This is a genomic window from Thioclava sp. SK-1, assembly GCF_001705665.1.
Classification (GTDB): Bacteria; Pseudomonadota; Alphaproteobacteria; order Rhodobacterales; family Rhodobacteraceae; genus Thioclava.
In genome coordinates this window covers 1-57,671 of sequence record NZ_MDHA01000040.1, presented here as the reverse complement: position 1 = coordinate 57,671, position 57,671 = coordinate 1, and the positions used below count along the sequence as shown (strand labels likewise).

51 protein-coding genes (1 of these 51 running past the window's edge) are annotated in these 57,671 nt (G+C 59.4%); 22 read left to right on the top strand and 29 right to left on the bottom strand.

What is annotated here, in order from left to right; genetic code table 11:
• The 3 genes in view from BFP70_RS09135 to BFP70_RS09125 are tightly spaced (at most 17 nt apart) and all read left to right on the top strand, a layout consistent with a single transcriptional unit that may run on beyond the window.
• On the top strand, positions 1 to 11 hold the 3' portion of the coding sequence (locus BFP70_RS09135) for a gluconate 2-dehydrogenase subunit 3 family protein (protein WP_066011080.1). The gene continues 712 nt to the left of window position 1, outside the view; 11 of the gene's 723 nt are visible here — the last part of the coding sequence; its start codon lies beyond the left edge, outside the window; the stop codon is at positions 9 to 11.
• Positions 12 to 28: 17 nt separating this feature from the next.
• A complete protein-coding gene (locus tag BFP70_RS09130; protein ID WP_066011078.1) occupies positions 29 to 1,813 on the top strand; it encodes a GMC family oxidoreductase in 1,785 nt (594 codons plus the stop codon).
• Positions 1,814 to 1,816: 3 nt separating this feature from the next.
• Positions 1,817 to 3,151 carry a cytochrome c gene (locus BFP70_RS09125; protein ID WP_066011076.1) on the top strand — a complete coding sequence of 445 codons (1,335 nt, stop codon included), beginning with the start codon at positions 1,817 to 1,819 and terminating at the stop codon, positions 3,149 to 3,151.
• Between the two features lie 194 nt (positions 3,152 to 3,345).
• Here the strand turns inward: BFP70_RS09125 and BFP70_RS09120 are convergent, their stop codons facing one another.
• The 7 genes from BFP70_RS09120 to BFP70_RS09090 form a co-directional block, all read right to left on the bottom strand.
• A complete protein-coding gene (locus tag BFP70_RS09120) occupies positions 3,346 to 4,743 on the bottom strand; it encodes a YncE family protein (protein WP_066011074.1) in 1,398 nt (465 codons plus the stop codon).
• Between the two features lie 19 nt (positions 4,744 to 4,762).
• On the bottom strand, positions 4,763 to 6,037 hold the full coding sequence (locus BFP70_RS09115; RefSeq protein WP_066011072.1) for an NADPH cytochrome P450 oxidoreductase family protein: 1,275 nt from the start codon (positions 6,035 to 6,037) through the stop codon (positions 4,763 to 4,765).
• Complete coding sequence (locus BFP70_RS09110; protein WP_066011068.1) at positions 6,025 to 7,098, bottom strand: FAD:protein FMN transferase; 1,074 nt, start codon at positions 7,096 to 7,098, stop codon at positions 6,025 to 6,027. The genes BFP70_RS09115 and BFP70_RS09110 overlap by 13 nt, the downstream gene beginning before the upstream one ends.
• The gene (locus tag BFP70_RS09105) at positions 7,095 to 7,727 is read right to left on the bottom strand and encodes a PepSY-associated TM helix domain-containing protein (RefSeq protein WP_176715534.1); all 633 of its coding nucleotides are present in this window, start codon (positions 7,725 to 7,727) and stop codon (positions 7,095 to 7,097) included. Before BFP70_RS09105 ends, BFP70_RS09110 begins: the two co-directional genes overlap by 4 nt.
• Before the next feature lie 10 nt (positions 7,728 to 7,737).
• Positions 7,738 to 8,265, bottom strand: coding sequence for a DUF2271 domain-containing protein (locus BFP70_RS09100; RefSeq protein WP_066011062.1), 528 nt, complete (start codon positions 8,263 to 8,265; stop codon positions 7,738 to 7,740).
• Complete coding sequence (locus BFP70_RS09095; protein ID WP_066011061.1) at positions 8,266 to 8,823, bottom strand: hypothetical protein; 558 nt, start codon at positions 8,821 to 8,823, stop codon at positions 8,266 to 8,268.
• Between the two features lie 65 nt (positions 8,824 to 8,888).
• Positions 8,889 to 10,850, bottom strand: a complete 1,962-nt coding sequence (locus BFP70_RS09090) for a TonB-dependent receptor domain-containing protein (RefSeq protein ID WP_218059661.1) — start codon at positions 10,848 to 10,850, stop codon at positions 8,889 to 8,891.
• 331 nt (positions 10,851 to 11,181) lie between these two features.
• Between BFP70_RS09090 and BFP70_RS09085 the strand changes: the two genes are divergently transcribed.
• From BFP70_RS09085 to BFP70_RS09075, 3 genes are all read left to right on the top strand, one after another.
• On the top strand, positions 11,182 to 12,933 hold the full coding sequence (locus BFP70_RS09085; RefSeq protein WP_066011060.1) for a sigma-54-dependent Fis family transcriptional regulator: 1,752 nt from the start codon (positions 11,182 to 11,184) through the stop codon (positions 12,931 to 12,933).
• A 139-nt stretch (positions 12,934 to 13,072) separates the two neighbouring features.
• Positions 13,073 to 14,872 (top strand): NAD(P)/FAD-dependent oxidoreductase, encoded by a 1,800-nt coding sequence (locus tag BFP70_RS09080; RefSeq protein ID WP_066011059.1) that lies wholly within the window; start codon positions 13,073 to 13,075, stop codon positions 14,870 to 14,872.
• 172 nt (positions 14,873 to 15,044) lie between these two features.
• On the top strand, positions 15,045 to 16,097 hold the full coding sequence (locus tag BFP70_RS09075; RefSeq protein WP_066011165.1) for a 2,3-butanediol dehydrogenase: 1,053 nt from the start codon (positions 15,045 to 15,047) through the stop codon (positions 16,095 to 16,097).
• 361 nt (positions 16,098 to 16,458) lie between these two features.
• Here the strand turns inward: BFP70_RS09075 and BFP70_RS09065 are convergent, their stop codons facing one another.
• The 3 genes from BFP70_RS09065 to BFP70_RS09055 form a co-directional block, all read right to left on the bottom strand.
• Positions 16,459 to 17,622 (bottom strand): mandelate racemase/muconate lactonizing enzyme family protein, encoded by a 1,164-nt coding sequence (locus BFP70_RS09065; RefSeq protein ID WP_066011057.1) that lies wholly within the window; start codon positions 17,620 to 17,622, stop codon positions 16,459 to 16,461.
• Between the two features lie 69 nt (positions 17,623 to 17,691).
• A complete protein-coding gene (locus BFP70_RS09060) occupies positions 17,692 to 18,603 on the bottom strand; it encodes a LysR family transcriptional regulator (protein WP_066011056.1) in 912 nt (303 codons plus the stop codon).
• Positions 18,604 to 18,632: 29 nt separating this feature from the next.
• The gene (locus BFP70_RS09055; protein ID WP_066011055.1) at positions 18,633 to 19,577 is read right to left on the bottom strand and encodes a LysR family transcriptional regulator; all 945 of its coding nucleotides are present in this window, start codon (positions 19,575 to 19,577) and stop codon (positions 18,633 to 18,635) included.
• Between the two features lie 117 nt (positions 19,578 to 19,694).
• Between BFP70_RS09055 and BFP70_RS09050 the strand changes: the two genes are divergently transcribed.
• The 5 genes from BFP70_RS09050 to BFP70_RS09030 are packed head-to-tail and all read left to right on the top strand — an operon-like array spanning position 19,695 to position 26,062.
• Entirely contained in the window at positions 19,695 to 20,645 is a 951-nt protein-coding gene (locus BFP70_RS09050; RefSeq protein ID WP_066011054.1) for a tripartite tricarboxylate transporter substrate binding protein, read from the top strand.
• A 6-nt stretch (positions 20,646 to 20,651) separates the two neighbouring features.
• Positions 20,652 to 22,640, top strand: a complete 1,989-nt coding sequence (locus BFP70_RS09045; protein WP_066011053.1) for a tripartite tricarboxylate transporter permease — start codon at positions 20,652 to 20,654, stop codon at positions 22,638 to 22,640.
• A 22-nt stretch (positions 22,641 to 22,662) separates the two neighbouring features.
• Entirely contained in the window at positions 22,663 to 23,739 is a 1,077-nt protein-coding gene (locus tag BFP70_RS09040; RefSeq protein ID WP_066011052.1) for a tartrate dehydrogenase, read from the top strand.
• Between the two features lie 9 nt (positions 23,740 to 23,748).
• Positions 23,749 to 24,819: a tartrate dehydrogenase gene (locus tag BFP70_RS09035; RefSeq protein WP_066011051.1), complete on the top strand. Its 1,071-nt coding sequence runs from the start codon at positions 23,749 to 23,751 to the stop codon at positions 24,817 to 24,819.
• Positions 24,806 to 26,062, top strand: coding sequence for a glycerate kinase (locus BFP70_RS09030; protein WP_066011050.1), 1,257 nt, complete (start codon positions 24,806 to 24,808; stop codon positions 26,060 to 26,062). Before BFP70_RS09035 ends, BFP70_RS09030 begins: the two co-directional genes overlap by 14 nt.
• 68 nt (positions 26,063 to 26,130) lie before the next feature.
• Here the strand turns inward: BFP70_RS09030 and BFP70_RS09025 are convergent, their stop codons facing one another.
• The 3 genes from BFP70_RS09025 to BFP70_RS09015 all read right to left on the bottom strand — a co-directional run bounded on the left by BFP70_RS09025 (position 26,131) and on the right by BFP70_RS09015 (position 29,678).
• Positions 26,131 to 27,378, bottom strand: coding sequence for a metallophosphoesterase (locus BFP70_RS09025; protein ID WP_083217426.1), 1,248 nt, complete (start codon positions 27,376 to 27,378; stop codon positions 26,131 to 26,133).
• Positions 27,379 to 27,593: 215 nt separating this feature from the next.
• Positions 27,594 to 28,367, bottom strand: coding sequence for an L-iditol 2-dehydrogenase (locus BFP70_RS09020; RefSeq protein WP_066011163.1), 774 nt, complete (start codon positions 28,365 to 28,367; stop codon positions 27,594 to 27,596).
• A gap of 378 nt (positions 28,368 to 28,745) precedes the next feature.
• On the bottom strand, positions 28,746 to 29,678 hold the full coding sequence (locus BFP70_RS09015; RefSeq protein WP_066011049.1) for a LysR family transcriptional regulator: 933 nt from the start codon (positions 29,676 to 29,678) through the stop codon (positions 28,746 to 28,748).
• Positions 29,679 to 29,955: 277 nt separating this feature from the next.
• On the opposite strand from BFP70_RS09015, the gene BFP70_RS09010 reads away from it, so the two are divergent.
• The 5 genes from BFP70_RS09010 to BFP70_RS08990 all read left to right on the top strand — a co-directional run bounded on the left by BFP70_RS09010 (position 29,956) and on the right by BFP70_RS08990 (position 34,622).
• Positions 29,956 to 31,302: a Rieske 2Fe-2S domain-containing protein gene (locus BFP70_RS09010; RefSeq protein WP_066011048.1), complete on the top strand. Its 1,347-nt coding sequence runs from the start codon at positions 29,956 to 29,958 to the stop codon at positions 31,300 to 31,302.
• On the top strand, positions 31,299 to 31,799 hold the full coding sequence (gene benB / locus BFP70_RS09005; protein ID WP_066011047.1) for a benzoate 1,2-dioxygenase small subunit: 501 nt from the start codon (positions 31,299 to 31,301) through the stop codon (positions 31,797 to 31,799). Before BFP70_RS09010 ends, benB begins: the two co-directional genes overlap by 4 nt.
• A gap of 13 nt (positions 31,800 to 31,812) precedes the next feature.
• Complete coding sequence (gene benC, locus BFP70_RS09000) at positions 31,813 to 32,844, top strand: benzoate 1,2-dioxygenase electron transfer component BenC (protein ID WP_066011046.1); 1,032 nt, start codon at positions 31,813 to 31,815, stop codon at positions 32,842 to 32,844.
• Entirely contained in the window at positions 32,841 to 33,629 is a 789-nt protein-coding gene (benD, locus tag BFP70_RS08995) for a benzoate diol dehydrogenase BenD (protein ID WP_066011045.1), read from the top strand. The genes benC and benD overlap by 4 nt, the downstream gene beginning before the upstream one ends.
• Before the next feature lie 84 nt (positions 33,630 to 33,713).
• Complete coding sequence (locus tag BFP70_RS08990) at positions 33,714 to 34,622, top strand: LysR substrate-binding domain-containing protein (protein WP_066011044.1); 909 nt, start codon at positions 33,714 to 33,716, stop codon at positions 34,620 to 34,622.
• Here the strand turns inward: BFP70_RS08990 and BFP70_RS08985 are convergent, their stop codons facing one another.
• From BFP70_RS08985 to BFP70_RS08965, 5 genes are all read right to left on the bottom strand, one after another.
• Positions 34,623 to 35,312, bottom strand: coding sequence for an ABC transporter ATP-binding protein (locus tag BFP70_RS08985; protein ID WP_066011043.1), 690 nt, complete (start codon positions 35,310 to 35,312; stop codon positions 34,623 to 34,625).
• Positions 35,305 to 36,051, bottom strand: a complete 747-nt coding sequence (locus tag BFP70_RS08980; RefSeq protein WP_255356654.1) for an ABC transporter ATP-binding protein — start codon at positions 36,049 to 36,051, stop codon at positions 35,305 to 35,307. Before BFP70_RS08980 ends, BFP70_RS08985 begins: the two co-directional genes overlap by 8 nt.
• Complete coding sequence (locus BFP70_RS08975; protein ID WP_066011042.1) at positions 36,041 to 37,030, bottom strand: branched-chain amino acid ABC transporter permease; 990 nt, start codon at positions 37,028 to 37,030, stop codon at positions 36,041 to 36,043. Before BFP70_RS08975 ends, BFP70_RS08980 begins: the two co-directional genes overlap by 11 nt.
• Positions 37,031 to 37,034: 4 nt before the next feature.
• Positions 37,035 to 37,904, bottom strand: a complete 870-nt coding sequence (locus BFP70_RS08970) for a branched-chain amino acid ABC transporter permease (RefSeq protein ID WP_066011041.1) — start codon at positions 37,902 to 37,904, stop codon at positions 37,035 to 37,037.
• Between the two features lie 117 nt (positions 37,905 to 38,021).
• Positions 38,022 to 39,194, bottom strand: a complete 1,173-nt coding sequence (locus BFP70_RS08965) for an ABC transporter substrate-binding protein (RefSeq protein WP_066011040.1) — start codon at positions 39,192 to 39,194, stop codon at positions 38,022 to 38,024.
• Between the two features lie 322 nt (positions 39,195 to 39,516).
• On the opposite strand from BFP70_RS08965, the gene BFP70_RS08960 reads away from it, so the two are divergent.
• The 3 genes from BFP70_RS08960 (at position 39,517) to BFP70_RS08950 (ending at position 43,565) form a co-directional block, all read left to right on the top strand.
• Positions 39,517 to 40,482 carry an AraC family transcriptional regulator gene (locus BFP70_RS08960; protein ID WP_176715533.1) on the top strand — a complete coding sequence of 322 codons (966 nt, stop codon included), beginning with the start codon at positions 39,517 to 39,519 and terminating at the stop codon, positions 40,480 to 40,482.
• A gap of 97 nt (positions 40,483 to 40,579) precedes the next feature.
• Complete coding sequence (locus BFP70_RS08955) at positions 40,580 to 42,007, top strand: aldehyde dehydrogenase family protein (RefSeq protein ID WP_066011038.1); 1,428 nt, start codon at positions 40,580 to 40,582, stop codon at positions 42,005 to 42,007.
• 577 nt (positions 42,008 to 42,584) lie between these two features.
• Positions 42,585 to 43,565: a GMC family oxidoreductase gene (locus BFP70_RS08950; RefSeq protein ID WP_066011037.1), complete on the top strand. Its 981-nt coding sequence runs from the start codon at positions 42,585 to 42,587 to the stop codon at positions 43,563 to 43,565.
• 133 nt (positions 43,566 to 43,698) lie between these two features.
• Here BFP70_RS08950 and BFP70_RS08945 read toward each other — a convergent pair whose 3' ends face one another.
• The 7 genes from BFP70_RS08945 to BFP70_RS08915 all read right to left on the bottom strand — a co-directional run bounded on the left by BFP70_RS08945 (position 43,699) and on the right by BFP70_RS08915 (position 52,217).
• The gene (locus BFP70_RS08945) at positions 43,699 to 44,598 is read right to left on the bottom strand and encodes a LysR substrate-binding domain-containing protein (RefSeq protein ID WP_066011036.1); all 900 of its coding nucleotides are present in this window, start codon (positions 44,596 to 44,598) and stop codon (positions 43,699 to 43,701) included.
• Positions 44,599 to 44,621: 23 nt separating this feature from the next.
• Positions 44,622 to 45,470 carry an alpha/beta fold hydrolase gene (locus tag BFP70_RS08940; RefSeq protein WP_066011035.1) on the bottom strand — a complete coding sequence of 283 codons (849 nt, stop codon included), beginning with the start codon at positions 45,468 to 45,470 and terminating at the stop codon, positions 44,622 to 44,624.
• Positions 45,467 to 45,865 (bottom strand): hypothetical protein, encoded by a 399-nt coding sequence (locus BFP70_RS08935; RefSeq protein WP_255356652.1) that lies wholly within the window; start codon positions 45,863 to 45,865, stop codon positions 45,467 to 45,469. Before BFP70_RS08935 ends, BFP70_RS08940 begins: the two co-directional genes overlap by 4 nt.
• Before the next feature lie 3 nt (positions 45,866 to 45,868).
• Entirely contained in the window at positions 45,869 to 47,038 is a 1,170-nt protein-coding gene (locus BFP70_RS08930) for a muconate/chloromuconate family cycloisomerase (protein ID WP_066011034.1), read from the bottom strand.
• Positions 47,039 to 47,107: 69 nt separating this feature from the next.
• Positions 47,108 to 47,980 carry a dioxygenase gene (locus BFP70_RS08925; protein WP_066011033.1) on the bottom strand — a complete coding sequence of 291 codons (873 nt, stop codon included), beginning with the start codon at positions 47,978 to 47,980 and terminating at the stop codon, positions 47,108 to 47,110.
• Between the two features lie 383 nt (positions 47,981 to 48,363).
• Positions 48,364 to 51,183: an ammonium transporter gene (amt, locus tag BFP70_RS08920; protein WP_066011032.1), complete on the bottom strand. Its 2,820-nt coding sequence runs from the start codon at positions 51,181 to 51,183 to the stop codon at positions 48,364 to 48,366.
• A 140-nt stretch (positions 51,184 to 51,323) separates the two neighbouring features.
• On the bottom strand, positions 51,324 to 52,217 hold the full coding sequence (locus tag BFP70_RS08915) for a LysR family transcriptional regulator (protein WP_066011031.1): 894 nt from the start codon (positions 52,215 to 52,217) through the stop codon (positions 51,324 to 51,326).
• Between the two features lie 86 nt (positions 52,218 to 52,303).
• Here BFP70_RS08915 and BFP70_RS08910 point away from each other — a divergent pair, with 86 nt between their 5' ends.
• The 3 genes from BFP70_RS08910 to BFP70_RS08900 all read left to right on the top strand — a co-directional run bounded on the left by BFP70_RS08910 (position 52,304) and on the right by BFP70_RS08900 (position 55,656).
• Positions 52,304 to 53,272, top strand: a complete 969-nt coding sequence (locus BFP70_RS08910; RefSeq protein WP_066011030.1) for an aldo/keto reductase — start codon at positions 52,304 to 52,306, stop codon at positions 53,270 to 53,272.
• A 105-nt stretch (positions 53,273 to 53,377) separates the two neighbouring features.
• Positions 53,378 to 54,532 carry an AMP-binding protein gene (locus tag BFP70_RS08905; protein WP_176715532.1) on the top strand — a complete coding sequence of 385 codons (1,155 nt, stop codon included), beginning with the start codon at positions 53,378 to 53,380 and terminating at the stop codon, positions 54,530 to 54,532.
• Positions 54,529 to 55,656, top strand: coding sequence for an acetyl-CoA C-acyltransferase (locus BFP70_RS08900; protein ID WP_369820197.1), 1,128 nt, complete (start codon positions 54,529 to 54,531; stop codon positions 55,654 to 55,656). The genes BFP70_RS08905 and BFP70_RS08900 overlap by 4 nt, the downstream gene beginning before the upstream one ends.
• On the opposite strand, the gene BFP70_RS08895 is transcribed toward BFP70_RS08900, so the two are convergent.
• The 4 genes from BFP70_RS08895 to BFP70_RS08880 form a co-directional block, all read right to left on the bottom strand.
• Positions 55,649 to 56,329: a nitroreductase gene (locus BFP70_RS08895; protein ID WP_141693149.1), complete on the bottom strand. Its 681-nt coding sequence runs from the start codon at positions 56,327 to 56,329 to the stop codon at positions 55,649 to 55,651. The genes BFP70_RS08900 and BFP70_RS08895 overlap by 8 nt on opposite strands.
• Before the next feature lie 250 nt (positions 56,330 to 56,579).
• Positions 56,580 to 56,801 (bottom strand): hypothetical protein, encoded by a 222-nt coding sequence (locus tag BFP70_RS08890; protein ID WP_141693148.1) that lies wholly within the window; start codon positions 56,799 to 56,801, stop codon positions 56,580 to 56,582.
• 9 nt (positions 56,802 to 56,810) lie between these two features.
• A complete protein-coding gene (locus BFP70_RS08885; protein ID WP_255356658.1) occupies positions 56,811 to 57,209 on the bottom strand; it encodes a LysR substrate-binding domain-containing protein in 399 nt (132 codons plus the stop codon).
• Between the two features lie 292 nt (positions 57,210 to 57,501).
• The coding region (locus BFP70_RS08880; RefSeq protein ID WP_141693147.1) for an IS3 family transposase at positions 57,502 to 57,671 on the bottom strand (170 nt) is incomplete at its 5' end.

Genomic DNA, 57,671 nt, shown 5'->3' with positions numbered 1-57,671 from the left:
CTAACGACTGATCCCGAAGGAGAGAACAATGGCGAATACACGCCCCAAGGCGGATGTCGTGATCGTGGGTCTTGGCTGGGCAGGCTCGGTCATGGCCGAGGAGCTGACCCGCGCTGGCCTGAATGTGCTGGCCATCGAACGTGGCGCATGGCGCGATACATCGACCGATTTCCCACCTGCTGTGGACCCAGATGAGCTGCGCTGGCACACTCGGCGCAAGCTGCTGCAGCCCATGAGCGTGGAAACCACCACATTTCGCAACCGCAGCGGCCAAACCGCCGCCCCTGTGCGCAATTGGTCGGCCTATCAATTCGGCTGGAATGTCGGCGGTGCAGGCACCCATTGGGCCGGAATGTCATGGCGCTTTACCCCTTGGGATTTTGAGGTGGCAAGCCAAACCGCTGACCGCTATGGCGCAAGCCGCCTTGCAGGGCTGCGCGACGATGGGCTGTTGTTGCAAGACTGGGGCGTCACCTATCAGGAGATGGAGGCCGATTACGACCGTTTTGAACGGATCGCGGGCACCTCTGGCAAGGCCGGTTATCTGAACGGTGAAAAGGTTCCCGGCGGCAATGTCTTTGAGGGGATGCGCAAGCGCGAATACCCGACCCCGCCGTTGAAAGACACCCATTGGATGTCGATCTATCGCGAAACCACGCAGTCTATGGGCTATAACCCGTTCACCATCCCGGCGGGCAATATTTCGCAAGCCTATGTGAACCCGCTTGGCGTCACGATGGGGCCGTGCACCTATTGTGGTTTTTGCGATTTCCACGGCTGTGGGAATTTCTCAAAATCTTCGCCTCAGGCCTGTGTGTTGCCTGCGTTGATGCGGCGCCCCAATTTCACCGTTCTGACGGAAACAGAGGTTCTGCATGCGGTCAAACATGAAGATGGCAAGACCGTCACCGGGGTGAATTGCGTCACCCGCGACGGCGAGACCTTCTTCCAGCCCGCAGATATCGTCTGCATCACCGCCTATCAGATGGACAATGTCCGGCTGATGCTATTGTCGCAAATCGGGGAGCAATATGACCCTGCGACGATGCGCGGCACGATCGGTCGCAACTATAATTATCAAACCTGTGCTTCGGTGTCAGGCTTCTTTTCAGGGGCCAAGATGAATCCGTTCATCGGCGGTGGCGCGCTGGGGGTGCAGATCGACGATTTCAACGGCGATAATTTCGATCACAGCGATTTGGATTTCATCGGCGGCGCAGGGATCATGGGGTATTCCACCAATGGTCGTCCAATCCAGAACATGAACGGTTTGCGCCCGGGCCACAAACGCTGGGGCAGTGATTGGAAACAGGCCTATGCCCGTGATTATCAAGAGGCCGCGAATATTTTTGTTCAAGGAACCTCTATGCCCACGCGCGGCGCCTATCTGTCCCTGGACCCAAATTACAAAGACCGTCATGGCCAGCCCCTTCTAAGCCTGACCTTTGACTGGAACGAGAATGACCGCAAAATGGCCGCCTGGACGACCCAGAAAGCTACGCAGACCATGCAAGAGGCCGGAGGCGAGGCAATCAGCAGCGACAATCAGGCCGCTGAAAGCTGGAACCCGTATAAGCAGCATTCCTCTCATACAATCGCCGGTTTGGAAATGGGGGCCGATCCCACGACATCGGCGTTGAATCCCTATTTGCAAAGCTGGGATTGCCACAATGTCTTTTCGGTCGGGGCGTCGGCCTTCCCCAACAATGGTGGCTATAACCCGACGCTGACGGTTGGGGCGCTGGCCATCCGCGCCGCGCGTGCCATTCATCAGACTTATGTCAATAATCCCGGCCCATTGGTGGAGGCATAACAGATGTCAGCCATTCAACATATTGCGTTTCGTATCACCGCTGGCGTGGTTGTTCTGGCCCTGATCGGGGGCGGGGGCTGGGCGTGGAAAACGCTTAATACCTCCCGGTCTGCGGTGGCCGATGATCAGGTCACGCTGGCCGAATTCACCACCGATGATGAGGACGCAATCGCGCGGGGAAATTACATCATGCGGCTGGGCGATTGCGCCGCCTGTCACACCCGTGATGCAGGCGAATTTGCCGGCGGCTATCAGGTCGGGACACCGTTCGGGACCTTGGTCAGCTCTAATATCACGCCCGACCCCGATACCGGGATCGGCACCATGACCGAACGTGATTTTTTCAACGCGATGCGTCATGGGCAGGGATCAAAGGGGATGCTATATCCTGCGATGCCCTACACTGATTATGCCAAATTGACCGATCAGGACATGCATGATCTGTGGGCCTATATGTCGACGCTGACACCGATCAGCCATAATGTCGATGAAGATGCGGGCATGTCCTTCCCGTTTAATATTCGTCTGGCAATGGCGGGTTGGAACGCATTGTTTTTCGACAATAGCGGCTTTACCCCCGATGATACGCAGTCCCCCCAATGGAACCGCGGCGCCTATATCGTCGAGGGGCCGGGACATTGTTCCGCCTGTCATACGCCGCGCAATGCATTGGGCGGCGAGATCGCATCGCGCCATATGCAAGGCGCGGTGGTGGATGGCTGGTTTGCGCCGGAAATCACCTCTAACCCGCATGTCGGTTTGGGTGACACCCCAACAGAAGATGTGGCGCGCTATCTGAAAACCGGGTCAGATGGGGTGGCCTTTGCCGCCGGTCCCATGGCCGAAGCGGTCGAGGATTCCACCCAATATATGACACAGGACGACCTGCTGGCCGTGGCGCAATATCTGAAATCTTTGCCCGGATCGCCTGCGGTGGCACCCGCACCAATTCCTGCCAGCGATACGGCGATGCAAGCGGCAGCGCAAAGCTATGAGGTCAACTGTTCGGCCTGTCATGGGCTGTCGGGGGAAGGGATCAAGGCGCTGGCGCCCGGCTTTGCGGGCAATCATGCCTTGTTAAGTGAGAATGCCACCAACCCGATCCGCGCAGTGCTGGTAGGGGCGCGTGCCGCCCATAGCCATATGTTGCCAACCGGGGCGGGGATGCCGTCTTTCGCATGGAAGATGGATGATCAAGATATTGCAGATGTGTTGAATTATATCCGCAATTCTTGGGGCAATGCGGCGGAACCGATTGGGGCCGCGCAGGTGAGCGAGGCACGCGCCACTTTGGGGGCGCGCGACAAAATCATCTGGTCGGAGGCGCCGTCGCGCTGATCCACGCGCTGCATGACACATCCGCCAAGGCAGTGCAGGCCACCACCATGTGGCCCATTGCCTTGGCGATTGTCCCATAAGCCATTCTTTTCTTAAAGCCGGTGCTAAGCGCGCAGTGGCCCATGCCCGGCCACATGCTCCGCGCGCGGGGGGTTGGGGGGACGCGCCTGCGCCCCCACCCGCTGGCATAGGGATTATTTCGCGCGGATGACCGTGATGCGGTCGCCGGTGGCGTCTTGTGCGCCGCGCGATTTATTGGTGGTATAGAGCGCGCCATCTGGCCCGATGGCGACATCATTGGGCAGGCTTCCAATATCAAGCACCGCGACAATCTTGCCTTCGGCATCCACGCCTGTCAGCGTCCCGGCCCCGCGATTGGCCACCCAGGCACGCCCGTTTGTATCGTCATATACCACGCTAAGCGCACCGGCACCCACGGGCACATTATACAAGACATTGGTATCGGCTGGGTCAATAATCGCCAGATTATCAGACCCTTGTCCGGCGACAAACAGCCGCCCGTCGCCATAGGCAATGCCGGTCGCATGGATCATATCGGGCACTGCGAAAACCTGCGTGACCTCGCCCAAAGTGGTGTCGATCACCGCGACTTCGCTTGTGGCGCGGCTAGAGACAAAGATCCGCCCGCCCGTGGCATCCAAGGCCATATTCATCACATAGAAATCTTCGCCGCGCAGCGTCGAGTCAATTTCGATGATCTTCACAGGTTCCAACGTCTGCGCATCAAATACATAGACTTTGGCCGTCGCGGATGAGGTCACATAGACGCGGCCATTGGCCTCATCCACCAGAACCTCACGGCTGTGATATACCTCATCTTGAGGGAATTGCTTGATCAGGGACAGGTCATTGCTGTCGTAAACCGCAAGGCTGTTGGCGGGGGTGTTCGTCACCCAGACCCGGTCGCGGCTGTCGTCCAGACCAATACCAAACACACCCACAGGACCATCGGCAAACCGTCCGCCCTTGCCCGATTTCAACGCGGCGGTGAACGGGGCGGGATCGGTGCGCGCCAGCACCTGCAATGTGGTCGGGTCCAGCTTCATCAGCGCGGATTGTGGCGGGGTAAACGCCGATGCGGTGACAAAGACCGCGCCGGATTTCGCGCTGTAATCCAGCTGATACAGCCCCGCGACGGGCGATGTCACCGCCATCTGGTCAAAGCGATCACCGCCTTGCAGCGCCACCACAGGGGACACTTTCAGATCCAAAATCTGTGTCGCATCAGGCGTCTGGCCCAGCATCACAACCGGGTGCATGCCCACAGCCGCATCATCGGGCAGCGACAGTTCAAACGCCACCGCGCCTTGCGCATCCACCAGCAACGGCGTTTGCGTCAACACCTGTGTGCCACGTTGCAACACGATGCTTTGGCCCGGCGTATAGCCGCTGCCGCGCAGGCTGACGCGGCTGCCCGGAAAGATCGGCGCGCCATCGTCGGTGGACGATATCTGCATCCGCCCGGTGAAATCGGTCGGCGGTGCAAAGGCAGTTTGTGCCGCGATGAAAGATGGCACAAACGCCAGCGTGGCGGCAAGTGTGGTGCATTTCAGGTAAGACGATATCAGCATGGGCTGTCCTTTCATGATGTCAGTAAAGGTCGGTCAGGATCGCGTCCGCCGCACCCGGCGGCAGGATCTGTGTCAGCGTGTTCAAAATGGCCTGACCGGGGGCGCGTCCACCGCCGATCAAGATCGTGGCCCCATCGGTGCAAAAGCTGCGCAAGGCGTCGGTCTCTTGCAGCAACCAGTCGGGCAAACGGCGCGGCGGGTTCGCGCGTGACAAGACGGTGTCCACGCGCAGCTGCCCGGCTTGGGGCAGCGCCAAATGGGGGATCATTGGGGCGTGGCGCTCGGCATGGATCAGCCAAACGGGCGCGCGGCTTTGGGTCAGATGCGCGCGCAGCGGACCAGTAACGGCGGCCAGCCCGGTGCCGGTGGCAATCAGCAACAAGGGGCGATCCCTGCGCCGCGCATGTGCCAGCGCCCTGTCATGCCCCCCGGCGCGCAGGCGCAGCGCCAGCCGCCCCCCGATGGGCAGGCCCCGCGTCAACCAATCACAGGCAAATCCCGGATGACCCTGCGCATCGCGGCGATGGCGGATCAGCAGCTCTATCTCACCGCTTTGCATCAGCGACGCAACAGAGTAGCTGCGCTGCGCCGGCGTGCCATCAGGCATGTGCAGATCCAGATCCAAAATCGCGCCCGGCGACCATGTTACTGCCGGTGGTGGGTCGATCACCAAGCGATAGACCGCGTCCAGATCGCATGGCGGGCTGATCCGTTCGCGGTGCCGCAATGTCGCGGTATTGGCGCTGGCTGCTGTGGTGGCTGTGGTGGCCATTTGCCAGCGGGCAATATCGGCAGGTGCGCCGCGATCGACCTCGATGCGTGGAAAGGTCGGGCGCGCACCGCAGCCCGTCAGCCAATGATCCAATTGCCGGCCAAAGCCGCAAAACCGGGGGTAGCCACTGTCACCCAACGCCAGCATCGCATAGTGCAGATGGCGCAGATCGGTGTCAGGGCCGTCCGTTTGCACCGCGCGGGCAAAGGCGCGGGCATTTTCGGGCGCATCACCATCACCATCGGTGGACACGATGAACCACGCCCGGCGCAGGCGCGTCAGACATTGCGGCGTGACCTGCCCCAAAGGCAGGGCGCTTAGCCCGTGCGCCATGGCAAGCTCTTGCGCCAGCCGCGCGGCCAACCCCCCCTTTGATGCATACAGCACCAGCTGATCGGCCTGCAGCGTATCGCCCGGCGCCCGCGCATACCGCCCCCTTGCGCGCCAAACGATCACCGTCCAGCCCAGCACGATCAGCCCGGCCAGCACAAGGCGCGCCGGGCTAAGGATCAACAGATCCATCCGCTGTCCTCCTGCCATGCGTCCAGACCGATCAGATGGCGCGTCACGTCGCCACCGGGTTGGCGCATCAATATCACTGCCGACAGATCATTATCGGCGGCGGCGCGCAGCACCGTATCCGCAGGCATTGCCATCAAGGCGCTTGCCCAGGCATCGGCCAGCGCGGCGTTGGGATGGGCCACATGAACCGCCGTCACAGCCCCCGTGCATGGCCGTCCGGTGTCGGGATCAAGCGTATGTGACCAGCCGCCATCCAATGGGCCACAGCGCCGCACCCAATCACCTGATCCGGCCAATGCGCCGTGATGCAGCCCCACACGCATGGCCGTCATATCTGCACCGGGCGGAGCGTCCAGCGCGATCCACCACGGTTGGGCCTCGGGGGACAGGCCATGGGCCGCGACCTCTCCTCCGATGGTGATAAGATGCACGTGCAACCCGGCCGCTGTCAGCATTGCGCTGGCGCGGTCCACGGCCCAGCCCTTGGCCATGCCGCCGAAATCCAGCCACAGCCCGCCGGGTTGCCACAGACACCCATCGTCGCGGATGCGCAATTGGTGCCGGCCCGATGCCGCGCGCGCCTGCGCGAGTGCGCCGCGTGCCGGCGGATGGGTGACGCGACCAGAGGGGCCAAAGCCCCACAGATCGTTCAACCGGCCCAGGCTTGGATCAAAGCGGCCCTGACTTGCGTCGCAGATCGCGATGGCGCGGCGCAACAGTGCCAGCACATCGCCGGGCACCTGATGCCATCCCCGCGCGGCATGGTTAAAGCGTGACAATGCACTGTCGCGCCGCCAGGGGCTGAACAGGGCAATCGTGTCGTGACAGGCTTGTGCGACGATCGGCGCCGGGTCGGGCAGATACGGCGCACCCCAGACATGCACCCGCCAAAAGCTGCCCATGGTTTGACCGCGCGCCGTTGCGCGTGTCATACCGCTTTGGGCCATATCACGCGGTATGCTGGGATCAATTAACACCAGCGGCGCGGCATGCGCAGCGGAAAAGGTTGTTGCATCACAGGGGGACAACCCCGCCGCGCGATAGCGCGTTGGCGCGGTCATAGATGCACACATAGCACGATCAAAACACCGGGCAGGGCGATGCCGCCCAGTGTCATCGGCCATGTCGCAGGCCGGGCCGAAGCATGCGCGATCAACAGCCCCAAGCCACTGAACCCGAACAACAGAACACAGACCGCCAAAGCATCGATAATCAAGGACCAGATTGCGCCACTGTCGCGGCCTTTGTGCAAATCCATCGCCACGGCCAACCAGCCATTTCGGGTCTGCTCAACCTCAACCTGACCGGTGTTGCGATCCATCACAACCAGCCCATTGCCGCCGGGGCGGGGCAGATCAATCCAGATTTCGGTGCCGATATACTCTGCCATCCGTCCGGCCACTGACAGTTCCGCCGTGTGCTGCAACCATTGGGCCAGCGCGGTCGGCAGCGGGCCGGTGCCCGTGGTCGGCGCAGCCGCCACGGCGGACATCACATCCGCCGGCACCGTCAGCATCTGCTGGGCGCGCGTGGTGTTGGCAGGCACCCAGCCAGGATGGTTCAACAAGATCCCCGTCAGCGCAAAGAAGATCAGGATCGACAGGCTGGCCGCCCCCGTCAGCCAATGCCACGCATGCAGGTGGTGCAGCCACCACCCGCGGCTGCCGCGTGGATGTGAATGATCCGCCACGCCCCCCATCCTAGGGGGTGATCCGCAGGCGCACAGAGCAAAGCTCTGCCCCGCCCCGAGCCGTGGTATCCACCGCAGACCCGGTCCAATCGAACGGCAGCCGCACCAGATCGGACCCGCCGTCTTCGCGCGCGACCTCAACCGCCAGCGTGTATTGGCCCGGTGCCAGCCCCGCCAAGGGCGCAGCCTGATCCGACAAAATCAGCGCATGGCTGCCCGGGCCGCGTGTGGGACCGGCAATGGCATCAATGGGCAGGTCCAGATCCTTGCCCGTGGCACGCCACCAATGGCGCAGGTTTTTCAAAAACCCCGTGCCGATATCATCGCGCAAACGGGTGTCATACCAGGTTGCAACGGTGCGCTGCGGCCCTGCCGGAGTTTCCAGCCAAGCGACCAGATAGGGGCGATAATAGGGGACCGCATCAATCTGTGGAAAGGTGACATCCAGCTGCACCTGCGCGGCCAATGCCCCCTGGCCTGTCCAAGGGGCAAGTGCCGCGCCTGCTGCGAGGGTTAAAAAACGCCGCGCAGCCCGCATTTAATTCGAGACCTCATCTGACGCCGAAGCCGTGTCAGCAGTCGCGTCTGGGCCGTCCTGATCGTCTTGATCCTCGCGCACGGGCTTCGGGTCAGCCGCATCCACAACGCCATTCTCATCGGTATCATGCCCGTTGAAAGAGGACGCCGCCACAAGCTGTTGTTCGGCCCATGACAGCGACCCGTCGCGCGAGCGATCCACAATGGCAAAGCGCACATGCGCCTGTTTCATTGACGCCGCATAGCGTTCATCGCCTTGCGTGCGGCCCTGATCGGCATATTGCTGATCCAGCCGCAATTGGAACTCCGCGACATACTCTGCCTCGTTCAAGGCCCCGTCGCCATCGGCATCTGCGTCAAAAAAGCGCTTTTTGCGGATGGCGTTATATTCGTCCAGCCCCACGGCGCCATCACCATCGGTGTCATGCGCGGCGATAAAGGCGGCCTTGCGATGGCCCCCGGCCAGGCCGGGTTTGGGATCATTTCCGGCCTGTTCCTGGGCCATCACCGGCACAGCCATCAGGCCGGCCGCAAGAAACGGAAGAAGAGAGTGACGCATGCGTTGTCTCCGATAAAATTGAATGGGATGGGGTGGGGGCACGCGGCCCCCGGACTGCACAGGGATTAGAAGGTTTTCGCAAGGCTGACCTTGAGCGTCCGACCCGGCGCAGCGCGCGTCGCAAGATGGGGCGTGTAATATTGGTCAGTCAGGTTCTCGATGGCCAAGGTGGTTTCCAACCCGTCCAACACACCGCCCTGCGGCGTGTAGACCATCGATACATTCTGCACAAAGCTGGCGTCGGTGGGCGTCGCCGCGCGGTCCATCTTCAGGTTCCAAACGCCTTCCCATTTCACGCGCAGGCTGTCTTGGAACACCCGTCCGACCCCAAGGCGCAGCTGATCGGCAGGCTGCTGGGACCAGTAATCAGAGCTGGCACCGGCTGTGCGGTTATATCCATTGGCAAAACTGGCGTTCAGATCTGCGAAATATCCCGAAGACGCCGCGTATGACCCTTCGATTTCAATGCCTTGGACCTCAACATCCGAGACGCCGCTATAGGCGGTGATATCGGACACATCGGTGTGATAGGCATTCAGCTTCAGCGCAAGATCATCGCCGGCTGCAAAGACATCATGTCCTGCAAAAGCCATGCCCAGCTCCCATGTCTCGGCCTTTTGCGATTGCGACATATAGGCCGCCGTCGACAGATCGTCCAAAATCGGCAGACCCTCGGTATAGGCATAGCTGCCGAAGACAGACAGACCATTGTCAAACGCATAGCGCAGCGATGCCCCGCCCATCAGCGCATCATTGTCATAGCTGCCATAGCCGTAATCCGTGCCGTCGATATGCTGGTCTTCAAACCGCAGCGCGGGCGAGAATGTAAACCCACCAAAGGTGACATCATCCACCAGGAAGATCGCCTTGCGGCGGTCATCGCCACCAGGTGCCGAGGACGCATCCTGACGGTCTTTGTTGATGAATTCGACCCCTGCGCGCAGCCGGTGCTGTGCCGCGCCAGTGTCAAATTCCATCGTATTTTTTACCGTGACTTTGGTGGTTTTGTAATCATGATCTGCATTCAACAACGCCGAGCTGGACCCGGTGGCGCTTTGTTGATCAATGGTTTGCTGTGCCTGGCTGACGATCACATCCACATTGATCAAATCATTGGACAGGCTGTCATATTTATACGCCAACACGCCGGTTTTGGAATGGATGTCGCGGTCCACATTGCCAAACCAGCCCGCATCGGAAAACTGATTATACGGCACGTCTTTGTCCGACGATTGCGTGTCCGAATAGCTAAGCGTGACGCTGTGTTCGCGATCTTGGCCGAAATGCAGTTTCGCCTTGGCCAGATAGGATGGCAAAGTAGAGGCGGTATTGCCGACCTCATCACCATTCCCATCGTCATAATCATCTTGCGTGCGCCATGTGTAATTGAACAAAAGCTCAAGCATTTCATCGGGTTGCCATGCCAATGTTGTGGAAGTGACAAAGCCGTCCCCGGCCGAGCTATAGCCCAGATATTGCCGCGCTGCGACGCCGTTTTGCCCGTTCGTGAAATCCGACGCATCCTTGGTGTCAAACAACACCATGCCGCCAATCGCACCCGAGCCATATTCAAACGTCCCAACGGATCCACGGATCACTTCGGCGCGTTTGTACAGCGCCGGGTCAGTATAAAGCTGCGTGCCAATCCGATACAGCTCCTCTGCACCGGTTGACGCCCCATCAACGATGATCTGCACCGATTGGTCGCTGCCGTATGTGCCCGACATCGCGCCAAACCCGCGGATATTGATCGCCGATCCCCCTGGCGTGGTGCCATTCACCAAATTGACGCCGGGCACAGAATCCAGCAGCTCGGCGATGGTTGAGGCCTGACGGCCTTCGATTTCTTCGGCATCGATCACCGTTACTGGTGTGGCGGTGTCGGTCTGGACCGCGCGGTCAGAATTCACCGAAATTTCGTCAAGTGCGATCATCTCTTGTGCAAAGGCGGTCATCGGGGCGCAGGGCGCAAGGCAAAGCGCAGCGCTGCCCATCAGCAGGGCGCGCAAAGTAGCAAAACGAGCCATCGTGCAAGTTCCTAACGTGTGCGGGGGTACGCCGGGCCGCGCCATCCCAGGTTCATGATTTACGGAAAAAGCTGGGGGCCCGTAGACCGATCTGGCTGGGCGTTCACTACGCATCACGCGAATGAGAGTCAATCTTGATTATTATTGTCGGGAATTATTTTATACCGTATCGGTTAAATCGCACTCATTCCCGCAGAGATCTGCACCAGCCACCGAATTCGCACGCGACCATCACCGTCAGCGAATGTCGAGATCGTGAAAATCTGCGACCAAAGTCCACCATCGCCATGGCAACTCTTAGTTGTATCGTCTTCAACGGGAGGAGGGCTTTATGGTAAAACATCATCATATCGACGAAATCGCACAGGTGCTGGACGGTCAGGCGACCGGGCGTGACAGCTATGTAGATGCGTCGTGGCGGCGATGTGTCGAATTGTATGGGATGGACCCGGCGCGCAATGATCCCGCCTATATCGTCACCGAGACAGAGTTCCGCACACATCGCCAGCAGGCCGATTGGATGATCAGCACTGCACGGTCCAGCCTGCAAAGCCTGTTTCGGCAGGTTGCGGGACAAAGCTATGTGTTGCTGCTGACCGATGCCAAAGGCATTTGCGTCGATTATTTCGGGGATGATCTTTTGCTTGATGAGCTGCGCGGGGCGGGCCTTTATCTTGGGTCGAACTGGTCCGAAGATCTGGCAGGCACCTGTGGTGTTGGTGCGTGTATTGTGACCGGCGCGCCGGTGACAGTGCATCAAGACGACCATTTCGGAAATGCCCATACGGGGCTGTCATGCACCTCTGCGCCGATTTATGACAGCCTGGGACAATTGGCGGCGGTGCTTGATATCTCACTTCTGCGCTCTCCTGCGCCCAAAAGCAGTCAAAACCTGGCCATGTCACTGGTGACGGCCGCGACACGACGGATTGAGATGGCCAATCTGATGGCTGCCAGCCGCCGGGAATGGGTGCTGCGGTTTTCAAGCAGCCCTGAATTTCTGGATGTGGATCCGGAGGCGGCGGTGGCCCTTGATGGGTCTGGTCGGGTGATCGGGGCGACGCGGGCTGCAACACGGATGTTGTCGCGCGGCAAAGGCGTGATCGGTGAACGGATTGATGGGCTGCTGGGATTAAGCGTTGATGACCTTCCTGACCTGATGCGCGACCGGCCCACAGAAGACAGGGTTGTGGCACTGGGCGATGGCGGCGCCGTCTTCGGCCATGCGATCGCGCCACAGGCCCCGCGCCGTGCGCCGATTCAACACCGTGCCAGCGGGCCGCAAGTGCGCAGCGGCGTTCTGGCCACCCTTGCGGGCAGTGATCCGACGCTGACGCGGGTCCTGGCACAGGCCGAACGGCTGGCACCAACGCCTGTGCCATTGCTGATCTGCGGAGAAAGCGGCGCCGGCAAGACCAAGCTGGCACGGGCGATCCATATGGCCTCTCGTCGTGCGGGGTTCGTCGCGCTGGAATGTGCCGCAACCCGGCCCGAGGATATGCGCGACGCGTTTGCAGCAACCTCTGGTGCAGGAGGGACCCTGCTACTGCGCCGGATTGAGGACCTGAACCGTGACACCGCGAACATGTTGGCCGGGCTGTTGGATGCGCATCCTGATCTGCGCCCGATCTCAACCTGTGGTCAGGCGCCCACCTACCTGATGTCGCAAGATAGCATCCCATCAACGCTGTATTTTCGTCTGGCAGGGTCGGTGCTGGAACTGCCGCCTTTGCGCGAACGGCATGATCTTGGCTGGTTGATCGAGCGTTTTCTGGGTCGGCGCAGCGGCGGCGAAATGCGTCTGACACCTTCGGCCCGCGCCGAGCTGATGGCGCGCGATTGGCCGGGCAATCTGCGGGAATTGGGCAATGTGCTTGATGTCGCCTGCGCGCTGGCGGAAAGCACAGTGATTGATCTGCCAGACCTGCCCGCACCACCGCAATTGCGCGACGCGGAATTGGATCTGGAAGCGGTTCTGGACGCGTGCAACTGGAATATGGCCCGTGCCGCGCGCCGCTTGGGGGTCAATCGTTCGACGGTATTGCGCCGGATCCGCAAAGAGGGGTTGCGCGCCCCCGCCTAGAATGTTGCGCGGCGTTGCATGTGCAACATGCTGCGTCGCGGCAGGTCCTATCGGCGCGATTTTTGTCAGATTTCGATCAAGATCCGCCCCGTGCCTGGTCAAGATCGGCTCATCACATTGCTGATGAGGAGGATACGCAATGCTCGACTCGACAGGTAGCACGCAGGTGCAAGAAACGCTTGATGCGCTGAACGCGGCGCTGGAAGCAGGCGATGCCAAAGGCGCAAGCGCGCTGTTCGCCACCGACAGTTACTGGCGCGATCTGGTCGCAGTGACATGGAACCTGAAAACGGTGGAGGGTCCGTCAGGCGTCCAAGATATGCTTGCCGCGCAATTGCCGCACACCCGCCCCGGTGGGTTTGCCATTCAGCACGGCGAATTGCCCACCCAAGACGGTGACGTGATCACCACATGGGTGACATTTGAAACCGCGTTGGGCCGGGGGTGGGGCCTGATGCGGCTGAAAGAGGGGCGCATCTGGACCCTGCTGACCACGTTGCAAGAATTGAAAGGCTTTGAAGAAAAGAAAGGCATGCGCCGTCCAATGGGGGCAGAGCATGGCGCCGCCAAAAACCGCAAATCCTGGAGCGAGCAACGCGCAGACGAGGCCGCACAGCTGGGCTACAGCCAACAGCCCTATACCGTGATCATTGGTGGCGGGCAGGGCGGCATTGCCCTTGGGGCGCGGCTGCGTCAACTGGGCGTGCCGACCATCGTTTTGGACAAGCACGACCGGCCCGGCGATCAATGGCGTTCGCGGTATAAATCGCTGTGCCTGCATGACCCGATCTGGTACGACCATTTGCCTTACATCAAATTCCCCGACAATTGGCCGGTGTTCACGCCCAAGGATAAGGTCGGTGATTGGCTGGAGATGTATACCAAGGTGATGGAGATCAATTATTGGTCCCGGTCCGAAGTCACGCAGGCCAAATATGACCCGGCCGCAGGCACATGGCAGGTGCAGGTCAACCGCGATGGCACGCAGGTAACGTTGCGCCCGACCCAGCTCGTGCTTGCCACGGGCATGTCGGGCAAGGCGAATATTCCCGATTTTCCCGGCATGGAACGCTTTGCCGGAACAATCCAGCACAGCTCGCAGCATCGGGGACCAGATGACTGGACGGGCAAGAAAGTCGTTGTGATCGGCTCGAACAATTCGGCCCATGACATCTGTGCCGCACTTTGGGAAGCGGATGCGGATGTCACCATGGTGCAGCGCAGCAGCACCCATATCGTGCGGTCGGATAGTTTGATGAAAATCGGCCTTGGCGCGCTGTATTCCGAAGAGGCCCTGGCCAGCGGGATGACCACCGAAAAGGCGGATATGGTCTTTGCCTCGCTGCCCTATAAGATCATGCATGAATTCCAGATCCCGCTGTATGACCAGATGCGCGAACGTGATGCAGAATTTTACGCCGGGCTGGAAAAGGCCGGGTTTGATCTGGATTGGGGCGATGATGGCTCGGGCCTGTTCATGAAATATCTACGGCGCGGCTCGGGCTATTACATCGATGTGGGCGCCAGCCAGCTGATCATTGATGGCGAGGTGAAATTGGTCAAAGGCCAGTTGGAGCGTTTCGACGAAACCGGCGTTGTACTGGCGGATGGCACCCATCTGGATGCGGATCTTGTGGTGATGGCCACCGGCTATGGGTCGATGAACGGCTGGGCGGCGGATCTGATCAATCAAGACGTCGCAGATAAGGTCGGCAAGGTCTGGGGGCTGGGATCGCAAACCACCAAAGACCCTGGCCCATGGGAGGGCGAGCAGCGCAATATGTGGAAACCGACCCAGCAAGAAAACCTTTGGTTCCACGGCGGCAACCTGCATCAGTCGCGCCATTACTCACTGTATCTGGCCTTGCAGCTAAAGGCGCGGATGGAGGGGCTGCACACCCCCGTTTATGGCCTGCAAGAGGTGCATCACCTGTCTTAAGGCCCCGCGGCACATCCGGTGGCGGCCGTAGGGCGTTCCATATGCGCCCTATGCCTGCCCCACCACAGATCCATTCGCACCCAAAGCACCGCACCGCGGGATCTTTGCGCTGGCAAAAGGCGCGCGGTGATCGGTGATGGGGCATCAACAGTTCAAGACGGAAGGAAATGAAATGAAAGCAGCACGTTGGCACGGTATCAAAGATATCCGCATTGACGACATTCCCGATCCAACCCCCGCAGCGGGGCAGGTAAAGGTCAAGGTCGCCTGGGCCGGCATTTGCGGCAGCGACCTGCATGAATATCTTGCCGGGCCCATCTTTGTGCCAGTGCAAGAGGATCATCCCCTTAGCCATGACAAGGCGCCGATCACGATGGGCCATGAATATTGCGGCATCATCACCCAACTGGGCGAGGGGGTGACAGACCTGTCGATCGGGGACCGCGTCGCCATTGAGCCGATCTACGCCTGCGGCACCTGCGCCCCCTGTCTGGAGGGAAAATATAACCTGTGCGACAATTTGGGCTTTGTGGGCCTGTCGGGCGGGCAGGCCGGGTTTGCAACACATAGCGTGGTGCCTGCCCGTATGGTACATAAGATGCCCGATGACCTGTCGATGGAACAAGGCGCGCTGGTGGAACCTGCCGCCGTCGCACTGCATGCGGTGCGCCTGTCCAATATCAAGGCGGGCGACAAAGCCGCCGTGTTTGGCGCAGGCCCTATCGGTTTGCTGGTGGTTGAAGCGCTGCGCGTGGCGGGCGCATGTGAAATCCATGTGGTGGAGCCCTCGGAGGTGCGCCGAGAAAAGGCGATGCAGCTTGGGGCAACCGCGGTGATTGATCCAACCGCTACTGATGCAGTAGAAGCCATCCGCGCGGCCACAGACGGCGTGCATGTCGCCTTTGAAGTCACCGGTGTCCCGCGTGTCTTGCCCCAATGTATTGATGCCACGCGCCATGATGGACAGGTTTTGGTTGTCTCAATCTGGGAAACGGACGCGGCGTTTCAGCCCAACACGATTGTGCTGAAGGAGCGTCAGCTACGGGGCACGATTGCCTATCGTAATGTCTATCCTGCCGTGATGGCCCTGATGCGCCAGGGCTATTTCAGCGCCGAGCAACTTGTCACCAAGCGGATTGCTTTGGATGACATCGTGACAGAAGGGTTTGACGCGCTGGTCACTGAGAAATCGCATGTGAAGATCCTCGTGCAGGCCCCCGACTAGGCGTTTGCTGAGCCGCCATACTCATGGTGGATCTGGTGGCCCCAAAGGAACGATGTCAAAAACCAATGCCAGAAAATGGGGGTGTTGGAAGGGGATCGATTTTCAGACGCCGGTAAAAAAGGCCGCGGCAAATGGGCGATCTGTTTGTCGCGGTCTATCTTGATTGCCGCTGCTGCCGCAGCAGAAGCAATTTCATCCCTTGGGCAGACATGCGGTCCTTCGCCAGATCGGGGGCTTCGCCCCCCTTACAGCCACGTTCCAGGTCTTACCACCTCGTGCCTATTGTACGATGCGCCCCGGTTCGGTTATGTTTGCATACGCACGCTGTAGAGGGCTACGGCTGACAGATCGAATGGCCGGTTTAATGCGCCAAATCGCGCATGACCTTGATAAGGTCGGATTTGCCCTCAAACCCGATGCCCGGCAATTCGGGCATGGTGATATGGCCGTCGACCACCTCCACCCCATCGGGAAACCCGCCATAGGGCTGGAACAGGTCAGGATAGCTTTCGTTCCCGCCCAACCCAAGCCCCGCCGCGATGTTCAGCGACATCTGATGGCCACCATGCGGAATGCACCGTGACGGCGACCATCCCGCTGTTTTCAGCACCTTTAGCGTGCGCAAATATTCGACCAGCCCGTAAGAAAGGGCACAATCAAACTGCAGCCAATCACGGTCCGGGCGCATCCCACCATAGCGGATCAGATTACGCGCGTCTTGATGTGAGAACAGGTTTTCGCCCGTGGCCATCGCGCCGGGGTAAAATTCTGCCATTGCCGCCTGCAACTGATAATCCAGCGGATCGCCAATTTCCTCATACCAAAACAGCGGATATTGCCGCAGCATCTCGGCATATGCGATAGCTGTTTCCAGATCAAAGCGGCCATTGGCATCGACCGCCAGCTGCGCATCGCTGCCAATTTCGTCCAGCACGGCGTTGATCCGCCGCTGATCTTCGGCAAGGGAGGCACCGCCGATCTTCATTTTGACGACGGTATAGCCGCGATCAAGATAGCTGCGCATTTCACGGCGCAGCGCACTATCGTCTTTGCCGGGGTAGTAGTAGCCACCCGCGGCATAGACAAAGACCCGAGGATCGGCCGTTGTGCCCTGCTGTTCGGCCAGCAGGCGGAATAAAGGCTTTTGTGCGATCTTGGCGATCGCATCCCAGACCGCCATATCGATGGTTCCCACCGCGACTGAGCGTTCGCCATGTCCTCCGGGCTTTTCGTTTTGCATCATTGCCGCCCAGATCTTGTGGCCGTCAAGGTTCTGCCCGTCTGCCGTCAGCAGCGATGCTGGATCGGCCTCAAGAATACGGTCGCGAAACCGTTCACGGATCAGGCCGCCCTGACCATAGCGCCCATTTGAATTGAAACCATATCCGACCACGCGCGCCCCATCGACCACCTGATCGGTCACAACCGCCACAAGGCTGGCGGTCATTTTGGAAAAGTCGATATAAGCATTGCGGATGGGCGAGGCGATCGGCTTGGTAACCTCGCGGATGTCGATGATACGCATGGTGTCTCCCTTCTTGGTTCAAGGCAAGATTAGGGCGCGTCCAAATGAATAACCAATGCCGTTTGGCGGTCAATTCATGCCATTTTCGCATGAATGTTCGCGCACCATGTCCCAAAATGCCTCGCAATGGGGGGACAGGCGCGCACGCGGGCGCATGATCACGATATGCATTGGCACATCCCAATCCTCCGTGGATGCCCGCACCAGATGGCCTGCCGCAATGTCCGTTTCCGCCAGTGACCAGGGCAGGAACGCAACACCGCGTCCAGCCTTGGCCATTTCCATATTGGTGGCAGCAAGCATCGATTGCATCGCGTGGTTGACGGCAGGTGCACCATTATGCGCCCAATGCGCCGCCAAAATCGCAGACAGACCCGACGCGCCCGCATAGGCCAGATAGGGCACCGCAACAGCGCGAGACAGCTGCCAGCGCGGACCACCGTCGGCACCGGGGGCGCATAGCGCGACAAGCCGGTCCTGCCCCACCTTCTGGGTCAGGGACTGCCGGCCCGATAGCCCTGCGATGCCGCCAATCCCATCATGTGCAACAAGAAAACTGACCTGTCCGTCGCGCAGCAGGCGCATACAGGCGTCCCGTCCATCAGAAACCATATTCAGGTTTCCGATTGCAGCGGGCGACGCGGTGCGGGTGATCCAACCGGGAACAAATGTGTATGACAGCGCATGCGTAGCCGCCAGCGACAGCCGCCTGGTATCCCCCCCCGCAGCGGCAGTGACATCTTCGCGCAGTCGCGTTGCAAGGCGCAGCATCTGTTCCGCATGGGGCAAAAGCGCCACGCCTGCGGCGGTCAGGGTCACGCTGCGCGTCGTTCGCACACATAGCGGCGTGCCAAGCTGCGCCTCAAGCTGGCGGATGCGCCGGCTAAAGGCAGGCTGGGTCGTGTTGCGGGCCTGCGCGGCGCGCGAAAAATTGCGCAACCGTGCAAGTTCGGCAAAATCCGTCAGCAAACCGATGTCCATCGCGGCTTCCCTGCATTCAGTTATGTGTTTTATGTATCAGATGCCTTGTTGATATCGGCGTCGTCAACCTGAAAGGGCGCAGCGATATTCGCCAGCCGAAGCCGCTCGGCCAGCAGGTCGACAAAGCTGCGCACCTTGGCTGTCAGATGATGGCGTTCCGGATAGATCGCCACGATATTTGCGGTCTGGCAATAGGCGGGCAGAACCAGTTTCAATCGCCCCTCGCGCACATGCTGCGCAATGTCCCATTCCGAGCGCATCATAACACCATGCCCGGCCAGCATCCATTCGCGCGCCATTTCACCGTCATTGGTCGACAGCGTGCCACCAACCCGCACCGAGGGGATGCCGCCCGCCCGTTCGTCGAACCGCCAGATATCGTAGATGTCGTTTTCCTGTCGCAACACGATGCAATCATGATGTGCCAGATCCGCAAGGCGTTCAGGCACCCCGCGCCGCGCAAGGTAATCAGGCGCGGCACACATGAAACGGCGGTTACGTTGCAACATCCGCGACACCAGATTGCTGACAGGCGGATGGCCAAAGCGGATGTTCAGATCAAAGCCCTGTTCGACAATGTTCATCGGCGCATCACTAACCACCAGCTGCACTTCCACTTGCGGATAGGTGCGCGCATAGACGGCTGCCGTCGGGGCGATGAATTCGCGGCTGAATCCGAATGTGGCATTGATCCGCAAAAGCCCGCTTGGGGTTTCCTGCCCCTCGCGCAGCGAATGTTCCAGCTCTTCGATTTCGCCAAGCAACCGCAACGCCTTGGCAAAATAGGTCTCTCCTTCACCTGTCAGGCTAACGCGGCGAGTGGTGCGGTTCATCAGTCGCACACCCAGCCGGTCCTCAAGACGGGCAAGCCGTCGGGAAACCGCAGACGGGGTCAGCCCCAAATCACGGGCCGTTGCGACAAAGCTGCCCCGGCGTGCCAGCGCCACAAAAAAACCTAGGTCACCTTCGCTCATTAGTGATTCCAGCGCAATAATGATGTTCCAATTCTGAAATTAAGGAATTTTGTGAATTAGTCTAGGGTTTACTTGCAGACCTGGGAGGAGACGGGTCGCAAACCAAAGGAGGATAATATGAAAATTTCGACCCGGGCCGTTTTGGCCGTTGCCTTGGCGACCTTGCCACTTTCTGCAGCCGCACAGGATTTCCCATCCAAACCCATGACCTATATCATCCCGTTCAATGCAGGCGGCGAAAGCGACATTTCCGCACGCTACCAACAGACCGAATGGGAACAGGTGTCAGGTGTGCCGGCGGTGATCCAGTATCAGCCCGGCGCGGGCGGCGCGCAGGCCTGGTCACAGCTCAATTCCCTGCCCGGCGATGGCTACACGATCATGGGGATCAATATGCCCCATACCGCATTGCAGCCGCTTGCGGGGTCTGTGGGCTATGCGACCGAAGATCTGACGCCAGTGCATTATTTCCACTACACGCCCGATGCGATCTTTGTGCGTGCCCAGAGCGAATTTACCTCGCTTGATCAGCTTGTGGCCTTCGCCAAGGACAATCCCGGGCTTGTGACCTTTGCCGGATCGGGATCGAATTCATCCAATAATCTTGCTGCGGTGAAATTCAACCAGCAAGCTGATGTGATCACAACCTACGTGCCATTTTCCGGCACAGGCCCGTCGGTAACAGCCGTTCTCGGGGGCTCGACCATGGCAGGGTTCAACTATGCGACCTCTGGTGTCAGCCAAGGGGACGCGATGCGCATGCTTGCCGTCGCCTCGCAAGAGCGCCTGCCGGCCTTCCCCGATGTCCCAACCTTCAAAGAACTGGGGTATGATATCGTCGGTGGGGCCTATCGCGGGGTTGCGGTGCCCGCATCCGCTTCGGAACAGACCCGCAAGGCGGTTTCGGATATCGTGTCGCAAATCAATGCGCAGCCAGCCTTCATTGAAAAGATGGAAAGCGGTGGCTTTGTGCTGACCGATATCACCTATGAAGATATGCCGGAGTTCATCGCTGCCCGCATCGCAGATTACACCAAGGGTGCCAAGGCGCTCGGCATCATCAAGTAAACATCCATGGACATTTTCGGCTATCTTTTCGACGCGCTGACGCCGTTCAATCTGATGCTCGCGCTTGTCGGCGTGATCTTGGGAACGGTGATCGGTGCGCTGCCCGGACTTTCGGCGACCATGGCGGTGGCCGTGCTTGTCCCGTTTACCTTTACAATGGATCCCGCCGGGGGGCTGATCGCCCTTGGCGCGATCTACACGGGCGCAATTTACGGTGGGGCCTATGCGGCTATTTTAGTGAACACGCCCGGGACACCTTCTGCCATTGCCACGACATTCGACGGGTTTCCGATGGCAAAACGTGGCGATGGGGGCTTGGCGATTTCATTGGCGACGCTGGCGTCGGTGGCTGGGGGCATCGTGGGCGCGCTGGCGCTGTTGTTGCTGGCGCCGCCGTTGGCGAAGGTCGCGCTGGCCTTCGGTCCGGCTGAATATTTCTGGCTTGCGATATTTGGCCTGACGTTGATTGCGACGCTGTCGGTCGGCAATACGCTCAAGGGGTTGATCGGCGCCTGTATCGGGTTGTTCTTGTCGATGATCGGGGTGGCCGTTGTCGGCGGTGATGTGCGCTACACGTTGGATATGCAGCGGTTTCTTGCAGGGGTTGATCTGACCTCTGCGATCATCGGGCTGTATTGCGTGCCGGTCATCCTGGATCTGGTCGCGTCACCCGATCCGCATTTGAAACCTGCGGGCACCGGGGGGTTGCGCCTTGGAGAAAGCGCGGCCCATACCTTGAAACGTTGGGGAAATGTCCTGCGCTCTTCTGTCATTGGCACGGTGATCGGCATCTTGCCGGGGGCGGGCGGATCCATTGCGGGTCTGGTCAGCTATTCCGAGGCGCGCCGTTCGTCGCATGCGCCCGAAAGTTTTGGCAAGGGCAATCCCGATGGCGTTATAGCGACAGAGGCGGCGAATAATGCCACTGTGGGCGGCGGTTTCATTCCAACGCTGGTGCTGGGTATTCCGGGCACACCGCCCGATGCCATCATCATGGGCGCGCTGCTGGTGCAGGGCATCAAGATTGGTCCAACCCTATTCACCAGTGATGGCAATGTCGTCTATACATTCATCTGGGGCCTGTTGATCGCGACCCTGCTTATGTTGCCTGTTGGGTTGGTGATTGGCCGCTATGCCTATCGCTTTATCATCAAGGTGCCCAAAGGCCTGCTGGCGCCGACAGTCGCCTTATTGACCATCATCGGGGCCTTTGCGATCCATTCCAATGTCGATGATGCGCAGTTGATGGTGTGCCTGGGCATTTTTGCATGGGTGCTCAACCGCTATGGGTTTCAGCCCTCGCCGATCGTGCTGGGGCTGGTGCTGGGATCAATTGCCGAACAGGGCTTCGTACAGACCTATCTGATCGGCGCGGCATCGGGCCGTCTGCCAGAGATGTTCTTTAACCGCCCGATCAGCCTGGGCATTATTGCCGCCGCAGTGCTGACAGTATTCGTCCCACTGTGGAGCGACTGGAGGGCACGACGGCGCAGTGGCGCAGGCCCAACGGCCGACAGCCCCAGCCCTGTCACCGCCAAGATCAGATCCCGTGATTTACCCGCCATGGGCTTTGCAGTCCTGTTCATCGGTCTGGCTGTGGCAATCTGGGCCGGTGCCTCTGGTATGTCGATGCTGGGTGCGGTTTTTCCGAAAACCATCGCGTTGGCGCTTCTGGTCTTCTCGGGGCTGTTGATTGTGCAAAACCTGCGCCGCGCTGGCAGGGCCCGCCTGTCACTGACTTTTGCCGCTGGCAGCAGCCGGCGCGTGGCGCTGGCGGTTATCATGCTGGGTTGGGTGTTTGTGATACCGGCGCTCGGTTTCCTTATGACCAGCTTGATGGCTTTTGCCGCGATCATGGTGATCGCGGATTACGACCGGCCCGCGGCCCGTGTTTGGGTGATCTGGGGGATCTTTGGCGCAGCCATCTGCACTGTCTTTTGGTGGCTGATGGCCAATGTCCTGCTGCTTCGGATGCCCACGGGCATTGTGTTCTGACTATCTAACAAGGAATGAAATCATGAAAATGCATAAGATCGCCGCAATCGGCGGTGACGGAATCGGTGTGGAGGTTGTGAACGCCTGCCTGACGGTGCTGGACGCATTGGCTGCGCGTGATGGCCAATTCGGCTTTAACGTGACCAGCTTTGACTGGTCCACCGATCGCTATAAGCGGACCGGAGAATTCATGCCCATGGATGGGGCCGCACAATTACGCGCCTTTGATGCCGTCTTGTTCGGTGCAGTCGGCGCGCCCGACGTGCCCGATCACCTGACACTGTGGGGCCTGCGCCTGGCGATCTGCCAGCCACTGGATATGTATGCCAATGTGCGCCCGACGCGGATGCTGCCAGGGATCACATCGCCGTTGCGCGGCGTTGAGCGTGACGAGCTTGACTGGGTCATCGTGCGTGAAAACTCTGAAGGGGAATATGCCGGGCAGGGGGGGCGATCACACATTGGCCTGCCGATCGAGGTGGCCACAGATGTCTCTATCTTTACCCGCGTCGGGGTCGAACGGATCATCCGCTTTGCCTTCAAGTTGGCACAAGCCCGCCCGCGCAAATTGCTGACGGTGGTGACGAAATCCAATGCCCAACGCCATGGCATGGTGCTGTGGGACGAGATTGCCGCCAAAGTGGCGCAGGACTTCCCGGATGTGACATGGGATAAGATGCTGGTGGATGCGATGACGGTGCGCATGGTGATGCAGCCGCAAAGCCTTGATACAATCGTCGCCACGAACCTGCATGCCGATATCCTTTCGGATCTGGCGGCGGCTTTGTCGGGATCTATCGGTGTTGCACCCACGGCGAATTTGAACCCTGAAGGCGATGCCCCTTCTATGTTTGAACCAATCCACGGCTCTGCCTTTGACATCACTGGCAAAGGCGTCGCCAATCCCGTCGCAACCTTCTGGACCGCAGCGATGATGCTGGACCATCTGGGCGAAGCACCTGCCGCAGCCCGGCTGATGGCCGCGATCGAGACGGTCACCGCCAACCCCGCACTGCATACGCCCGATCTGGGCGGAACGGCCAGCACACAGATGGTGACGGACGCAGTGATTGCCGCGCTTCGTGGCAAGAACGATTGAGGCAGAACAATGAGCACCCATTTGAATATCGCGGTGATAGCCGGGGATGGTATCGGCAAAGAGGTGATGCCTGAGGGGCTGCGCGTCCTGCAAGCAGCAGCAAAGCGCCATGCTATCGACCTGCGCTTCAAGATGCATGATTTTGCCTCTTGTGACTATTACGCTAAACACGGGACGATGATGCCTGATGATTGGAAAGACCGTATCGGCGCGGCGGATGCATTGTTTTTCGGCGCCGTCGGCTGGCCCGAAACAGTGCCCGATCATGTGTCTTTATGGGGGTCCCTGATCCAGTTCAGACGCCAGTTCGACCAATATATCAGCCTGCGCCCAGCCCGCCTTATGCCCGGTGTCAAAAGCCCGCTGGCCGGGCGCAAGCCCGGTGATATCGACATGTGGATCGTGCGTGAAAATACCGAGGGGGAATACAGTTCCATCGGTGGCAAGATGTTCCCCGACACCGACCGCGAAGTCGTTATGCAAGAAACCGTGATGACCCGCGTGGGCGTTGACAGGGTGCTGAAATACGCATTCGATCTGGCACAAAAACGCCCGCGCAAACGCCTGACATCGGCGACAAAATCAAATGGCATTTCGGTGACCATGCCCTATTGGGACGGGCGTGTTGAACACATGGCACAGGCCTATCCGGACGTGACATGCGACAAATACCATATTGATATTCTGACGGCGCATTTCGTTCTTAATCCCGATCGTTTTGATGTCGTTGTGGCGTCAAATCTGTTTGGCGATATCCTGTCCGACCTGGGGCCGGCCTGCACCGGAACCATTGGCATCGCGCCGTCTGGCAATATTAATCCCGAACGGCATTTCCCGTCATTGTTTGAACCGGTTCACGGCTCTGCGCCAGATATCGCGGGGCAGGGGATCGCAAACCCAATTGGCCAGATCTGGGCCGGGGCGATGATGCTGGACCATCTGGGATATCCCCAAGCCGGGGCCGAGATCGTGACCGCGATTGAACGCGTGCTGTGCGAACCTGCGTTGCGCACCCGTGATCTGGGCGGCACAGCTGATACTATAACCTGCGGTAAGGCTGTGGCAGATGCACTTGGATAAGCAGATACTGCGTGAGCTGTTTGACGCGGCGGTGGCGGCCGCCGATCCGATGCGCGTCATCGCACCCGCCTTACCAGACCGCCCCAAAGGGCGCGTTGTGATCATAGGGGCGGGCAAGGCCTCTGCCCGGATGGGCGAAGCGGTAGAGGCGGCATGGGGCCCGTGCGAAGGGCTGATCGTGACCCGTGACGGGTATGAGCGCCCCCTGACAGGTATTGAGGTGGCAGCCGCCAGCCATCCGGTGCCAGACGCGCGCGGCGTCAAGGCGACGCGGCGCATATGCGCGCTTTTGGCTGGGTTGGGGCCGGATGATCATGTCATTGCGCTGATCTCGGGGGGCGGCTCATCTTTGTTGAGCTGCCCGGCCGGAAAGATCACTTTGCAAGAGGAGCAAACGCTAAGCCGCGAGCTGCTTGTCAGTGGCGCCCCGATAGGCGAGATGAACGTGCTGCGCAAACATCTTTCACGGGTCAAAGGCGGCGGGTTGGCGGCGCTGGCAGCACCGGCCCCGATGCTGTCGCTGATCATCTCGGATGTACCGGGCGATGATCCCGGGCTGGTTGCGTCAGGACCGACAGTGCCCGATTGTTCGACACAGGCGCAAGCGCGAGAGATTGCTGCGCGTTGGAATATCTCGCTTTCGGCCGCACAGCACGCTGTGCTGGAGGGTCCGCGCCAGACACCTGCGCCCGATGCCGCCTGTTTCGCCACGGTCCGCAACCGCGTCGTGGCCGCACCATCGCAATCGCTGGACGCCGCCGCTGCGCTGGCCAAACAAAACGGGATTTCGGTTCGCCATCTTGGCGATGCGCTGGAAGGGGAGGCCCGCACTCTGGCACAGGCACAAGCGGCCCTGGCCCGCCGGGAGCAGGCACAGCTTGCGCCGGGGCAACAGATGCTGTTGCTGTCGGGCGGCGAATGCACCGTGACACGGCGTGGCAAGGGCGTGGGCGGTCCCAATGCCGAATTCGCACTGGCACTGGCGATCGCCCTGAACGGCGCGCCCGGAATTGCCGCGATTGCCTGTGACACCGATGGCGTCGACGGTGGCGCCGAAGTGGCAGGCGCCTTCATCGATGCGACCACGCTTGCGCGTGCCACCGCGCTGGGACACGCCGCGGACAGCTATCTTGAAGACAATGATGCGCACCGGTTTTTCGCTGCCCTTAGCGATCAGGTGATTACCGGCCCGACATTGACAAATGTCAATGATTTCCGCGCGATATTAATCAGCAGCGCATGATGGGTAGGGGGGGCGAGGCGACAGGGCCGATCAGCATTCCGTGCATCCGGCACGGCCGTGTTATCGCCTTACGCGCGCACCAGCGTAAACACCGTCAGTTCCGACGGCACCCCAAGGCGCACGGAAAATCCGGGCCAAAGGGCCGTGCCGTTATTGACGTATAGTGCCGTGTCCCCCAATCGATACAGACCGGAAACGAAACCATCGTTGAAACGGGCGATAAGGGCGTCCAGACCACGGATCATACCACCATGCGTATGCCCCGACAGATGCAGATCGACACCGGCCTGCGCCGACAGATGGGCGTCGGCGGGCTGATGGTTCAACAAGATTACCGGCAGGCCTTTGGGGGCACCGCGCAGGGCAGCACCAAGATCAGGCCCGGACAGGCCAAACCGATGTGCCGACCGATCCGGCACGCCCGCCAGCACCAGTCCCGCCGCAGGCCCGCCAAGAACGACATGTTCATTATGCAGTACCGTCATTCCCAGCCCTGCATAATGTGCCATCCACCTGTCGTGGTTAAAATAATACTCATGGTTGCCCGACACCACAAAAACGCCATCCGCCGCCTGCAGATCGGCCAGCGGCGCCACATCGCGCGCGCGGGCTTCTAACGTGCCATCGATCAGGTCTCCGGTGATCAAGATGGCATCGGGGGCCAGCGCATTCGTGCGGAGCACCAATTCGGTGGCCCAGGGGGCCTGGAACAAACGGCTTAGGTGCAGATCGGTCAGTTGTACGATGCGGTAACCGTCAAAGCGTTCCGCAAGATTGGCAATGGGTATGTCGACGCGGCGCACCGCGGGCTGGGCGATGGCCGATACCACACCGATCACCCCAAGCACCAACGCCACCCCCAAAACACCCCAACCTGCGACCAAAGGCAGGGGTATCCATGCCCGCCGCACCACCGCAACAATCAGCCTCAATAGATCCAGCGCAAGAAACAACACAGCGGCGAAGACCAGCGTAGCGAAAAGCACATTCACCCCGATCACAACAAAGCGCGGAACCTCGGCGGAAAACATCGTGCCGAAGGCAAGCTTCGTCAGAAAATGATGCTGCGAAATCACCCCGATGCAGATGCAAGATAGGATCCGCACCAGCAAGGACGCAGGTAACAACGGCCAAAGATGCAGCGCGACAAAGAGGCCAAGCGCCCCGGTGACCAATTGAAACACGACAAAAGTTTCCTTTTCGGAAGGTGACAGACAACACAGGGTCCCCGTTGATGACCCAAGGCCCCAGAACCCGGCCTTTGGCACGGGCCGGCGCCCATTCGCATTGCGCCAAAGATACCATCTTTTGGTCATTGATGGCGTAACGATAGCGTGCCGGTTTGGCAATCTGTCGATACCCAATGTCGCGCTGCTCCCCCAAACGCAGTAGACCGATTGGCCCGGCCCGAAAATCTGCATTTCATCCTATGGGTGCAGGTGCGGCGCCTGAACGGTATTTCACACCATCCCATCGGCGCGGCAGGTTGAAACGGCCAGATCGGGACCGCTCACAACCCGGTCGCCTTGCCTTAGCTCATCCACTGCCCGCCATCGACATTATAGGTTTGCGACACAATATAATCGCTGTCGCCGGAGGCCAAGAAAACGGCCATACCCGTAAGATCGCCTGGGAGGGCAAAACGCCCAGCGGGCACCCCGGCGGCGACTTCGGCCTTCTTTTGCCCCGGCACCTTGCCCTCCAGCTTGGCGAACATTGCGTCGACATGGTCCCAATGGGCCCCATCCACGACACCGGGCGCAATCGCATTGACGTTGATACCGTGTTTGATCAGGTTCAGTCCCGCCGATTGCGTCATCGAAATCACCGCTGCCTTGGTAGAGCAATAGACCAGCACCAGCGGCTCGCCGCGTCGCCCAGCCTGACTGGCCATGTTGATGATCTTACCGCCCTTGCCCTGTGCGATCATCTGCTTTGCTGCGGCCTGCATAGTGAACAGCGTGCCCGACACATTGACCGCATACAGCCGGTCATAGCTTTGCCGCGTGATGTCCACCGTTTCTGCCGCATCAAAAAGCGCCGCGTTATTGATCAAGATGTCGATCCCACCGGCCCGCGCCACAACAGCCGCGATGGCCGCGTCAATACTGTCTTGCTGCGAGACATCAATCTGAACAGCATAGGCATTGTCGCCAAGCTCGGCTGCGGTCTTTTCAGCCGCCTCAAGGTCGATATCTGCGATGGCGACTGTAGCGCCCTCACGCAGGTAAGCCTCGGCAAAGCCGCGGCCGATGCCGCGTGCAGCACCCGTGATCAGGGCGGATTTTCCGTTCAGGCGTTTCATTGCTTTATGTCCTTTATTATCATCGCCGTGGATCGTTTCCGCGCGCGGCGTCAGGTGATTGGTGTCGCCATGGCTTAGCGCGCCCCCTATTGATGCGAAGGGTGATGGTTGCGGCAAGGTCGGTATTTTGTATGTGAAGATAGATGTCAAAGCCAAGATGCCCGGACACGCCAACGCGACCATGCCATAGGCTTTGGCCAGGCGAAACGTCAATGTGTTCACGCCCGTTACCGATTATATGCGCACCGTCTTTGTCGATGAAACCGGCCTTCGCTGGGGGGGGGCGGGAACGGTCAATGATCTTGCGAAAGATCCGGGTTTTCCTGCGCGCTTACTACGCTACATAAGATCCGCAAAAGGGGCGATGTCATGGCGCCTTTAACTGTGCGACGCCGTGCAGCGCAGGCCTTCGGGGACCGCATATCCCCAATCAGGATAGCGCATTCGGATCACCTCCTTCATGGTGCAGATGGGCTTGGAGGTATCACCATTGCGGAAGCTCATGAAAATCGGTGAGGTGGGGCCTTCATGGATCGCGCGGTAGCAAATGCCGTCCATGCGCAGGCGTTCAAGCGACTCGGGAACAACGGCGATCCCCTCCTCGGCGGCAACCAGCCCGATGGCAATATGCAATTCCCGGGCCTCATGCGCGATTGCGGGAGTAAGGCCGTGATCGTGGAATACCGCCAACACCTGATCTGCATAGCTGGGGCGCGGTTTGCTGGGGTAAAGGATTTGCGGCTCTTGCGCGATCCGCGCCAGGCTCAGCGGCGTTCGGCCCGCCGCCAATGGATGAGCCTCTGGCAGAGCGACGACCATCTTTTCTTCCCGTAACAAGACCCTTCGCACCGCAGGGTCCTCGAACCGTTGCGTGCCAAAGCCCGCGTCGATGCGACCTTCCTTAAGTGCGCCGATCTGTTCAAGGCTGCTCATCTCAACCAGGTTGACATCGACATCGCGCGCGTGTTTACGGAAATCCCGGATCAATGCCGGGAAACGTCCATACATGGTCGACGCGACAAAGCCGAACACGACGCTTAGCTTATCCGATTGCGAAGACCGTTCGATCATCTGTTTGGTGGCCTCGGCATGGGCCAGAATTTGTTCGGCTTGCTCCAGAAAAAGCCGCCCCGAGGAGGTCAGCCGTAATGGCCGGGCGCTTCGGTCGATCAGGGCCGTGCCCAGCTCTTGCTCCAATGCGCGGATTTGTCGACTTAACGGTGGTTGCGCCATGTTCAGTGCCTCTGCCGCACGTGAGAAGTTCCTTTCACGCGCGACCGCCACGAAATAGCGCAGATGCCTCATTTCCATATTATACCCCCCAAGTATAAAGGCAGACCAACTCAGTCTTGGCCAAACCTCTCTCCCTTTGTCACATTAAACCACGCCTGGTTAGGTCGGCTAGAGGAGGACGCTGCCGACAGGGAGGTATCAGGCGATACCTAATAGGTTTGGGCGCCGGAGGAGGCGCTTCACCCGTTCCGCGGGTCCTGGACCTGTGCCCTGTTGTCCAATGCAATGAGCCGCCAAACGCCAGGCAAGCCGTGATCCTGCTGCAAGCAGGGTCCGCCAAATTGGAGGATGACTGATGACGACCGACCTGAAAACCCGGATCGAATCCGCGGTGATTGAATGCCCCGACACGGGCATTCACCGTTGCCGACGCGATATTTTCACGGACCAGGAAATGTTTGATCTGGAGATGAAGCATATCTTTGAGGGCAACTGGGTCTATCTTGCACATGAAAGCCAGATCCCGAACGACAACGACTATTTCACCACGTGGATTGGCCGTGTGCCGGTCATTATCACCCGCGATAAGGGCGGTGACTTGCATGGGCTGGTGAATGCCTGCGCCCACCGTGGCGCGACACTTTGTCGGCGCAAGCACGGTAATAAGGCCAGTTTCACCTGCCAGTTCCATGGCTGGACCTTCAACAACGCTGGAAAGCTTTTGAAAGTAAAGGATGGCAAGACCGGTGCCTATCCCGATGGCTTCAATAAAGAGGGCTCGCACAACCTTAAAAAGATTGCGCGGTTTGAAAGCTATAAGGGGTTTATTTTCGGCAGCTTGAACGCTCAGGTGCCGACCTTGGCAGATTATCTGGGCGAAACCCGCGTTATCATTGACCAAATCGTTGATCAGGCCCCGAACGGGCTAGAGGTGCTGCGCGGCAATTCCAGCTATACATTCGACGGCAACTGGAAGCTTCAGATGGAAAACGGCGCCGATGGCTATCACGTCAGTTCGGTGCACTGGAATTATTCCGCCACAATGGGCCACCGCAAGGACGAAGGCACCAAGGCGGTTGATGCGAATGGCTGGTCGAAATCCGTTGGCGGTGTGTATGGCTTCGACTATGGTCACATTCTGCTATGGACGCAGACGCTGAACCCCGAAGTGCGCCCTGTGTGGAATCACAAGGCCGCTTTGGAAAAGCGTCTAGGCGCCGAAAAGACCGGGTTTATCGTTGGTCAGACGCGAAATCTGGGCCTTTACCCCAATGTCTATCTTATGGATCAGTTTTCGACCCAGATCCGGGTCGTGCGGCCCATTTCCGTCGATAAGACCGAGATCACGATCTACTGTTTTGCCCCCGTGGGCGAACCGGCAGAGGAACGCGCCATTCGCCTGCGCCAATACGAAGATTTCTTCAATGTCTCGGGCATGGGCACGCCCGATGACCTTGAAGAGTTCCGCGCCTGCCAAGAAGCTTATGCTGCCGCTGATGGTGTCTGGAACGACCTGAGCCGTGGTGCGACCCGCTGGGTCAACGGGCCTGATGACAATGCACGTGCCATGGGCATGAACCCGATCCTGAGCGCGGAACGCGCCGAGGACGAAGGGCTTTTCGTGCGCCAGCACGAGTTTTGGTCTGAAACGCTTCTTGCGGCCCTGAAACGCGAAACCCTTCCTCAGGAGGAACCGGCATGAACGCGCCCGTAACAAACGATCTCACCGCGATTGAGCAGTTCCTGTATCACGAAGCCCGTCTTTTGGATGATCGTGATTGGGATGCGTGGGTGGAATGCTATGCACCTGAAGCGTCATTCTGGATGCCGACATGGGACGACGACGATGAATTGGTCGACGATCCGCAGGCGCAAGTCTCATTGATCTATTACCCGGATCGCGCAGGGCTGGAAGACCGCGTGTTCCGGATCAAGACCGAACGGTCCGGCGCGACAATGCCGGAGCCGCGCACCAATCACATGATTTCCAACGTTGAGATCATCGATCGGCGCGAAAGCGAAGTCGATCTGCGCTTCAATTGGCACACGCTAAGCCATCGCTACAAAAAGACATCGTCGTTTTTCGGCACGTCTTTTTACACGCTGGATCTGGCGGGTGACGCCCCACGCATCACCGCAAAGAAAGTGATCTTGAAGGATGATTACATCCATCAGGTCATCGACATCTATCACGTCTGAAGGGAGGCCCGACATGAGCTACAAAGTAGCTTTGAATTTTGAAGATGGTGTCACCCGGGTCATTCAGGTCAATGCCATGGAGACCGTGATGGATGCGGCCTACCGGCAAAAAGTGAACCTGCCGGTCGATTGTTCTGATGGCGTGTGTGGCACATGCAAGTGCCGATGCGAGGAAGGCACCTATGACATGGGCGACGACTATCTTGAAGACGCCCTAAGCGAAGAAGAAGCCCGCGACGGGCTTGTGCTATCGTGCCAGATGGTTCCGCAGGCTGATTGCGTCGTCGCGGTGCCTGTGCCTTCGGGGAATTGCAAGCTTGCCCCGGCCGAGTTTTCGGCCAAAGTCACCACGCTGGAACACCTGTCGGACAGCACAATCCGGCTGGGCCTGACCCTGTCGGACCCGGCAAAGCTGGATTTCCTGCCGGGACAATATGTTAATCTGGCGATGCCTTCGGGCGAAACACGGTCCTACTCTTTTAGCTCTGCTCCGGGCGCGGCCGAGGCATTGTTCTTGATCCGCAATGTTCCCGGAGGGGCTATGAGCCGCCACCTGAGCGAAAGGGTCAAGCCCGGTGACACGATGACCTTCACCGGGCCCTATGGCAGCTTCTTTCTTCGCGCACGGCAGCGCCCGCTTGTGATGCTGGCGGGGGGAACGGGACTGGCGCCGATACTTTCGATGCTGGAGGTCATGGCAGCCACTGGTGACACCGTGCAGCCAATTCACCTTGTTTTTGGCGTCACGGCTGAACGCGATCTGGTCGAACTGGACCGCATACGGTCCCTGGCAGCGCGATTGCCCAACCTGACATTCGCCAGCGTCGTTGCCGATGAAAGCAGCAAGCATCCCTTAAAGGGCTATGTGACGCATCATCTTGAGGACGGGCATCTGAACGCTGGCGACATTGATGTCTATCTTTGCGGCCCGCCGCCCATGGTCGAAGCCGTGCGCAGCTTCTTCCATGAAAGGGGAATGGCCCCGGCAAGCTTCCACTACGAAAAATTCACGCCGGCTGAAGGCGCAGCCGAGGAGGCGGCATGATCTTTCCCGACAGGTTCAAGGGTCAGGTCATGGTGGTCACAGGCGCGGCACAGGGCATTGGCCGCGGCGTTGCCACGCGCGCTGCAGCCGAAGGGGCCAATGTGGTGCTGGCCGATCGCGCCGATTTCACCGCACAGATTGCAGCCCAGATCAATGCGCAAGGCCCCGGTCAAGCCCACGCGGTCACGGCAGATCTGGAAACCTACGAAGGTGCCCAAACCGTCATGAGGGCCGCGTTTGAGGCCTTTGGCGGCATCGACATTCTGGTGACAGGTGTCGGTGGCGCAATCCGGATGCGCCCCTTTACCGCGTTCGAGCCCGCGCAGATCGAGGCAGAGATACAGCGGTCGCTGTTCCCGACCCTTTGGGCCTGCCACGCCGTCGTGCCGCACCTGCGCCAGCGCGGCGGGGGCGTCATCGTGAACATCTCTTCCAACGCGACGCGGGGCATCCACCGGGTGCCATACTCGGCTGCGAAGGGGGGGGTGAATGCTCTGACGGCCTCGCTGGCAATGGAACTTGCGGGTCAGAATATCCGGGTTGTCGCCGCGGCACCGGGCGGGACGGAGGCGCCGCCACGACGCATCGCGCGCAATCCCGAAGGCGACAGCGACGAGGAAAAGGCCTGGATGGCCCAAGCCGTGGCGCAGGTCACTGATTCCACGATGATGGGCCGTTACGGCTCGCTCGGGGAACAGGTCGGCCCGATCCTGTTTCTTGCCTCGCGCGATGCGGGATATGTAACCGCCAGTACGCTGGTGGTGGCCGGGGGCGATACCGGTTGACGTTGTGCCACACAGCCAGACGGGGCGGCGAGATGCGATCAGCACCCGCCGCCCTTCCAGCTTCATCTTACAAGGCCAGATCCAATGCGTTTCAAACATATGAACTACTTCATCGCGGTAGCCGAAGAACTGCACTTTGGACGCGCAGCCGAGCGCCTGAACATGGCGCAGCCGCCGTTAAGCCGCCAGATACGCTTGTTTGAAGACGAGCTTGGCGCCGTGCTTTTCGACAGAGGGCGCAGCGCGACCCGGCTTACCCCAGCAGGAAAACGATTATTGGAACGGTCAAGGGCGATCCTTCGGCAGATAGAGGACGCGCGCAACGAAGTGCGGCGTTTGGGACAGGGGGCGCAAGGGCGCTTGCGGATCGGCTTTGTCGGCTCTGCCACTTTTGGCATTCTGCCCGAGATCGTAAAGACCTTCCGGGCCCAATTCCCCGATGTGGATTTGAACCTTCAACCGATGAACAATGCGCAACTTCACCAAGGCCTCGTTTCGCGTGAACTGGATGCGGCATTTTCCCGCCCCGCACTGGAGGACACCGAGCTGACCGCGCGCAATCTTGTCGAAGAAGACCTGATCGTTGCTGTCCCTGAAAGCCTGGGCGTCGGTCAAGACGGGTTTCTGGATCTGGGCCGCCTGCCACCGACAGCCCATGTGCTTTACCCGGAATTCCCAAGGCCAAGCTATGCAGACCTGGTTTTGCAGGCCTGTGCGGCCCATGGCATTGACACCTCGCGGCAGGTTTGGACGATGGACACCCATACCGCGCTTAGCCTTGTGGCGATCGGTGAAGGCATCTGCATCGTTCCCGAAAGCGTTGGGTCGCAACCGCGCGCAGGCGTTCGCTTTTGCAAGGTTCGGCCGCTGTTGGGGACCACGACGCTTGCTTTGAATTTCAGGTTGGATGAACGCGGTGCACATGTGCAAAACCTATTACAGATCGCCCAAAGGATCGCCCGGCAGAAACCGCCGAGCGTCTTTGCTGCGTGATCACACGCCCAACCAGCGGTGCTGGATCGCATCATCGGCGCGGATCTCGTTTGCAGAGCCTTCCCAGACGATCTGCCCCTTGCCCACCACGACAACATCATCTGCCAGCGAGGTGGCGAAACCGAAGTTCTGTTCAACCAGTATCATGGACAGGCCTGCGTCTTTCAGCTCTTGTAGCTTGTCGTGGATAAGCTGCACGATGATTGGCGCCAGGCCTTCTGTCGGCTCGTCCAAGATCAGCAACCTTGGGTTCATTAAAAGCGCCCGCGCGATTGCCAGCATTTGCTGTTCCCCACCGGAAAGCTGCGTACCACCGTTATCAAGCCGCTCCCCCAGCCGGGGGAAAAGCGCCAGAACGCGGTCAAGCGTCCAGTCACCGGAAAACCGGCGCGCTGTCAGCTCAAGGTTTTCGCGCACGCTCAGTGATGGGAAGATGTCGCGCGTCTCCGGCACATAGGCGATTCCGCTGTTTGCAATTGCATGCGGCGTCGTCGCCATGGACATGCCGTCCAGAAGGATGGACCCTTTCTGGGTCGGAAGCAAACCCATCACGGTTTTCAAGGTCGTGCTTTTGCCCGCGCCGTTACGGCCCAAAATTGCCAATACTCTGCCCTGCCGGGCCGTGAAGGACATCCCGTGCAGAACCTGCGTCTCTCCATACCCCGAGTTCACATTCGCCAGTTCAAGCATTCTCCCAGCTCCCTAGGTAAATTTCTTTCAGCAAGTCGGAACCGCGTGCCGCCTCTGGCAGCCCTTCAAAAACCACTTCTCCATAGTTCAGCACAGTGATCTTATCCGCGACCTCAAAGGCCAGGTCCATGTCATGCTCGATGATCAGCAAAGTCAGATCGCGCGGCAGCCCCGAAAGAAGGTCATGGAAGCCGGCTGCCATCTCTGGACCGACACCGCTTGTGGGCTCATCCATCAGCAGGACCTGGGGCCGCGTCGCAAGCGCTACGCCAACCTCCAGCTGGCGTCGGATGCCATAGCTGACCTCATTCACGCGTGCGTCCAGAACCTGCTCCAAGCGTGCCAGATGGGCCACTTCTTCCACCGTTTCCCGCACTTTTGGGTGCGACAGGCTATCGTGGAACAGTCGCCGCGCTTGCCCCGCCTGTACCGCCGCCGCCAGGCCAAGGTTTTCGCGCACGCTGAGCCCATCGAACAAAGTGTTCTTTTGATAACTGCGCGATATTCCCCGCCGTGCGCGACGGGCGACCGGCAGGGCGGTAATGTCCTTGCCCGCTAAAAGAACCTGCCCGGAATCCGCCTGCAGCACGCCGGCAAGAAGGTTAAAAAGCGTCGTCTTGCCAGCCCCGTTGGGGCCCAGGATTACCCGACGCTCGCCGCGTTCCAACCGGATCGAGACGTCACGGGTGACATGGATCGGGCCGAAGCTTTTAGAAAGATTTCGTGTTTCAAGCATCATTGGGAACCTTCTTTACCGCGGCATGCGTTGGAAAAATTCTGCGCGCGCCAATTCTGGCTTCCAGCCAGCCAAAGATCCCATTGGCCCGGCTGAGGACCACGACAATAAGCACGACCCCAACAACAAGATGCCAATAGGGTGTTACCGCACTTAGCTCGTGTTTCAGGATGACAAAGGCGACCGCACCGACAAGCGGCCCGACAAGCGTGCCCAGCCCCCCCAAAATGACCACCACCAGTGCCTCACCCGACACGGTCCAGTCCAGCAAGCCCGGAGAAATATACATGACATGCATCGCAGCCAACGCTCCGGCAAAACCGGTGATCAACCCCGACAAGCCGAAGATATCGGCTTTGACACGCCAGACGGTCAGGCCTAGCGCACGCATGCGCTCTTCGCTGTGGTGGATGCCGCATAGCGACCGCCCCAAACCCGAGCGCAGGACAGCCACAGCGGCCAGATAGGCCAGCACGAGGCCCGCCAGACAGAAAAGCGCAAAGCTTCGGCTGTCATTCAGGTCGATGCCTATCGCAGACAGATCCGGACGGGTTATACCGCCCATACCATCATCCCCGCCAAAGATCGGCGTCTGGAAGATATAGGAATAGGCCATCTGCCCGAAGGCAAGCGTTGCCATGATGAAATAGATGCCGTGGCTACGGGCGCAGATCGCCCCTATGATCCAAGCAAGTGCACCAACGATGGCCATCGCACCGACAAGCGCCGCTAGGGGTGGCAGCCCCACTATGGAAGACAACATGGCATAGGCATAAGCGCCCAAGCCCATCAACGCCCCGTGACAAAGCGAGACCATACCACCAAAGCCTGCGACCATATCCAACGCCAGAACAAGGATAGCCAGGATCAGGATCTCTATCAGGACCTCCAATCCAAAATAACCGGCGCTAAAGGCCTGAAACAGCGCCCCCGCGCCAAGGATTGCAAGCACCAGGTAGCGGAAAGTCGTGTGTCTGAACATTGCGTTATCCTTTTGTCGGGAACAGGCCCATCGGGCGAATGACAAGCACCGCCGCCAGAAGCGCGTAGATGAGGACGGAAGCCATCTGTGGTGCGATCACCGCCCCAAAGGTCTGCACGATGCCATAGATCAGCGACCCTGCGATTGCCCCTTTCAACGATCCCAGCCCACCGATCACGATGACGATCAACGTCGGGATCAGGATTTGCAGCCCCATATCGGGTGCCACGCTAAGCAACGGGGCGGCGACAGCGCCTGCGAGCCCTGCAAGTGCACAGCCGATACAGAAGACCGTGAAGAAAAGGCGCTCGACATTAATGCCAAGGCAGGCCGCCATCGCATCATTGTCGACACCCGCGCGGATCATCGCGCCAACCTGGGTGCGCCCCAAAATGAAGGCCAATGCGGCAAATATCGCCAGGCCCAACACGATCACAAACAACCGGTAAGCGGGGTAATCGATGCCAAGGATATTGATCCGTCCCTGAAGCAGGGCGGGCGTTTCGATTGCCAGCGGCAAGTCTCCCCATAAGATCCGCGTCAGATCAAGCAGCACGAAGATCAGTCCAAAGGTGACCAGAACCTGCGCCATCGGGCCTGAGCGTCGCATTTTGCGGATCAACCCCAGATATAGCACGATCCCCGTAGCGGCCACGGCAACCGGCGCCAGAAAGAACCCTGCCCAGTAGCCCCAGCCCGTTGCAATTGCCGCCGCGACATAGGCCCCGACCGCATAAAGCGATCCGTGCGCCAAATTGACAAAATGCATCAGGCCGAAGATCACGGTCAGACCAATGGAAAGAAGAAAAAGCAACATGGACAGTTGCAGCGCATTCAGCGACTGCAGGATCCAGAAACCAACGTCGGCGTTCATATGAACCTCCTTATGCGAGGGCGCCTAGGCGGGGTGCCTGCCCAAACCCGACGCATATGCGGCCCGGTAACAGGCGGGCGGGCAGGCAGGCGGTCCGCTGTAATTGGAAAAGAGCGATCAGTTGACGACCGCAGAGAGCATGCAGCCATTGGCCGGATCGGCAGAAGCGGGCAGCTGTGCCAGAACCTTTTGGGTCAGACCATCATCTGCTGCAACCGTCTCGTAGACGTAGATCGGCTGGATCAGATTGTTCGTCGCCGGGTCGATAGACAGCTGTCCCCGCGGCCCCTCAAAGCTGACCTGGCGCAGCGCGTTGCCCAGGCTTGCGCGGTCCATCGCGCCTGCCTTTACAGCTTCGGCCACCGCGCGCGCTGTGTCATAGCCATGCACGGCGTATTCGCTGGGTATCCGGCCCGTCTTTTCTTCAAAGGCACTGACGAAGGCGCGGTTCACATCGCTGTCGATGGTCGGAACATAATGCAGCGCGGCAACAATGCCGACCGCAGCGGGGCCTTCCGCATTGACATAAAGCGGCGAGGTCAAAAAGCCTGCACCATATAACGGCAGGTCTGCCTTCAGGCCGAAGCTGTCATATTGCTTGACGAAAGAAATGGCTTCACCCCCTGCATAAAAGACATAGACCGCATCGGCGCCGCTGGCCTTTGCCTTCGCCAAATAGGGGCCGAAATCCTGCGTCTTGCGGAATGGGGTGTATTCCTGTCCGACGATCTCGCCGCCCGCATCGGTGAAGCCTTGAACAAAGCCATCAATCATTTGGTGACCGGCGGCATAATCTGGCGCCAGCGTAAAGACCTTCTGGACCCCTTGTTCGTGCAGCCAGCTGCCCATCGGACGGTTCACCTGCTGGTTTGAGAACGACAGCCGGGTGATCCAGGGCGAACACGCTTTCCCGGTGGCATCATCATTGCCTGCGTTCGCTACGATCAGGGGCACTTCGGCGGCGTGAACCACATCGCGCAGCGCGCCCAGAACGCCCGAGCTGACAATACCTGCCATAACGTCGACCTGATCTTGCAAAATGAGTTTCTTGGCTTTTGCCAGCGCGACGGGCGGCTTTACCTCGGTGTCTTCAGAAATCACTTCAAAGGTCGCACCACTGTCGGCTCCGAACTCCTCCAGGCCCAGCCGAAAGCCCGCTTCGATGTCATTACCAAGCGAGGCATAGACACCGGAAAACGGCAGCAAAAGCCCGACCTTCACGTCATCCGCGGATACAGGCTGTGCGAAAGTGGTGGCCAACCCGACGGCGGCCAAAGCAAAACGATTCATTTTATCCTCCCTGATACGCCGCACCTTATTGATCGGACGGGATTTCGCGGGCGAAACCAAAGCTGCACCGTCCCTTTCGGGAATTTTCAGCAATGCCGTCAGGGCGGTCGTGTGTTGTAGGCGTGATCATTGCGCACAGAACACCGCGCGGTCGATGACGGTCTGGGTAACAGTCGATACCCCGCCCTCATCGGGTCTTGCCGATGGGCCCAATTGCCGCAATAAAAATGCCTGTTCCGGCCTGTGTGCGCACGATGCCAACCGTCCATCTGCGATGGACATGCGTGCCCTTCCAAGGCTGGCGACATCGGGAGGAATGATCATGCAGAAAAAAATGAACGCGCCCGTCGGCGTGCAGCCTGACGTCTGCGATCGGTTCACCGAAACACCGGATACATCTGTCCAAAAGCTGATCGAGTATCGCATTGCCCATTTCGCCGCGCGTTCCGAAGCCGCGCGTTATGTGACGAATACACCGGCTCAGGTCCAGTTTCGCTTTGCAAATCCGGTGCTTTGCCTTCTTCGCACAGGTCAGAAGATCATCACAATTGCAGATTTTCCCCCGCTTGTTCTGAACCCCGGCGATTTGCTTTATGTCCCTTCAGGTCTGGAATTCAACATTGATTTGGCAGGCGCACATCCGGGGGCACCGATCATCTGCGACTGCCTTGAGGTGGAAGCAAGCCACCTTGATATGTTGCTGTCCAGGTTCAACGCCTATGGCGCGAACCGCACCGACGGCACGATAGCAACGCTGAGCTGGGGTGTTCCACAGCACATCTTAGACAAGGATGCGCAGGTATTGGGGCTGGAGGCGGTGTTTACAATGTTCCGCGAAAGGCGGGATGTTTTTTCGGACCTGCTGATCGAGACGGCAATCGACATGGCGCTTTTGCGACTGCTGCAAAGGTGCGCAAGCACCATGCTGGATTTTCGCGACAGCGCCGAGGACGATGGCGTCAGCACAGCTGTTCAGCTGATCAACCGCCAGCTTGATCATCACCTTTCGACCAGCGAGCTTGCCGCAAAGGCCAATCTGTCCGAGTCGACTTTGCGGCGGCGCTTCCAGCAAAGGCTGGGCGCGTCACCAACGCGCTATGCCAACCGGCTACGGGTGCAGAAACTGAAAGTGATGCTGCGCGAAACAAACCTGCCGCTAAAGGAGATTTCTTACCGGCTGGGGTTTTCCGACGTAAGCCACATGTCCCGCGTCTTCCGCGCAGAGACCGGCGGTTCACCCGCGCTTTACCGCGCCAAACAACGCCGCGATCACGATTTGGGTGATTGACCGTTTGATGCCAGAACTTGACCGGCGCGTTCATTGATCAACGGGCTGACGCTCTAAATTATCGCATACAATTGTATGCAAATTTTGGAGGATCACAATGCTTGACTGGACCAAAGCCTTCACATCCGGCGCCGACGCCCCGATGCGCGGCAGTTTCATTAATGGCCGCTGGATCGAAACCGCAGACAGTTTTGAAACCCGAAACCCGGCCACGGGCGCCGTGTTGGCCCGGGTATCCGACGCAGGTCGCCCCGAAATCGAAGCCGCGATAGCCGCCGCATCTGCGGCCCAGCCCGGCTGGGAGGCGACCGCCCCTGCGGCACGCGCGGCCTTGCTCCATCGTGCTGCGGCCCTGTTCGCAGAACGCAAAGACTGTTTCGTCGATGCGCTAATTGCTGAAACCGGGTCGAGCCGCGGCAAAGCAGACTTCGAAGCCTCCCTTGTCGGCCTGGTCTTCGGTGAAGCAGCCGGCCTGCCAACCCGTGCCATCGGTGAGGTATTCCCAAGCCAAGTGCCGGGCAAGATCAACCGAACTCTGCGCCGTCCCGCAGGTGTTGTGGGGGCGGTGACGCCCTGGAACTTTGCGCTATATCTGTCGTTGCGGGGGTTCATCTACGCGCTGGCGCTTGGCAATACGGTGGTTCTTAAACCCTCCGAAGACAGCCCACTGTCAGGAGGGTTGATGATCGCAGAATTGCTGGCCGATGCAGGTTTCCCGTCCGGCGTGTTCAACGTTATCCCCACGTCGCGCGACGGCGCGGCAGCCGTTGGCACGGCCTTTGCAACAGATCCAAGGGTCAATGTGCTCAGTTTCACGGGATCAACCCGTGTGGGCCAGTTGCTGGGCGAAGCCTGCGCACGCAGTTTCAAGAAAATCGTGCTGGAGCTGGGTGGTAAAAACCCGATGATTATCCTGCGCGATGCCGATCTGGAACGCGCGGTGGATCTGGCCTTCTTTGGGCGATTTTTACACCAGGGGCAGATTTGCATGTCGACCGACCGGATCATCGTCCATCGTGACCTATACGATGCCTTCCTGGCCCGGTTTGTCGCAAAGGCATGTGCCTTTGCACCCACCGACCCTACCGATCCGACCGCGGTGATTGGCCCGATCATCAATACGCGGCAATTGGACCGTATCGCCAAGCTGGTCGATGATGCGCGCGCCGCGGGCGCAACGGTGCAATGCGGCGGCGCAGCAGACGGCGCCTACTATCAAGCGACCGTCCTAACCGATGTGACACCCGACATGGAGATCTGGGACCAGGAAGTCTTTGGCCCCGTTGCAACCGTGATCCCCTTCAAGGAAGAGCGCGAGGCGCTGGCACTTGCCAACGACACCGCCTATGGGCTTTCGGCTTCGGTTGTCACCCGCGATGTCGCACATGGCGAGATGCTGGCAGAACACATCCGCGCCGGGATGGTTCACATCTTCATTCCAGTTGTCACGAGTAAGGCGGGGAGAGAGCGAATCGGGCAAATCGGGGGTCCCCGATATCGTAGCAAACCGGAATCATTTGGATAGCGTCTAAGGCTTTACGGCTAGAGCCGATATCGTCTGGCAAATCCCGCTTAAGCCTGGCTTGTATCTGATCCAAAAGCAAGTTTGCCTCACAGGCTTCCCGACTTTCGTAACCTCCCCGGATCATGCCTGCAAAAAGGACCGTCCCAGGAGCAGTGTCTATAGCGGGGTCAAGCCCGAGGTATACGAAGATGATGAAGCTAGTCCACATTTTGGAATCTTTCCTTGAGTTTTCATATCATGAAACACGGAAAGCTCCTTGGGGTAAAGGTGGCATGCGCGTGTGTTTGCGATATGGGCGGCGTGGACGATTTCTTTTAGCGTATCTCGATCATAAATGATTCCACCGTCCATGACGAACCGCATTGCCCCTTTGCCGGTATCGGCGCCTCGGGTGGTGGTGGCAAATGGGGTCCTGAAGGAACGATCGAGGCCTTTACCACGCAACGCTGGATTTCCAGCCAGCGCAAACCCCACCCTTTGCCATTCTAAGCCCCGCAAATTGTGCAACAGGGCGCCACACGCTGCGACCTGCGGCGATGGACGCCTATCCATAATCCAAAGACGTAAGAGGCATATAATGTCCAAAATTCAATATGATATACTGATCATTGGCTCCGGCGCCGCCGGCTGTGTTGTGGCTGACCACATGGCGCGTCACACCAAGGCCAGCATCGCCGTGCTGGAAGCCGGCAAGAAGGACAATGATCCATTCATCCACATTCCCGCCGGATATTCCAAGATGCTGGCAAAGGATCGCAATGTCTGGCCGTATGAAACCGTAGAGGTGAACGGCCAGAACCGCCGCTACCGAATGGGCAAGGTTGTTGGGGGCGGCACCTCGGTCAATGCGATCGCAGCCTATGTGAAGGGCGACATTGGCTATCAGTCCGCCGCGCAGGGCATGGGGACGATCAAGGCCGGCCTGCGCTATATCCTGACCAACAGTGGCCCGGCAGCCGGCAACGGGATCGAAACGGTATCCTACTGGGATCCCAACGACCTTTCCAATCCCCAGCCCACGGTGCAATGCTACCACGAACCGATCATATCGACCGATGGTCTGAACCCGTCGGGCCCACGTTCGGGTGTTACCTTTGCAACCGTTGTCTTACAGCCCAAAGCACGCGGCTGGGTGCGGCTGGCGGATGCCGATCCGACCTCGATGCCCGACATCAACCCAAACTTCATCGGCCATGAAACCGACCTGCAAGTGGGCATTGATGCGGTGAAGGCCGTGCGTAAGGTCCTGGAACAGCAATCTTTGGCCGAGGTTTTTGAAGAGGAATTCGTGCCGGGCAAGGCAGTTCAGACCGACGAAGAGATTGGCGCATTCGTCAAGCAGGTCGCAACGACAATGTGGCACCCGGTCGGCACCTGCCGGATGGGCACCGATGACACGGCGGTCGTGGATGCCACATTGAAGGTGCGCGGTGCACAGGGGCTGCATGTTATTGATGCCTCAATCATGCCGACGATCACCAGCGGCAACACGAATGCACCGACGCAGGCACTGGCGTTACATGCCGCCAAGATGCTGGTGCGCGACTACTTCGCCTGATTTCAGGGCGCACCGGACAAAGCCAGACGCTGCCCCCGGTGCGTCCCCGGCGACAGCTTTGGGGCACACCCGGGGTCCGGGCGCAGGTCAGATGAGCGTTGCATTGGTCACGATAGCCCCTTGAAGCCCTGCGTCAGATGCGCGGCGGCTTTTTGAGGAATTTTTTCAAAAGGGTGAAGAAGTTAATCACCTGGGGTTTATAATTGTCACGTCGCGAATGCACAGTCAGTGAGGTCCCGGGATTTCGCCCAACATAATCGCGGTAGCTGACCCCCGGCCGTGGCGATAAGGCAACGCTTTGGGGGACAAGCGCAATGCCAACACCCACTGACACAAGAGAGATCGCTGTCTGATAGTCCTGCGCAAGCACCTGCTCGCCCGGTAGGAAACCTTCTGCCTGACAGACAGCAAGGATGTGATCTGCGAAAGAGGGCCTGGGCCGGCGCGGGTATAAGATGAAAGGCTCTGACGCGACATCGCGCAAAAGCGGCGGGCTGGTGCGTCGCGCCGCCTCGGTGCCGTCGGGCAGCGCAAGGATCAGTGGTTCATGGATCAGTTCAATTGATCGAAATTCATCGCCTTGCAGACAGGGCCGCGCCACGGCGATGTCGATGTCTTTCTGGATCAGCGCACGTTCCAGTTCGGCATTGTTCATTGACGATAGCAGCAGGTCGACATCGGGATAATGCAAGCGAAATGACTTGATCAAATTGGGAAGGGGCCCGTGGGTGGCCGAACCCACAAAGGCGATCCGCAATTGCCCGATACTACCGTTTCCGATGGCCCGTGTCTCACGATAGGCGGTTTCAAGATTGGCAAGTATGGTCCGGGCACGGTCCAAAAGCACCGCACCCGCATCAGTCAGACGCACCTGATTGCGGGCACGGTCGAACAGTTTTACGCCCAGTTCCGCTTCAAGCGCGGCAATCTGTCGGGACAGGGGGGGCTGTGCCATATCCAATCGCGCCGCCGCACGCCCGAAGTGCAGCTCTTCGGCCACCGCAATGAAATATTTCAGGCGTCTGAAATCCAACACATACCCTTTCGCACCCCGGGTCAGCCCATCTTCGCAAGCGCCTCTATGAAATGCGGACGAAAGGTGGCGGGGTTCTCGCTCATTGGAAAATGCCCGATCCCCTTCATCACGGCAAGTGTTGCGCCGGGAATGGTCGCGGCCGTGCGTTCCGCATCTTCGGGCGTGCAGGTCATGTCATAGTCACCGACCATGATGTGCACCGGGGTTTGCGACGTGTCGATCCCGCCCAACTGCCCCACCAGACTGTCATCGCGGGTGTAGAAATTCAGATCGCCCCGGAACACGCCCGGACCCGATTGCATGAACATCCACTGCGTGCTCCAGCGGTCGGGGGCGGGCGATTGTGGCGCAATATTCGCGCTGACAAGGGCAGCACCCATTTCACCGCCATGCGCATCGGGGCGGTGGAACCAATCAATATCATACCAGGCGGGCTGAAAATCTGACGCCTCGATCGCGATGAAGCCTTTGAACGGGGCAGGGTGGTTCAGCGCCAATTGCAGCGCGATGCGCCCGCCCATCGAACAACCCGCGTAGATCGGGGTGTCCAGCCCCAAGGCCTCCACCAGCTTCAGCACCGTTTCCACATAGGTTTCGGTGGTCAGAAGATACTCTTCTTCCTCAAAGCCGTCGGGGGGCAGCGACTTGCCGTGCCAGGGCAGATCGGGGGCGATAAAGCGGTAGTTCGCCGTCAGCTCGCCATCATTAAGGATATGGCGCCACTGACGGTTATCGGCGCCTGCGGTGTGAAAGCAGATCACTGGCTGACCCTGACCGGCCTCTTCAATATAGATGCGGTTCGCGCGTCCGCCGATTTGCAGCGTCAGGTAGCGGCCGGTGATCGGTTCAAATCTGGGATGGATGGTCATGCTGTCACCGTTATGCGGCCAAGGGCCATGAATTCCTTAAAGAAGCGCAGGTTTTTCACCAGCGCCAGAATGTCGCCGTCGAGCCGGCCACGCCCGGTTTTGACAAAGCCGAAGATGTCGTGGAAGCGCGGCTCTGGGATCGGCGCCCAGAATTTTTTCAGCGCCTCGGCATCGACCCGCAGCGCAAAGCGCCAGGGCGTCTGGCGTGACGGGCCTTCGGTTACGCGTTCCAAAGCACCGCGATGGAAAGTCAGGTAATATTCCTGCCCGTCGACCTCGATCAGAACAGTTTCGGAAAACAGCGCACCCAGCCGTGCCAAATGCGGTTTTTCCGCCAGCGCCTGTCCCATACGGGTAAATTGCGCGGCAAGATTGGGGGTGTATTGATCTTTCATGGCTTAATCCTTTCGAGCAAAGCGATCCAGCCGTTCCGGATCAGGGGTAATGCCTAAACCCGGCCCGGTCGGCAGATGCACCCGAAAATTTTCATAGCGCAGCCCGTCGCGGGTCAGATCCTCTATCAGGATTTTCGGGCCGAAATGTTCGGTGCCCCAATGCAGTTTGGGAAGCGTCGCAAAAGCATGCAGATGCGCCGAGGCACCGATAGAACTTTCCAAAAGGCAGCCGCCATACAGATCAACGCCCGCCGCCTGCGCAATAGCGGCAACCTGCTTCAGCCGATGCACGCTGCCATGTTTGCACAGTTTCAGTGACAGAACGGCGCCTGCCGCCTGTGCGCATCCGTCGAAGGCTTCGGTGGTGGTGAACACGCCCTCATCCATCATGATCGGGATAGATGAGCGCCGCGCAACGCGGGCCATTGCGCCCATCTGATCGGCTGGCAGCGGCTGTTCGATCAGGCTAACGCCCAAATCGGACAGCTTTGGCAGATAGCGAATACACTCCCCTTCTGACCAGCCTTGATTGACATCGGCGATAATATCGGTGCCCGCAGGCAGCGCCTTTTGCAGCGCGCCCAGCCGGTTCAGGTCGGTTGCAGGATCGGCAAAGCCCAGCTTGATCTTGAAACGGTTGAACCAGCCTTTGGAAATCATTTCGCGGGCCTCTTCAACCTCCTGTCCCGCATCACCCGAAGCCAGCGCCCAGATTGCCGAAAATGAGGTCTGCTGCGCACCCCCCAAAAGCGCATGCGCAGGCACGCCAAGCGTCTTCGCCGTGGCATCCAGAAGCGCCATATCAAGCGCCGATTTCGCTGAAAAATTGCGCTTGCAGGCGCGGTCCATCAAGGTTGTGGCCGTTTCCAGATCACAGGCCGGTTGTCCGATTAGCGCCGGCACAAGATAGGCGTCGATATTGGCCTTCATGGCCTCGACGCTTTCTTCGGCCCAGCGGGGACCGCCCAATGTCGACCCCTCGCCCCAGCCCGTCACGCCGTTGTCCAGCGTGACCTGTACCAGAACATAGCCCTGATGCGCGATAGAAGTATTCGACAGCTTGTGCTTGCGCCGGGTCGGCGCTTCGATGATCCGGCTGGTGACCGCCCGAATGCGGGTCGCCAGTGCCAGATCCGCGGGCTGCAAAATATGCGAAGCAAGGGCTGTATTCATGCATGCCTCCTCTTGTCATAAAAATGGGGGGCGCGGGCGCCCCCCGTGGGGAAGGTTACCTTGGCAGGCTCACTCGGCTGCGGCCATCTGCACCAGCTTGGCGTCACTGCGGATGACGAAATCAAAAGTCATGACGTAATCGGTGTCCGCCCCGTCAGGCGCGGGTTGTAATGTGCCGATCAGATCTTCTTTCACGGCAAAAACCGAGTCATTGTCCAGATATTCGGTTTCGCTGTCATAGATCTGCGAGATCAGCGTTTTGAACCCGTCCTTCATGATCATGAAGTGGATATGCCCAGGGCGCCAAGGATGATGGCCCATATATTTCAGCAACTCTCCAGCAGCCCCGTCATAGGGGATCGGATAAGGCACGGGGCGGATGCCGACGAATTCGTAACGGCCATCTTGATCTGTCATCAATCTGCCGCGCAGGTTGTAATCGGGCTGATCAGGGTCTTGTTGTTCATACAGTCCGTTCGGGGCATCTTCCCAAACATCGACCGTCACACCCGCAACCGGATTGCCATCCGTATCGCAAATGCGGCCTGATACGCGCACGGTTTCCTGTTTGTCGAAATCCTTTTGAATAATCGACGATCCATTGGGCAGCACCGGCGGGTTGTCACGGTAAAACGGCCCCAGCACGGTCGAGATCGTCTCGTTATGGGTCGGTTTTTTGTCCAGCATATCGGCCAGAACCTCGACGCCGATGATGTCGGAGATCAGGATGAATTCATTGCGCGCATCATCGGAAATGTCGCCTGCTCGGCGCATCCATTCCATCGCTTCCAGCCATTCGTCATAGGTCAGATTGACCTCTTTCATGAAGGCGTGAATATGTTTAAGCGCCGCAACCATGATCTCACGGTTGCGCTCGGGAATAGCTCCGTCCATCGAGGCTACGACGGCCTCAGTGATATTTTCTAAAGTAATGTTCCGCATCACGATCCTCCCAACGTGTTCGTATAGGGGGAAGGTGATCCGTTGTGTTCCATCACACAATGACCGCTTGGGCATTTGGTGATGCCGTTTAGGTATCGGGCAGGGGGCCTGGAAAAGGTGTCGCAGGGCGCCAGATCGGTTTAAATGAACGGATGCGGTGGCTTGTGAACGGCTTTATTGCCGAATGTATAATGTGAATTTATCACACGAATCCAGTGTGATAGACGCCCATGCGTGACCTATTGGAACAGGTTTGACCTGATCAAGCGCTCGCCACTCTTATTGCGGATAGGGCGTATGATACCCACAGGCGCCACACTGTGATTTCTGCTCGGGGGCTTTAGCCATCATACCGCTGTGCAATGCCCAACTGTGGCGGCCAATCACGCTGCCAGATCAGAGTCGGATTGGTGAAACCGATTGAGGTGCCCCATCGCGGTATGCATGGTGGCTTGCATATTGGAAACGGCCTGATTTGCAGCCTCCGAGGTTTGCAGGCTTTCGCTGGACGCGCGGCTGATCTGGTCCAGATCGCCAAAAAGCTCTTGCATGATTGTTGCAACGGATGCGCATGTCGTGCTGATCTCGCCAAATAATGCGGTGGTGCGTGCGACACTGCCGTGGACCTGATCCAGATTATTGCCGGTTTCATGGACCCCGTTTGCCGTTTCTTTTACCTTGGTCTGCACCGCTTCGACAAAGTGGCTTACACCCTGTGCGGTCTGCGCCGAACGGGTTGCAAGCTGACGGACCTCACCCGCCACGACGGCAAATCCGACGCCATTGCTGCCCGCCCGCGCAGCCTCCACCGAGGCGTTCAGGCTCAGCAGATGAGTCTGGCTTGCGACATCATCAATCTGGCTTAGGGAGCTGGTGATTTTTTGCACCGCCTCATTCGCGGCCTCCATGTCAAGAACCGTCGTGGCCGAAATCGCGCGCGAACGTTCCAGTGCCTTGTGGACCGTATCGGCCTGATCATGTGCTTCGCGGATCCTTGCATCATTGCCGCTGATCTGTGCGCCCGCCTGTGTCAGTGCCGCGCTTAAGGCTTTGACGCGCGCCTCGTTGCTGCGTGCGGCTTCGGTAACGCGGGCGGTTTGGTTTTCGATCATCTGAAATGTCGCAAAGACCTTCTCAAGAGAGGATCGCGTTTCCTCGATCATATCCCGCAGTTGCGAAACAGATCGATTGACGTCTTGTGCGATAACGCCGAACGCGCCTTGATGGTTGTCGCGCATCGTGCAGGTCAGATTGCCCTTTGCCATCTGCTCCATAACGGAGGCGATATCGGCAAGCCCTTCGGTCGCGATGTGATTGATCGCATTGATCCCCTGGCTGAGGCGTTGCAAATATCCGTGCCGCCCCTGGGTGCGCAGATTTGTCGAAAAGTCACCGGCACTGGCCGCAGTTACCGCCTGTTCGACATCCCCCATCACAGAGGCGATTTCGCTAAGGCTAAAGTTGATCTTGCTTTGAATCACATTAAAGACGCCGGTTTTATCGCCACCCATCCGACGGGATAAATCCCCTTGTGCAAGCGCTTCGATGACAATGCGCAGCTCGTCCATCGTGTCATGCACCTCTTGGCCCATATCATTGATCGTGCGCCCCAATCCGACGAATTGTCGGGGCAGTTTTGCACTGTCCAAGCTGCGGGTGAAATCCCCCTGACGATAGGCGGTCATGACATCGGTTAAGTCTTGTAAGAAGCTGTCGATCTCAGAGGCGCTTGCGCTTTGCGCGCGTTCTTGGGCCACACGTTCGCGTAGCCGCTCCATGATCTGATTGAATTGCACGGCCAGGTCATAGGCCTCATCCCCGGGTTCGACATGAATGGCCTCAAATTCCGCCTTTGGGTCATCGATCACCAATTGCATCGCACGAGACACAGCGGCAAGCCCAAGCGGCGCACGATGTTCTGACATGTTCAGCCCGTCATCTTCGTCTTGGCGCGGCACACGCAGGTAAGAGGGGCTACCCTCGGGCGCGGGCAATAGCCAATGCGCGCATTTTAACACCGTGAACATCAGGCCAAAAGCCCATAGAAAATAGACCCCAACGCCCATGGCCTGTATGCCGATCTGCGCCAGACGGCTTCCGGCCAAAAGATAGGCATCTTGCGCCAAGACCCCCACCAGGATCGTGCCCAGGGCCCCGGCCGCGCCATGCACAGCGATCGCGCCAACCGGATCATCAAGGCGCATCCGGCTTTCCAAAAACTCACGCGCGACAAAAGTGATAACCCCGCCGGCCAAACCGATACAAACTGCGCCCTGCGGGGTGACGGCATCACAGCCAGCGGTGATCGCAACCAAGCCCCCAAGCAGGCCGTTGATCATAAATTCCGGGCGGTTATAACCCTTTAGCAGATATCCCAGCAAAAATTGCGCCACGCCGCCGAACGCACCCGCCAACATCGTGTTGACGATGATATGCGCAAAAGCCGGGGTGCCCGCCGTCGTGGAGCCCCCGTTGAACCCGATCCAGCCCACCCAAAGCACCAATGCGCCAAGTGTGGTTAAAATGGGCGAATGGCCATGCAATTCAACTGGCTTGCCATCGGCATCATATTTGCCCCGCCTTGGCCCAAGCACGATCACCGCAGCCAGCGCGCACCATGCACCCATTGAATGCACCACCGTTGACCCAGCAAAATCAATGAACCCCATACGCGCAAGAAAGGGCTCTTGCGACCCGCTAAGCAGCCCGCCCCAAGTCCAATGCCCCGCCACAGGGTATAAAACCAAACCGATGGTCAGGGTCATCAGGATATATCCGCCCATGGACATCCGTTCCGCCACCGCGCCGGAAACCACGGTTGCGGCAGTGCCACAAAAGACCAGCTGAAAGACGAAAAATGTCAGGTTCCAATCCCCATCAATGCGGAAAAAGGCCAGATCATGCGACCACCCGATCAACCCACCATAGGATTGACCAAACATCAGCGCATATCCCACCAGCCCGAAGGCCGCCGTTGACAGCAAGAAATCCAACAGGTTTTTCTGCGCCACATTGATCGAGTTTTTGGCCCGCACCGAGCCGGCTTCGATCAGCAAAAAACCCGCCTGCATAAAAAACACCAGCCCGGCGGCCATCATCGTCCAGACATGGTCCAGATTGCTTTGCAGCGCAAAACGTTCGGTTTGCGCATGGACCGGTTGCGCCATGATAAATACAACCACAAGAGAAAAGACGATCTTCATTAGAGAACCTTCTGCGTCGCGGCATTTCAGGATGAACGCTATGCAAAAGGGCTTAAAAACTTATGTTCGGGCCAAATGTTTTTGAAACTTCTCCCGCTTAGGGTGTAAATTCAGTTTAATCTTGGTATTGGCAGACAGGTTCAGCTGCCTGTCATGCGCAACCTTTTTCGATGGGTTGCAATCAGATCACGGCAAAACTGTGCCACCGCTTTCACCCGGCGTGATTGTGCAAGATCAGACTGCGTGACAAGCCAAATATCCTGGTCGATGCCCAGCTCTGCCGTCAGACAAATCAACCGGTCTTGTGCCAAAAAATGCGGCAACACTGCCAGCCCCTGTCCCGCACAGCAGGCCGCGAATTGCGACGCCACAGAAGAGGTAATCACCCCCGGACGCCGTCCCTGCAGCATCCGGTCCAGCCATTGTGCGGCAGGTAGATGGGCCTGCGTTTCAGTCCAGACGATAAAACTGTCATGTTCAAAGGCAGCTGTATCCGCCGGCTGCCGTCGCCCCTTCATATAGTCCGCAGACCCATACAGCCCATAGCCCAGCACGCCCAGACGCTGCACAGACACGTTTCCACGTTCGGGTTTCACCATCCGCAGGGCAATATCTGCATCGCGGCGATGCAGGTTAACCGTGGCAATATCGGTTACGATTTCCAGCGTCAGGCCAGGATGCGCGGCGCGCAAACGCCCGATTTCCGGCAAGATCAGATGTGTGGCAAAAGTTTCCGCAGTGGCAAGGCGCACGGTTCCTGACACATCCGCCTGTTGCCGCCCGCCGATGACCGATCGTGCCGCGGCCTCCATCACCTCGGCATGTTCGCGCAGGGCTGTGCCATCCTCGGTCAGTTGAAGGCCGGTCTGATGGCGCAAAAACAGCGGCTGACCAAGGGATTTCTCCAGCCGTTCAATCCGGCGCGACACCGTCGCAACGCCAAGATGAAGCTGCCCCGCCGCCGCGCTGAGCGTGTGATGCCGCGCGACAGCCAGAAAAACCTGAAGATCATCCCACACAAGTTTTCCGTTCATGAAAAGCAACCTTCCGTCACTGAGTATATATTCCAAAAATGAAAATTGGCATCCTAGGTCGTGATCCACAAGGAAAGGATGAGAAGATGCATCACAGAACACTTGGTCAAGGTTTCACAACCTCTGCTTTAGGGCTTGGCTGCATGGGAATGAGCGAGTTTTACGGCCCGCGCGATGATGCCACCTCGATGCAGGTGCTGCATGCGGCAGTGGAGGGCGGGATTGATATGCTTGATACCGCCGATACCTACGGCCCGCACCATAATGAGACGCTGATCGGCAATTTTTTGCGCCACGGCGCAAGTGTCAAGGTGGCGACGAAATTTGGGATCGTGCGGACGGCAGGTGAATATCGGCGCAGTCTGGACAACAGCCCGGCCTATATCCGCGCGGCATGCGAAGGGTCACTGCGCCGGCTGGGGCGTGAACAGATCGATTTGTATTATGTCCACCGCATCAGCCCCGACCAGCCGATAGAAGAGACAATGGACGTGCTGTCGCAATTGGTCAAACAGGGCAAAATCGCCCATATCGGCCTGTGCGAGGTCAGCGCGCAAACGCTGCGCCGGGCGCATGCGGTGTATCCGGTGACGGCGGTGCAAACGGAATATTCGCTGTGGACACGCGAAGTGGCGGACAGCGTGCTGCCGACCTGCCGTGAACTGGGCGTGGGGTTTGTCGCCTATTCGCCTTTGGGGCGTGGATTTTTGACCGGACAAATCGGTCAATTGGATGCCGATGATTTTCGCCGATCATTGCCGCGGTTTCAGGCCGGTGCGATGGGCACAAACAGCCAGATCGCAGACCGGGTTGCGCAGGTGGCCGCGCGGCATGGATGCACGGCTGCACAGGTGTCGCTGGCGTGGCTTTTGGCGCAGGGCCCCGATATTGTGCCGGTCCCGGGCACCAAACGCCTGCGCTGGCTTCACGACAATATCGCGGCGGCAAACGTGGCGCTGACGCCTGATGAGCTGCGCGATCTGGATGCGCTATCGACACTGTCTGTGGCGGGTGAACGCTATACGCCAGAGGGCATGAAAGGGTTGAACGCCTAGCCCGGTGGCGATGCTGATGGGTCCCGCACAAAGATGCGCTTTGCTTCCTGGGGCGGCATGGGCGAAAAGGGGCGTGTGATTGCAGGTCCAAGGGGCTTTTTTGCCGTGAACGATGTCCATTTTCGCTGGCACCGCGACTGCCATATCCGCATGCCCAAGGTGCCGGGCCAAATGCTGCGCGACCTACAGGCGGCTTTGGCCGTGGGGGCCGGGTTTGCCATTGGTCCCGACGGGATCACGCCGCTGCCGCAGGCGGAGCGCGGGATCTTGCAAAGCCGCTCCTCAGGGACCACGGGTGCTGCCAAGGCCATCCGGCGCAGTCACGCCTCATGGATTGCCAGCTTTCGGGTGAATGCCTGCGCGCTTGCGATCACATCTGCCGATGTCATTGGCGTGCTTGGGACATTGCAACATTCGTTGCCGCTTTATGCGATTGCCGAGGCGGCTTATTTGGGCGCGGATCTGCTGTGTCTGGGCGGACAGCGTCCCGCGCAGCAGGCCTTGGCGCTGTCCGCCCATGGGGCGACGGTGCTGTATGCTACGCCGACGCAGCTTCGGCTGATTGCCACCGCCGGGCAGGCCCTGCCGCGGTTGCGCCATATCCTGTGCGGTGGTGGCCGGATGCCAGCCGGGCTGCGCGATGTTTTGGCGCGGCTGTGCCCGCAGGCCAGTTTGCGCGAATTTTATGGCGCAGCCGAGACCAGTTTCATCACATGGGGCGGCCCCGACATGCCACAGGGGACGGTGGGCCGGGCCTATCCGGGGGTAGAACTGTCCATCGATGCCCCCGCCGGGCAGATCGGTGAGATCTGGGTGCGCAGCCCCTATCTGTTTGAGCGATATGCCGAAGGCCACAGTCCCGATACCCGCTGGCAAAACGGGTTCGTCAGCGTCGGAGAGCTGGGCCGATTGGATGCCGACGGGTTTTTGACCGTGGCGGGACGGCGCAGCCGCATGGTGACAATCGCAGATCGCAACGTCTTTCCCGAAGATATCGAGGCGTTCTTGCTGGCCGATGGCGCAGTCGATCATTGTGCGGTGCTGCCGTGTCCGGACCCGCGCCGTGGGGTGCATCTGATCGCCGTCATCGCCGGGGCAGATGATGCGGCCACCCATGCGCGGCTGTTGGCACTTTGCCGCACCGAATTTGGCACGTTGGCCACACCGCGACAGGTGATCGCCATGGCGGATTTTCCGCAAACCGTCTCTGGCAAACCCGATCTGGCGCAGATCGCACATCGCTTGGGGGCCACAGCATGACAATGGCCGGGGGGGTTCGTGTGCTGTCTGCCATGCGCTCGGCGGTGGCGCCGCGCGGGGGGGGGCTGTCGCGGCTGGCCCTACAGGATTTGGCCGCACCAGTTTTGCAAGCCGCGATCTTCAGGGCCGGGCTGATGGCGCATGATGTGGATGAAGTGGTGTTGGGCAATGCGCTGGGGGCGGGCGGCAACCCGGCACGGGTTGCGGCGCTGGCGGCGGGCCTGCCAGAGCGCGTGGCGGGACTGACGCTGGACCGGCAATGCTGCGGCGGGCTGGATGCGGTGGTTGTCGCAGCAGGAATGATCGCGGCGGGGCAGGCAGAGGTGGTTGTGGCGGGCGGGGTCGAATCCTATTCGCGCCGGCCCTTGCGGCTGCGCACCGATCCCGATGGCGGCGCGCCCATTCCCTATGACAGGCCGCCCTTCACCCCATGGCCCGAACGCGACCCCGAAATGGACGTGGCTGCCGATATATTGGGACAGGAGCATGGATTGTCCCGTGCCGCCCAAGATGCGTGGGCGGTCGCAAGCCATCGCAAAGCTTTGGCGGCAGATTTTGGCGATGAAATCGTGCCTGTGGCCGGGTTGAAACGTGACGCGTTCACCCGTGCGCTATCCTCAAAAATCGCGGCACGCGCGCCGGTTTTATCGGGCACGATCACGGCGGCAAATGCGGCGGTGGCGGCGGATGGGGCGGCGGCGTTGGTGTTGGTGTCACAGCGGGTGGCCGACCGGCTGGGACGGCCTGGCCTGCGCTATCTTGGGGGGCTGACGCGGGGCGCGCGGCCCGATCAGCCCGGAAGTGCGCCCGTCGCCGCAATCACCACCTTGCTGGAACGCCACCGCCTGCGCGCGACCGACCTAAGCGTGGCCGAAATCATGGAAGCCTATGCTGTGCAGGCCATTGCCTGCATGCAAGGCGCCGGGATTGATCCGGGTATCGTCAATCTTGGCGGCGGGGGATTGGCGCGCGGCCATCCGGTTGGGGCTTCCGGTGCGATCAACGCGGTGCGGCTGGTGCATGAATTGGGCGCGCGCAACGATTATGCTGGCCATGGGGGCATCGGGCTGGCAGCGATTGCTGCGGCGGGCGGATTGGGAACGGCCGTGCTGCTTGCTAGGTGAAACCGCGCAGCGTCGCAAATCGGTCCAGTGTATCGCGTTCGGTGCAGAACTGATTTTGCGGCGCTTGCGGATCTGCACGGCCAAGGGCCAGACCGCAGACGATCAGCTCTGGCTGCGCCAACCCAAGATGATCATGCGCAACATCGGCGTAATTCGCCAGCGCACCAATGCCGCAAGTGGCATATCCCAACCCCTGCGCCGCGATCATCAAGGCCATAAGCGCCATGCCAAGATCCATAAAACAGCCTTTGCCCATGCCCGCATGAATCGTCACGACGATACCGACCGGCGCACCAAAAAATTCATAATTGCGGCGAAATTGCGCGCGACGGCCCTGCACATCGCGCCGCTCAACCCCCAGTGCGGCATAAAGCGCATAGCCCGCGGCACGTTGCTTGGCCTTCAAATCCGCAGGCATCGGATCCGGAAAATAGGAATATTGCGACACCGGCGGCTGGCCACGATCCACCGCGCCGACCAGCGCCGCGCTAAGATCGCGCAGCGCGTCCCCTGTCAGCACATGGAACCGGCCCGGCTGCAAATTCGCCCCGCTGGGCGCAGCCCGTGCACTGCGCAAAATCCGTTCGATATCGGCGCGCGGCACCGGATCGGACAAAAACGCACGCGTGGAACGGCGGGAGGCAAGAAGGGCCTCGGCCTGTGTCATGCTCATGCGGGCATCCTTTGCCATGACGCGATACGCGCAAGGCGCGGGGCACATGGCACAGCAGGGATCAGATAGCGTTCCAACGGCGGGTCCTTCCTGTTTCGGGGCTGGGCTGAACCAGAGGGGCGGCGCAAGACCGGCGCCGTTATGCCCTGTTTTGCCCCATCGCCGCCCCGCGCTGCAAGAGGCATCGCCGCGTGGCAGCCTGTGGGCCGGGCGGATTGCGGCCTTGCCCAAGGGGCCGGTGATGATGGTGTTAAACCACCTCGATCGCGCCCGGCACGGCACAGGATTGGATCTGTTCGCGCAATGCGCCGATCAGGGTCTGGACCACGGGATAGGGCGCGCTTTCGCGATGTTGAATCGTGCCAAACACCACCCAGCGCGTGGGGTCCAGCGGGCGCGACACCAACTGGCCGGGCAGCGCGGCCAGTGTGCTAAGCCGATCAATGATCGCCACGCCCGCGCCGCTGGCCACCAATTGTTGCTACATCTGAGAAGAATTGGTCAGCACCTCACGTGCGGCACGTATCTGGCGGGTTTCCAGCAAGGCATCCACCTGATTGCGCAGCAACATACCGGGGAGCTGATTGACCAATGTTTCGCCGCGCAGCGCCTCCAGCGGGATCTTGTCATGCCCGGCCAGCCGATGGCCCGCCGGCATCAACAGCTCTAGCGCGGCGCGGGCCATTGGCGTGCCCACGGCAGCATGATGCGAGATCGGCACATTGCCAAAGCCAAGGTCATATTCGCGCCCGTTGATCCAGGAGTCCATGTCGCGGTGACCGCGCAGATCAAGCGAGATTTCCACCCCAGGCATGTCTTGCGAAAACCGTGCGACGGCCGGCGCCACCACCGACATTGCGGTCCGCGGCATGCTGACAATGCGCAGATGCTGCGGGCGTTAAGTTGGCAATCCCCTTCGTGAGCATTGCCCTTAGCTCACTGCGAGGGCATAGTCCGCGGCAAATTTTGAAGACATTTCTCTGCCCGGGGTCGTTATGGAAGATGATTACTGGTTAGATATTGCGTCTAGTGCTGCAACCGCTAAAACAGAAAACATACCGAATTCTTGCTTGCGAATGACAAAGACTTTGGCTGCGGGCCCACGCATGCTTTGTCTGAGGGAGATTGGTTCAGTTCCCCCGCACCGTTTCTGTTCCGGTGTGTTGCTCATCTTAGGCGGCGAGTTTTTCGAAGGCCACGGGTGATTTTCCGTCCAAGGCTGAATGGCGCCTGCGCGGGTTGTAGAAGCCGTTGATGTATTCGAACACCGCGACCTCAACATCCCGGCGTGTTTGCCATGTGTTTCGCCAGATCAGCTCGGCCTTGAGGGATTTGAAGAAGC

Excerpts from the sequence above, each read along its gene's own strand:
- BFP70_RS09130 (WP_066011078.1), top strand. The coding sequence starts at position 29 with ATGGCGAATACACGCCCCAAGGCGGATGTCGTGATCGTGGGTCTTGGC.
- BFP70_RS09125 (WP_066011076.1), top strand. The coding sequence starts at position 1,817 with ATGTCAGCCATTCAACATATTGCGTTTCGTATCACCGCTGGCGTGGTT.
- BFP70_RS09120 (WP_066011074.1), bottom strand. The coding sequence starts at position 4,743 with ATGCTGATATCGTCTTACCTGAAATGCACCACACTTGCCGCCACGCTG.
- BFP70_RS09115 (WP_066011072.1), bottom strand. The coding sequence starts at position 6,037 with ATGGATCTGTTGATCCTTAGCCCGGCGCGCCTTGTGCTGGCCGGGCTG.
- BFP70_RS09110 (WP_066011068.1), bottom strand. The coding sequence starts at position 7,098 with ATGACCGCGCCAACGCGCTATCGCGCGGCGGGGTTGTCCCCCTGTGAT.
- BFP70_RS09100 (WP_066011062.1), bottom strand. The coding sequence starts at position 8,265 with ATGCGGGCTGCGCGGCGTTTTTTAACCCTCGCAGCAGGCGCGGCACTT.
- BFP70_RS09095 (WP_066011061.1), bottom strand. The coding sequence starts at position 8,823 with ATGCGTCACTCTCTTCTTCCGTTTCTTGCGGCCGGCCTGATGGCTGTG.
- BFP70_RS09090 (WP_218059661.1), bottom strand. The coding sequence starts at position 10,850 with ATGGCTCGTTTTGCTACTTTGCGCGCCCTGCTGATGGGCAGCGCTGCG.
- BFP70_RS09085 (WP_066011060.1), top strand. The coding sequence starts at position 11,182 with ATGGTAAAACATCATCATATCGACGAAATCGCACAGGTGCTGGACGGT.
- BFP70_RS09080 (WP_066011059.1), top strand. The coding sequence starts at position 13,073 with ATGCTCGACTCGACAGGTAGCACGCAGGTGCAAGAAACGCTTGATGCG.
- BFP70_RS09075 (WP_066011165.1), top strand. The coding sequence starts at position 15,045 with ATGAAAGCAGCACGTTGGCACGGTATCAAAGATATCCGCATTGACGAC.
- BFP70_RS09065 (WP_066011057.1), bottom strand. The coding sequence starts at position 17,622 with ATGCGTATCATCGACATCCGCGAGGTTACCAAGCCGATCGCCTCGCCC.
- BFP70_RS09060 (WP_066011056.1), bottom strand. The coding sequence starts at position 18,603 with ATGGACATCGGTTTGCTGACGGATTTTGCCGAACTTGCACGGTTGCGC.
- BFP70_RS09055 (WP_066011055.1), bottom strand. The coding sequence starts at position 19,577 with ATGAGCGAAGGTGACCTAGGTTTTTTTGTGGCGCTGGCACGCCGGGGC.
- BFP70_RS09050 (WP_066011054.1), top strand. The coding sequence starts at position 19,695 with ATGAAAATTTCGACCCGGGCCGTTTTGGCCGTTGCCTTGGCGACCTTG.
- BFP70_RS09045 (WP_066011053.1), top strand. The coding sequence starts at position 20,652 with ATGGACATTTTCGGCTATCTTTTCGACGCGCTGACGCCGTTCAATCTG.
- BFP70_RS09040 (WP_066011052.1), top strand. The coding sequence starts at position 22,663 with ATGAAAATGCATAAGATCGCCGCAATCGGCGGTGACGGAATCGGTGTG.
- BFP70_RS09035 (WP_066011051.1), top strand. The coding sequence starts at position 23,749 with ATGAGCACCCATTTGAATATCGCGGTGATAGCCGGGGATGGTATCGGC.
- BFP70_RS09030 (WP_066011050.1), top strand. The coding sequence starts at position 24,806 with ATGCACTTGGATAAGCAGATACTGCGTGAGCTGTTTGACGCGGCGGTG.
- BFP70_RS09025 (WP_083217426.1), bottom strand. The coding sequence starts at position 27,378 with ATGACCAAAAGATGGTATCTTTGGCGCAATGCGAATGGGCGCCGGCCC.
- BFP70_RS09020 (WP_066011163.1), bottom strand. The coding sequence starts at position 28,367 with ATGAAACGCCTGAACGGAAAATCCGCCCTGATCACGGGTGCTGCACGC.
- BFP70_RS09015 (WP_066011049.1), bottom strand. The coding sequence starts at position 29,678 with ATGGAAATGAGGCATCTGCGCTATTTCGTGGCGGTCGCGCGTGAAAGG.
- BFP70_RS09010 (WP_066011048.1), top strand. The coding sequence starts at position 29,956 with ATGACGACCGACCTGAAAACCCGGATCGAATCCGCGGTGATTGAATGC.
- benB (WP_066011047.1), top strand. The coding sequence starts at position 31,299 with ATGAACGCGCCCGTAACAAACGATCTCACCGCGATTGAGCAGTTCCTG.
- benC (WP_066011046.1), top strand. The coding sequence starts at position 31,813 with ATGAGCTACAAAGTAGCTTTGAATTTTGAAGATGGTGTCACCCGGGTC.
- benD (WP_066011045.1), top strand. The coding sequence starts at position 32,841 with ATGATCTTTCCCGACAGGTTCAAGGGTCAGGTCATGGTGGTCACAGGC.
- BFP70_RS08990 (WP_066011044.1), top strand. The coding sequence starts at position 33,714 with ATGCGTTTCAAACATATGAACTACTTCATCGCGGTAGCCGAAGAACTG.
- BFP70_RS08985 (WP_066011043.1), bottom strand. The coding sequence starts at position 35,312 with ATGCTTGAACTGGCGAATGTGAACTCGGGGTATGGAGAGACGCAGGTT.
- BFP70_RS08980 (WP_255356654.1), bottom strand. The coding sequence starts at position 36,051 with ATGATGCTTGAAACACGAAATCTTTCTAAAAGCTTCGGCCCGATCCAT.
- BFP70_RS08975 (WP_066011042.1), bottom strand. The coding sequence starts at position 37,030 with ATGTTCAGACACACGACTTTCCGCTACCTGGTGCTTGCAATCCTTGGC.
- BFP70_RS08970 (WP_066011041.1), bottom strand. The coding sequence starts at position 37,904 with ATGAACGCCGACGTTGGTTTCTGGATCCTGCAGTCGCTGAATGCGCTG.
- BFP70_RS08965 (WP_066011040.1), bottom strand. The coding sequence starts at position 39,194 with ATGAATCGTTTTGCTTTGGCCGCCGTCGGGTTGGCCACCACTTTCGCA.
- BFP70_RS08960 (WP_176715533.1), top strand. The coding sequence starts at position 39,517 with ATGCAGAAAAAAATGAACGCGCCCGTCGGCGTGCAGCCTGACGTCTGC.
- BFP70_RS08955 (WP_066011038.1), top strand. The coding sequence starts at position 40,580 with ATGCTTGACTGGACCAAAGCCTTCACATCCGGCGCCGACGCCCCGATG.
- BFP70_RS08950 (WP_066011037.1), top strand. The coding sequence starts at position 42,585 with ATGTCCAAAATTCAATATGATATACTGATCATTGGCTCCGGCGCCGCC.
- BFP70_RS08940 (WP_066011035.1), bottom strand. The coding sequence starts at position 45,470 with ATGACCATCCATCCCAGATTTGAACCGATCACCGGCCGCTACCTGACG.
- BFP70_RS08935 (WP_255356652.1), bottom strand. The coding sequence starts at position 45,865 with ATGAAAGATCAATACACCCCCAATCTTGCCGCGCAATTTACCCGTATG.
- BFP70_RS08930 (WP_066011034.1), bottom strand. The coding sequence starts at position 47,038 with ATGAATACAGCCCTTGCTTCGCATATTTTGCAGCCCGCGGATCTGGCA.
- BFP70_RS08925 (WP_066011033.1), bottom strand. The coding sequence starts at position 47,980 with ATGCGGAACATTACTTTAGAAAATATCACTGAGGCCGTCGTAGCCTCG.
- amt (WP_066011032.1), bottom strand. The coding sequence starts at position 51,183 with ATGAAGATCGTCTTTTCTCTTGTGGTTGTATTTATCATGGCGCAACCG.
- BFP70_RS08915 (WP_066011031.1), bottom strand. The coding sequence starts at position 52,217 with ATGAACGGAAAACTTGTGTGGGATGATCTTCAGGTTTTTCTGGCTGTC.
- BFP70_RS08910 (WP_066011030.1), top strand. The coding sequence starts at position 52,304 with ATGCATCACAGAACACTTGGTCAAGGTTTCACAACCTCTGCTTTAGGG.
- BFP70_RS08900 (WP_369820197.1), top strand. The coding sequence starts at position 54,529 with ATGACAATGGCCGGGGGGGTTCGTGTGCTGTCTGCCATGCGCTCGGCG.
- BFP70_RS08895 (WP_141693149.1), bottom strand. The coding sequence starts at position 56,329 with ATGAGCATGACACAGGCCGAGGCCCTTCTTGCCTCCCGCCGTTCCACG.